Annotated in this window: 60 protein-coding genes, 1 rRNA gene and 1 other RNA gene; 34 read left to right on the top strand and 28 right to left on the bottom strand. The window is 37.3% G+C overall.

Translation table 11 applies throughout. The features are described 5' to 3' along the window. The first annotated feature begins 48 nt into the window (after positions 1-48). Both ABD000_RS07115 and ABD000_RS07110 read left to right on the top strand, forming a co-directional pair. Positions 49-522 carry a methyltransferase family protein gene (locus ABD000_RS07115; protein WP_343765258.1) on the top strand — a complete coding sequence of 158 codons (474 nt, stop codon included), beginning with the start codon at positions 49-51 and terminating at the stop codon, positions 520-522. 104 nt (positions 523-626) lie between these two features. After that, positions 627-1,052 carry a DUF2141 domain-containing protein gene (locus ABD000_RS07110; protein WP_343765256.1) on the top strand — a complete coding sequence of 142 codons (426 nt, stop codon included), beginning with the start codon at positions 627-629 and terminating at the stop codon, positions 1,050-1,052. 76 nt (positions 1,053-1,128) lie between these two features. On the opposite strand, the gene ABD000_RS07105 is transcribed toward ABD000_RS07110, so the two are convergent. After that, positions 1,129-1,437, bottom strand: a complete 309-nt coding sequence (locus tag ABD000_RS07105; protein WP_343765254.1) for a hypothetical protein — start codon at positions 1,435-1,437, stop codon at positions 1,129-1,131. Positions 1,438-1,572: 135 nt separating this feature from the next. Between ABD000_RS07105 and ABD000_RS07100 the strand changes: the two genes are divergently transcribed. Next, positions 1,573-2,514 (top strand): hydrogen peroxide-inducible genes activator, encoded by a 942-nt coding sequence (locus ABD000_RS07100; RefSeq protein ID WP_343765252.1) that lies wholly within the window; start codon positions 1,573-1,575, stop codon positions 2,512-2,514. 1 nt (position 2,515) lies between these two features. Here ABD000_RS07100 and mazG read toward each other — a convergent pair whose 3' ends face one another. The 4 genes from mazG to ruvX form a co-directional block, all read right to left on the bottom strand. Further along, positions 2,516-3,289 carry a nucleoside triphosphate pyrophosphohydrolase gene (gene mazG / locus ABD000_RS07095; protein ID WP_343765250.1) on the bottom strand — a complete coding sequence of 258 codons (774 nt, stop codon included), beginning with the start codon at positions 3,287-3,289 and terminating at the stop codon, positions 2,516-2,518. Between the two features lie 95 nt (positions 3,290-3,384). Further along, positions 3,385-3,795: a DUF5606 family protein gene (locus tag ABD000_RS07090; protein WP_343765248.1), complete on the bottom strand. Its 411-nt coding sequence runs from the start codon at positions 3,793-3,795 to the stop codon at positions 3,385-3,387. 67 nt (positions 3,796-3,862) lie between these two features. Beyond that, positions 3,863-4,453, bottom strand: coding sequence for a peptide deformylase (gene def, locus ABD000_RS07085; RefSeq protein WP_343765246.1), 591 nt, complete (start codon positions 4,451-4,453; stop codon positions 3,863-3,865). Positions 4,454-4,533: 80 nt separating this feature from the next. Then, complete coding sequence (gene ruvX, locus ABD000_RS07080; RefSeq protein WP_343765244.1) at positions 4,534-4,944, bottom strand: Holliday junction resolvase RuvX; 411 nt, start codon at positions 4,942-4,944, stop codon at positions 4,534-4,536. Positions 4,945-5,313: 369 nt separating this feature from the next. Here ruvX and ABD000_RS07075 point away from each other — a divergent pair, with 369 nt between their 5' ends. From ABD000_RS07075 to ABD000_RS07065, 3 genes are read left to right on the top strand one after another with little or no spacing between them, the layout of a single operon-like run. Then, positions 5,314-5,742: a hypothetical protein gene (locus ABD000_RS07075; protein ID WP_343765242.1), complete on the top strand. Its 429-nt coding sequence runs from the start codon at positions 5,314-5,316 to the stop codon at positions 5,740-5,742. Between the two features lie 5 nt (positions 5,743-5,747). Further along, positions 5,748-6,557: a 2,3,4,5-tetrahydropyridine-2,6-dicarboxylate N-succinyltransferase gene (locus tag ABD000_RS07070; RefSeq protein ID WP_343765239.1), complete on the top strand. Its 810-nt coding sequence runs from the start codon at positions 5,748-5,750 to the stop codon at positions 6,555-6,557. Between the two features lie 9 nt (positions 6,558-6,566). Beyond that, complete coding sequence (locus ABD000_RS07065; RefSeq protein WP_343765236.1) at positions 6,567-7,622, top strand: glycosyltransferase family 9 protein; 1,056 nt, start codon at positions 6,567-6,569, stop codon at positions 7,620-7,622. Here the strand turns inward: ABD000_RS07065 and ABD000_RS07060 are convergent. Then, complete coding sequence (locus tag ABD000_RS07060; RefSeq protein ID WP_343765233.1) at positions 7,609-8,556, bottom strand: NAD-dependent epimerase/dehydratase family protein; 948 nt, start codon at positions 8,554-8,556, stop codon at positions 7,609-7,611. The genes ABD000_RS07065 and ABD000_RS07060 overlap by 14 nt on opposite strands. Before the next feature lie 156 nt (positions 8,557-8,712). Between ABD000_RS07060 and ABD000_RS07055 the strand changes: the two genes are divergently transcribed. Continuing rightward, complete coding sequence (locus ABD000_RS07055) at positions 8,713-9,471, top strand: glycosyltransferase family 2 protein (protein ID WP_343765230.1); 759 nt, start codon at positions 8,713-8,715, stop codon at positions 9,469-9,471. Here the strand turns inward: ABD000_RS07055 and ABD000_RS07050 are convergent. Beyond that, complete coding sequence (locus ABD000_RS07050) at positions 9,455-10,252, bottom strand: Kdo domain containing protein (RefSeq protein WP_343765227.1); 798 nt, start codon at positions 10,250-10,252, stop codon at positions 9,455-9,457. The two genes, ABD000_RS07055 and ABD000_RS07050, sit on opposite strands and share 17 nt — an antisense overlap. A 41-nt stretch (positions 10,253-10,293) precedes the next feature. Between ABD000_RS07050 and ABD000_RS07045 the strand changes: the two genes are divergently transcribed. The 8 genes from ABD000_RS07045 to ABD000_RS07010 all read left to right on the top strand — a co-directional run bounded on the left by ABD000_RS07045 (position 10,294) and on the right by ABD000_RS07010 (position 17,774). Then, complete coding sequence (locus tag ABD000_RS07045; RefSeq protein WP_343765224.1) at positions 10,294-11,352, top strand: glycosyltransferase; 1,059 nt, start codon at positions 10,294-10,296, stop codon at positions 11,350-11,352. Continuing rightward, on the top strand, positions 11,349-12,284 hold the full coding sequence (locus ABD000_RS07040) for a glycosyltransferase family 2 protein (protein WP_343765221.1): 936 nt from the start codon (positions 11,349-11,351) through the stop codon (positions 12,282-12,284). The genes ABD000_RS07045 and ABD000_RS07040 overlap by 4 nt, the downstream gene beginning before the upstream one ends. Beyond that, positions 12,271-13,005 (top strand): glycosyltransferase family protein, encoded by a 735-nt coding sequence (locus ABD000_RS07035; protein WP_343765219.1) that lies wholly within the window; start codon positions 12,271-12,273, stop codon positions 13,003-13,005. The genes ABD000_RS07040 and ABD000_RS07035 overlap by 14 nt, the downstream gene beginning before the upstream one ends. Positions 13,006-13,145: 140 nt before the next feature. Next, positions 13,146-13,715: an L-threonylcarbamoyladenylate synthase gene (locus ABD000_RS07030; protein ID WP_343765216.1), complete on the top strand. Its 570-nt coding sequence runs from the start codon at positions 13,146-13,148 to the stop codon at positions 13,713-13,715. A 28-nt stretch (positions 13,716-13,743) separates the two neighbouring features. Beyond that, positions 13,744-15,162 (top strand): CCA tRNA nucleotidyltransferase, encoded by a 1,419-nt coding sequence (locus ABD000_RS07025; RefSeq protein WP_343765213.1) that lies wholly within the window; start codon positions 13,744-13,746, stop codon positions 15,160-15,162. Then, entirely contained in the window at positions 15,155-16,168 is a 1,014-nt protein-coding gene (locus tag ABD000_RS07020; RefSeq protein WP_343765210.1) for a COX15/CtaA family protein, read from the top strand. Before ABD000_RS07025 ends, ABD000_RS07020 begins: the two co-directional genes overlap by 8 nt. A gap of 23 nt (positions 16,169-16,191) precedes the next feature. After that, a complete protein-coding gene (locus ABD000_RS07015; RefSeq protein ID WP_343765207.1) occupies positions 16,192-16,695 on the top strand; it encodes an IS1096 element passenger TnpR family protein in 504 nt (167 codons plus the stop codon). A gap of 20 nt (positions 16,696-16,715) precedes the next feature. Beyond that, positions 16,716-17,774, top strand: a complete 1,059-nt coding sequence (locus ABD000_RS07010; RefSeq protein WP_343765205.1) for a nucleoid-associated protein — start codon at positions 16,716-16,718, stop codon at positions 17,772-17,774. Here ABD000_RS07010 and ABD000_RS07005 read toward each other — a convergent pair. The 6 genes from ABD000_RS07005 to ABD000_RS06980 form a co-directional block, all read right to left on the bottom strand. After that, the gene (locus ABD000_RS07005) at positions 17,771-19,084 is read right to left on the bottom strand and encodes an MFS transporter (protein ID WP_343765203.1); all 1,314 of its coding nucleotides are present in this window, start codon (positions 19,082-19,084) and stop codon (positions 17,771-17,773) included. The genes ABD000_RS07010 and ABD000_RS07005 overlap by 4 nt on opposite strands. 81 nt (positions 19,085-19,165) lie before the next feature. Beyond that, a complete protein-coding gene (locus ABD000_RS07000) occupies positions 19,166-19,987 on the bottom strand; it encodes a M48 family metallopeptidase (RefSeq protein WP_343765201.1) in 822 nt (273 codons plus the stop codon). Between the two features lie 318 nt (positions 19,988-20,305). Continuing rightward, positions 20,306-22,708 (bottom strand): glycoside hydrolase family 31 protein, encoded by a 2,403-nt coding sequence (locus tag ABD000_RS06995; RefSeq protein WP_343765199.1) that lies wholly within the window; start codon positions 22,706-22,708, stop codon positions 20,306-20,308. Positions 22,709-22,813: 105 nt separating this feature from the next. Beyond that, complete coding sequence (glgB, locus tag ABD000_RS06990) at positions 22,814-24,724, bottom strand: 1,4-alpha-glucan branching protein GlgB (RefSeq protein ID WP_343765197.1); 1,911 nt, start codon at positions 24,722-24,724, stop codon at positions 22,814-22,816. A 12-nt stretch (positions 24,725-24,736) separates the two neighbouring features. Then, positions 24,737-26,362 (bottom strand): trehalose synthase, encoded by a 1,626-nt coding sequence (locus ABD000_RS06985; RefSeq protein WP_343765195.1) that lies wholly within the window; start codon positions 26,360-26,362, stop codon positions 24,737-24,739. After that, entirely contained in the window at positions 26,362-28,308 is a 1,947-nt protein-coding gene (locus ABD000_RS06980) for an alpha-1,4-glucan--maltose-1-phosphate maltosyltransferase (protein WP_343765193.1), read from the bottom strand. Before ABD000_RS06980 ends, ABD000_RS06985 begins: the two co-directional genes overlap by 1 nt. Positions 28,309-28,430: 122 nt before the next feature. Here ABD000_RS06980 and ABD000_RS06975 point away from each other — a divergent pair, with 122 nt between their 5' ends. The 7 genes from ABD000_RS06975 to ABD000_RS06945 all read left to right on the top strand — a co-directional run bounded on the left by ABD000_RS06975 (position 28,431) and on the right by ABD000_RS06945 (position 33,403). Continuing rightward, positions 28,431-29,255, top strand: a complete 825-nt coding sequence (locus ABD000_RS06975) for an alpha/beta fold hydrolase (RefSeq protein WP_343765191.1) — start codon at positions 28,431-28,433, stop codon at positions 29,253-29,255. Positions 29,256-29,290: 35 nt separating this feature from the next. Then, entirely contained in the window at positions 29,291-29,842 is a 552-nt protein-coding gene (locus ABD000_RS06970; RefSeq protein ID WP_343765188.1) for a collagen-like protein, read from the top strand. Between the two features lie 258 nt (positions 29,843-30,100). After that, complete coding sequence (gene msrB / locus ABD000_RS06965) at positions 30,101-30,580, top strand: peptide-methionine (R)-S-oxide reductase MsrB (protein ID WP_343765185.1); 480 nt, start codon at positions 30,101-30,103, stop codon at positions 30,578-30,580. Further along, the gene (msrB, locus tag ABD000_RS06960) at positions 30,577-30,999 is read left to right on the top strand and encodes a peptide-methionine (R)-S-oxide reductase MsrB (RefSeq protein ID WP_343765182.1); all 423 of its coding nucleotides are present in this window, start codon (positions 30,577-30,579) and stop codon (positions 30,997-30,999) included. Before msrB (ABD000_RS06965) ends, msrB (ABD000_RS06960) begins: the two co-directional genes overlap by 4 nt. Positions 31,000-31,008: 9 nt before the next feature. Further along, positions 31,009-31,572 carry a uracil-DNA glycosylase family protein gene (locus tag ABD000_RS06955; RefSeq protein ID WP_343765179.1) on the top strand — a complete coding sequence of 188 codons (564 nt, stop codon included), beginning with the start codon at positions 31,009-31,011 and terminating at the stop codon, positions 31,570-31,572. 162 nt (positions 31,573-31,734) lie between these two features. Continuing rightward, positions 31,735-33,126 (top strand): dihydrolipoyl dehydrogenase, encoded by a 1,392-nt coding sequence (lpdA, locus tag ABD000_RS06950; protein ID WP_343765175.1) that lies wholly within the window; start codon positions 31,735-31,737, stop codon positions 33,124-33,126. 1 nt (position 33,127) lies between these two features. Beyond that, positions 33,128-33,403: a DUF3817 domain-containing protein gene (locus ABD000_RS06945; RefSeq protein ID WP_343765169.1), complete on the top strand. Its 276-nt coding sequence runs from the start codon at positions 33,128-33,130 to the stop codon at positions 33,401-33,403. Positions 33,404-33,405: 2 nt separating this feature from the next. On the opposite strand, the gene ABD000_RS06940 is transcribed toward ABD000_RS06945, so the two are convergent. The 5 genes from ABD000_RS06940 to ABD000_RS06920 all read right to left on the bottom strand — a co-directional run bounded on the left by ABD000_RS06940 (position 33,406) and on the right by ABD000_RS06920 (position 36,451). Then, the gene (locus tag ABD000_RS06940) at positions 33,406-34,104 is read right to left on the bottom strand and encodes a porin family protein (protein ID WP_343765165.1); all 699 of its coding nucleotides are present in this window, start codon (positions 34,102-34,104) and stop codon (positions 33,406-33,408) included. A 79-nt stretch (positions 34,105-34,183) separates the two neighbouring features. Further along, complete coding sequence (gene aroQ / locus ABD000_RS06935) at positions 34,184-34,600, bottom strand: type II 3-dehydroquinate dehydratase (protein WP_343765158.1); 417 nt, start codon at positions 34,598-34,600, stop codon at positions 34,184-34,186. 3 nt (positions 34,601-34,603) lie between these two features. Then, complete coding sequence (locus ABD000_RS06930) at positions 34,604-35,116, bottom strand: porin family protein (RefSeq protein WP_343765155.1); 513 nt, start codon at positions 35,114-35,116, stop codon at positions 34,604-34,606. Positions 35,117-35,144: 28 nt separating this feature from the next. Beyond that, entirely contained in the window at positions 35,145-35,681 is a 537-nt protein-coding gene (locus ABD000_RS06925; protein WP_343765152.1) for a hypothetical protein, read from the bottom strand. Positions 35,682-35,818: 137 nt separating this feature from the next. After that, complete coding sequence (locus tag ABD000_RS06920) at positions 35,819-36,451, bottom strand: porin family protein (RefSeq protein WP_343765149.1); 633 nt, start codon at positions 36,449-36,451, stop codon at positions 35,819-35,821. 104 nt (positions 36,452-36,555) lie between these two features. On the opposite strand from ABD000_RS06920, the gene xerD reads away from it, so the two are divergent. Further along, positions 36,556-37,452, top strand: coding sequence for a site-specific tyrosine recombinase XerD (gene xerD / locus ABD000_RS06915; RefSeq protein ID WP_343765146.1), 897 nt, complete (start codon positions 36,556-36,558; stop codon positions 37,450-37,452). A gap of 8 nt (positions 37,453-37,460) precedes the next feature. On the opposite strand, the gene rny is transcribed toward xerD, so the two are convergent. From rny to ABD000_RS06895, 4 genes are all read right to left on the bottom strand, one after another. Next, positions 37,461-39,026, bottom strand: a complete 1,566-nt coding sequence (gene rny, locus ABD000_RS06910; protein WP_343765144.1) for a ribonuclease Y — start codon at positions 39,024-39,026, stop codon at positions 37,461-37,463. Between the two features lie 58 nt (positions 39,027-39,084). Further along, positions 39,085-39,204, bottom strand: a non-coding RNA gene (gene ssrS / locus ABD000_RS06905) — 6S RNA. Positions 39,205-39,253: 49 nt separating this feature from the next. After that, positions 39,254-39,547, bottom strand: coding sequence for a cell division protein ZapA (locus ABD000_RS06900; protein ID WP_343765141.1), 294 nt, complete (start codon positions 39,545-39,547; stop codon positions 39,254-39,256). A 5-nt stretch (positions 39,548-39,552) separates the two neighbouring features. Beyond that, complete coding sequence (locus ABD000_RS06895; RefSeq protein WP_343765138.1) at positions 39,553-39,789, bottom strand: hypothetical protein; 237 nt, start codon at positions 39,787-39,789, stop codon at positions 39,553-39,555. A gap of 234 nt (positions 39,790-40,023) precedes the next feature. Here ABD000_RS06895 and ABD000_RS06890 point away from each other — a divergent pair, with 234 nt between their 5' ends. Next, positions 40,024-41,718, top strand: a complete 1,695-nt coding sequence (locus ABD000_RS06890; protein ID WP_343765135.1) for a M23 family metallopeptidase — start codon at positions 40,024-40,026, stop codon at positions 41,716-41,718. 7 nt (positions 41,719-41,725) lie between these two features. Next, on the top strand, positions 41,726-44,188 hold the full coding sequence (locus ABD000_RS06885; RefSeq protein WP_343765132.1) for a TonB-dependent receptor: 2,463 nt from the start codon (positions 41,726-41,728) through the stop codon (positions 44,186-44,188). Positions 44,189-44,202: 14 nt separating this feature from the next. Here the strand turns inward: ABD000_RS06885 and ABD000_RS06880 are convergent, their stop codons facing one another. After that, entirely contained in the window at positions 44,203-45,357 is a 1,155-nt protein-coding gene (locus ABD000_RS06880; RefSeq protein WP_343765129.1) for a cysteine desulfurase family protein, read from the bottom strand. A gap of 90 nt (positions 45,358-45,447) precedes the next feature. On the opposite strand from ABD000_RS06880, the gene ABD000_RS06875 reads away from it, so the two are divergent. Next, the gene (locus tag ABD000_RS06875; RefSeq protein WP_343765126.1) at positions 45,448-46,389 is read left to right on the top strand and encodes a hypothetical protein; all 942 of its coding nucleotides are present in this window, start codon (positions 45,448-45,450) and stop codon (positions 46,387-46,389) included. Here the strand turns inward: ABD000_RS06875 and ABD000_RS06870 are convergent. Both ABD000_RS06870 and ABD000_RS06865 read right to left on the bottom strand, forming a co-directional pair. Beyond that, positions 46,386-46,937 carry a Smr/MutS family protein gene (locus tag ABD000_RS06870; protein WP_343765124.1) on the bottom strand — a complete coding sequence of 184 codons (552 nt, stop codon included), beginning with the start codon at positions 46,935-46,937 and terminating at the stop codon, positions 46,386-46,388. The two genes, ABD000_RS06875 and ABD000_RS06870, sit on opposite strands and share 4 nt — an antisense overlap. Further along, positions 46,921-47,127, bottom strand: coding sequence for a hypothetical protein (locus tag ABD000_RS06865; RefSeq protein WP_343765121.1), 207 nt, complete (start codon positions 47,125-47,127; stop codon positions 46,921-46,923). The genes ABD000_RS06870 and ABD000_RS06865 overlap by 17 nt, the downstream gene beginning before the upstream one ends. Positions 47,128-47,221: 94 nt before the next feature. Here ABD000_RS06865 and ABD000_RS06860 point away from each other — a divergent pair, with 94 nt between their 5' ends. From ABD000_RS06860 to ABD000_RS06850, 3 genes are read left to right on the top strand one after another with little or no spacing between them, the layout of a single operon-like run. Next, positions 47,222-49,171, top strand: a complete 1,950-nt coding sequence (locus tag ABD000_RS06860) for a T9SS type A sorting domain-containing protein (RefSeq protein WP_343765120.1) — start codon at positions 47,222-47,224, stop codon at positions 49,169-49,171. Between the two features lie 6 nt (positions 49,172-49,177). Next, on the top strand, positions 49,178-49,456 hold the full coding sequence (locus tag ABD000_RS06855; RefSeq protein ID WP_343765118.1) for a DUF2752 domain-containing protein: 279 nt from the start codon (positions 49,178-49,180) through the stop codon (positions 49,454-49,456). A gap of 13 nt (positions 49,457-49,469) precedes the next feature. Further along, entirely contained in the window at positions 49,470-49,799 is a 330-nt protein-coding gene (locus ABD000_RS06850; protein WP_343765116.1) for a CCC motif membrane protein, read from the top strand. Positions 49,800-49,889: 90 nt separating this feature from the next. Here ABD000_RS06850 and rocD read toward each other — a convergent pair whose 3' ends face one another. Then, positions 49,890-51,167: an ornithine--oxo-acid transaminase gene (gene rocD / locus ABD000_RS06845; protein ID WP_343765115.1), complete on the bottom strand. Its 1,278-nt coding sequence runs from the start codon at positions 51,165-51,167 to the stop codon at positions 49,890-49,892. Positions 51,168-51,294: 127 nt separating this feature from the next. Here rocD and rlmD point away from each other — a divergent pair, with 127 nt between their 5' ends. Genes rlmD through ABD000_RS06830 form a run of 3 tightly spaced genes read left to right on the top strand, consistent with a single transcriptional unit; the run spans position 51,295 to position 53,916 of the window. Then, complete coding sequence (gene rlmD / locus ABD000_RS06840; protein WP_343765113.1) at positions 51,295-52,710, top strand: 23S rRNA (uracil(1939)-C(5))-methyltransferase RlmD; 1,416 nt, start codon at positions 51,295-51,297, stop codon at positions 52,708-52,710. Then, on the top strand, positions 52,707-53,219 hold the full coding sequence (locus ABD000_RS06835) for a DUF6452 family protein (RefSeq protein WP_343765112.1): 513 nt from the start codon (positions 52,707-52,709) through the stop codon (positions 53,217-53,219). Before rlmD ends, ABD000_RS06835 begins: the two co-directional genes overlap by 4 nt. Beyond that, a complete protein-coding gene (locus tag ABD000_RS06830) occupies positions 53,200-53,916 on the top strand; it encodes a DUF6048 family protein (RefSeq protein ID WP_343765111.1) in 717 nt (238 codons plus the stop codon). The genes ABD000_RS06835 and ABD000_RS06830 overlap by 20 nt, the downstream gene beginning before the upstream one ends. Here ABD000_RS06830 and ABD000_RS06825 read toward each other — a convergent pair. Further along, entirely contained in the window at positions 53,913-55,082 is a 1,170-nt protein-coding gene (locus ABD000_RS06825) for a THUMP domain-containing class I SAM-dependent RNA methyltransferase (protein WP_343765109.1), read from the bottom strand. The two genes, ABD000_RS06830 and ABD000_RS06825, sit on opposite strands and share 4 nt — an antisense overlap. A 45-nt stretch (positions 55,083-55,127) precedes the next feature. Here ABD000_RS06825 and ABD000_RS06820 point away from each other — a divergent pair, with 45 nt between their 5' ends. Both ABD000_RS06820 and ABD000_RS06815 read left to right on the top strand, forming a co-directional pair. Then, positions 55,128-55,859 (top strand): class I SAM-dependent methyltransferase, encoded by a 732-nt coding sequence (locus tag ABD000_RS06820; protein WP_343765107.1) that lies wholly within the window; start codon positions 55,128-55,130, stop codon positions 55,857-55,859. Then, positions 55,859-56,527, top strand: a complete 669-nt coding sequence (locus ABD000_RS06815) for a ZIP family metal transporter (RefSeq protein ID WP_343765105.1) — start codon at positions 55,859-55,861, stop codon at positions 56,525-56,527. The genes ABD000_RS06820 and ABD000_RS06815 overlap by 1 nt, the downstream gene beginning before the upstream one ends. Before the next feature lie 362 nt (positions 56,528-56,889). Here ABD000_RS06815 and rrf read toward each other — a convergent pair. Next, a 5S ribosomal RNA gene (gene rrf, locus ABD000_RS06810) occupies positions 56,890-56,997 on the bottom strand. Positions 56,998-57,247: the final 250 nt, after the last annotated feature.

The raw sequence follows: 57,247 nt of genomic DNA, 5'->3' as shown, positions 1-57,247 counted from the left end.
ACCATAGAAACGTTTAATCATATAGTGTTATATTTAATATTAATGAATATGATGTCAAAAAATTTCGGCCTTGTTTTCATCCAAATTATTCTATTTGGATTGTATTTTTTACCCATACGCTTTTGGTCGTTTATACTTCCCGATTACCTGCAAATAGTGAATTTGATTATTATTGGGATGGGCATTTTGGTAGTAATCTTAGGTGCAGTGCAACTTAACAAAAACCTTACGCCGTTTCCATCTCCTAAACCTAATAATTCATTAGTTTACACCGGTGTTTATAGTATGATAAGACACCCTATGTATACCGGGATACTTTTTATTTTTTTAGGCTATGCATTATACAGACATTCTTGTTATAAAATAATAGTCTGGGTGGCATTTTATGTGCTTTTTAGATTTAAATCAAATTATGAAGAAATGTTACTGCTTAAAAAACACAGCGATTATAAACAGTATCGGGAGAAAACAGGTAGATTCCTTCCCAATTTTATTCTCTTTTTAAGGAATAAAACCGAATAGGTACAATTCAGCCTTAAAAATCAACGGTTGGGTGATTAGAATTCTTTAAATATAAGCTCTGCGCTTACTTTTACACCATCAATTAATAACCTAAAACAAATCATATGAAAACGATCCTAACATTATGTCTTACAGTAGTGATTACCACTTTAAGTATTGCTCAAGAAAAAGAACAAGCCACAACAACAGTAACCGTTCACATTGAAAATGTGCTGAGTGATAAAGGAACTATTCACACCGGATTGTATACTGAGGATACTTTTATGAAAGCTGCTCCAAACTACAGCTCAAAAGATACCATCAAAGATGGTAAAGTCACGCTTATCTTTAAAAACGTACCTGCCGGCACGTATGCCATAAGTTCATATCATGATGAAAATGATAATAATCAAATGGATTTTGAAACCACTGGAATGCCAAAGGAAGATTACTGGGTATCGAACAATCCCGCAGATTTTGGACCACCACAGTGGGAAACAGCAAAATTTACTGTAGGTAAAGAACCCGTTATACTTACCTTAAAACAATAGTGAAAGAATTTAATTGATATAAAATAAAACTGTCTTAGAAATGCTTGTTTCTAAGACAGCTTTTTACATAGATTGATTATCCTGCAAAATCAGAACAATCCAAATCTTGATATTCTTGTATAAGCGCTTCTACATCTGTTCCCACGGCGATATTACATTGTTCTATGGCTTCTAAGAATTCAATAGCTTCTTCTCTTAGATCGTTACACGAATCCTCTGTGGGATTATTTAGAAATGCATTAGCGGCATCTAAATATTGCTGGGTAATGATATTAGGATTGCTACAATCAAATTGTTGAGCATCACCGTCACCATCATCATCGTTTTTAGAACATCCGGATAACACGATGCCTAACATCAAGGCGTAGAAATAAAGTTTTTTCATGTTTATTGTTTTTATTTCTTTTTAATGTAACAGCGACGACAAGGTTAACGAGATAGAGAAAAACTTTTTTTAGTAAAGCTTTAATAGTATTTAGCAATGATAAAAATACCTTTGTACAGATTGTTAATTTGAGATATGACCATTACACAGTTACACTATGTTCTTGCGGTAGCCGAACACAAAAACTTCACTAAAGCAGCGCAAAAAGTTTTTGTTACTCAGCCTACGTTAAGCATGCAAATTCAAAAATTAGAGGATGAGCTGGATATTCTGATTTTTGATCGAAGTAAAAAGCCCATAGAATTGACCGAGGTAGGGCGAAAAATCGTTTCTCAGGCTCGTAATATTGTTAATGAGAGCAATCGCATTAAGGATATTGTTGATCAGGAAAAAGGATTTATTGGTGGAGAATTTAAATTAGGGATTATACCAACAGTAATGCCCACCCTACTTCCTATGTTCTTACATAACTTTTTAAAGAAATATAGCAAAGTGAAACTCACTATTGAAGAGATCCATACTGAAGCTATGATTGAGAAGCTGGAAGAGGGACATCTTGATGCGGGTATTGCCGCTACACCGCTCAATAATGATCTTATAAAGGAGCGCGTTTTGTACTACGAACCATTTGTTTCTTATATTCCTTATAACCACACTCTTCAAAAACTGGATAAACTTACAGTAGAGGATCTAGATGTTAATGAGATTTTATTGCTTCAAGATGGGCATTGTTTCAAGGATAGTGTGATCAATTTATGCAAGGCTTCTAAAGATTATTTAGACAATAATATGAGGCTGCAAAGCGGAAGTTTTGAAACCTTGATTAAACTTGCTGATGAAGGTTTAGGAATGACATTACTGCCTTATCTACATACATTGGACCTAAACGGTGATCGCAGCAAAAATCTCAAAATGTTTGAAGAACCTACACCGGCACGAGAAGTGAGTCTTATCTATCATCGCAGTGAGCTTAAGATGCAGATCATTGAAGCGCTACAGAGCGTAATTGCTGGAGTTGTAAAAGGTGCGATTGCATTTCAGAATGTTCAAATTATCAGTCCGAAGCCTGCTAAATAGATTATAATTCTTTAGCCTCTTCCCAAAAGACATCAATTTCATCCAGGCTCATATCTTTGATGGATTTATTACCTTCTTTAGCTCTTTTTTCTAAATGCTGAAAGCGTTTTATAAACTTCTTATTCGTGCGTTCAAGCGCATTTTCAGGATTTATGTTTAAAAAACGGGCGTAATTGATCATGCTGAAGAGTACATCGCCAAATTCGGCTTCCATTTTTTCCTGATCCCCTTTCTTTACTTCATGCTGAAGTTCTCCCAGTTCTTCCTGAAGCTTTTCAAATACCTGTTGAGGCTCTTCCCAGTCAAAACCAACTCCAGCAACTTTATCTTGTATTCTATTTGCCTTCACTAATGCCGGAAGACTCTTAGGCACTCCTTCTAAGACACTATTCTTACCTTCTTTTAGCTTTAAATTTTCCCAGTTTCGCTTTACATCATCTTCGTCATTTACCTTTACATCGCCGTAAATATGTGGATGACGATCGATAAGTTTATCACAGATAGCATGAGCAACATCTGCAATATCAAATGCTTTTTTTTCACTTCCAATTTTAGCGTAAAAGACAATGTGCAACAATACATCACCTAATTCATTTTTTACCTCATCCAAATCATTGTCTAAGATGGCGTCGCCCAATTCGTACGTTTCTTCAATCGTAAGATGCCTAAGACTCTCCATGGTTTGTTTTCTATCCCAGGGACATCCTTCTCGCAGCTCATCCATAATGGTAAGTAAACGATCAAAGGCTTCCAGTTGCTGTGTTCTGCTATTCATGAGGTAAAATGCTTCAGATATAAAACAATGTAATTAAAAAATCCTTTAAAGCGAAGGCCCTAAAGGATTTTAAAAATGTAAATTTTTAAGGATTTTTATTCTTCCTCGGCAGTAGCCGGTTCAGAAAAATCATTAATATCATTCTTGATTAGGAGATTATACCATTGAACGACCTTTTTAATATCACTGGGATACACGCGGTCTTCGTCATATTCAGGTAAAATCTCATTGAAATAGGAAATCAATTCTTCTTTGGGGGATTTGTGAGAGATCGCTTCTTGATAGGATTCTTTCTCTCCTATTTTAGTAAATACTTCACGCAACGGAATTTCTTCGGTATACGTATAAATAGCAATCTCACTGAGCATACTAACGTTTTCACGTGCGCTTACGGCTATTTTCTTGCCGTCCAAAAGTGACTCAGCTAAGAAACCTCCGCGGGTTTGCGTTTTCAATTCGTAAAGTCCGGGTTTGCCGGTGATTGATAAAATTTTTTCTAATCCCATTATTGCTTTTAATTGAGGGTGGCAAATATCATATTCTTAAGCAGTAAATCAAATTTAAGACTAAGATTTAACGTCGTTTTTTAATGGCAGGAAAACGCATACGATAATCCACCGTTATATTTCCTTTAGAGATATTATTGAGTTTTCCTTTTATCAAACGTTTTTTGAGAGAAGAGAGTTTGTCTGTGAATAAAATTCCTTCAATATGGTCATATTCATGCTGGATCACACGGGCAGCCAAACCAGAAAACTCTTGTGTATGTTCCTTAAAATCCTCGTCCTGATATCGAATTGTAATAGCCTTATTTCTAAACACATCTTCTCTAACATCTGGAATACTTAAGCATCCTTCATTGAAGGCCCATTCATCGCCAGTTTCTTCTAAAATTACCGGATTAATAAGCACTTTCTTTAGCGATGCAAGTTCTTCTTTTTCTTTATTTGTTAAATCGTCATCGTCTGCGAACGGGCTGGGATCGATCATGAACAATCTAATCGGCAATCCAATTTGAGGTGCTGCCAGACCTACGCCATGAGCGGCATACATCGTTTCCCACATATTAGCGATAAGCTCATTGAGTTTAGGATAGTCTTCAGAAATCTCTGTAGCTTTTTTCTTAAGGACAGGATCCCCGTAGGCCACGATAGGTAAAATCATAGGTTTCTTGGATTGCTTAAATCGCGGCAAATATACAAAGTTATATGCGGTAAGTCCTAAAAAGTAAGGATATACAAATACTAAGGATTGTAGAGATAGTTTTGTAGAATTATGGTCGCACTTATCTCATCGATAAGTGCCTTATTTCTTCTTTTCTTTTTTGACATCCCGCTGTCAATCATTGCCTGAAAAGCATCTTTTGAGGTAAACCGTTCATCCACACGTTTGTAAGGCATTTGAGTAAATTGTCGTTCAAACTCCTTAATGAATTGTTGAATATAGACTTCACTTTGAGATGCGGTACCGTCTTTTTGTTTTGGCTCTCCAATTAATACCAATTCTACGTACTCCTTTTTAAAGTAGTCTGCTAAAAATTTTAATAAATTTTTGGTTTCTACTGTTGTTAGACCAGAGGCAATGAGCTGTAGGTCATCTGTAACGGCTATTCCGCAGCGTTTAGTTCCATAATCAATAGCAAGGAGTTGTGGCATGCATTAAAAATACACCATTTTTTTAAAAATTTTATTGTCTTTTTTGAGGTAACGGCAAACGATTGATACTTTCTTTGTTTATTTGTAACCTTATGCAAATTGACGCGATGTTAAATTCAAATTTTGTACGGAAGCTTTTAATTTTTTGTATCTCATTTCTACTAATAATGCATATCACAAGCTTTATAAATTTTTATGTCAATGACTTAAACATGAGAGATTTCTTTTTTAGAAAGTTCAACTTTGCTAAAGAAAAAAAATGTGCCGTCTACCTTTTCTAGTTTATTGTTTCTCATGATCTCCTTTCTTCTTTTTTATTTAAGAAATATTAGGCTATCCCAGCCAGTTTCAAAATCGTTCTGGCTAGGAATGAGCGTACTCTTTTTGTACCTTGGCTTTGATGAATTACTTAGGCTTCACGAAAAAATAGGGAGAATGATTGAGGCGAGTTTTGATACGGGAGGCATATTTTATTATGCATGGGTGATACCCTATGGTATAGCCTTGCTAATTCTGGGTTTGATTATCGTAAAACCATTTTTAAAATTGCCCTTTCGGTTTCAAAAAAAGTTTTTTCTGTCCGGTTTTATCTTCGTTGCAGGTGCTGTTGGACTTGAAATGTTATCTGGTTGGTACATTGACTTCAATCAAATACCAAATGAAAAAATAAATACAACCTTAGCCATAGTTGCTTTTTATACTACAGAGGAAACATTAGAAATGATTGGATTGAGCTATTTTATAGTTTCCCTATTAAAGCTTAAAGAGACCTATCCTATAACAGCTAAATCAATTTAAAATTTATGTCAAAAAAAATTATTGAAAAAGCATGGGCAGATCGCTCATTACTAGAAGATGCTAAAACACAAGGTGCTATTCGTGATGTAATCGAGAAGTTGGATAGCGGAGAGTTACGTGTTGCTGAGCCTACAGCGACTGGCTGGCAGGTCAACGAATGGGTCAAGAAAGCTGTGGTCCTCTATTTTCCAATTCAAAAAATGGAAACCCTTGAAGCAGGCATCTTTGAATACCACGATAAAATGCCACTTAAAAAAGGGTATAAAGAAAAAGGAATACGGGTGGTTCCAAATGCAGTTGCCAGACATGGTGCGTACATATCAAGCGGCGTCATCATGATGCCGAGTTACGTAAATATTGGTGCTTACGTTGATGAAGGGACTATGGTGGATACCTGGGCAACGGTTGGTAGCTGTGCCCAAATAGGAAAAAATGTACACTTAAGTGGCGGAGTTGGTATAGGTGGAGTGTTAGAACCATTGCAGGCAGCTCCCGTTATTATTGAGGATAATGCATTTATAGGATCTCGATGCATCGTTGTTGAAGGGATTAGAGTTGAAAAAGAAGCTGTTCTAGGCGCAAACGTTGTACTAACCGCTTCTACAAAAATTATTGACGTAACCGGCAATGAACCAAAAGAGATGAAAGGGATTATCCCAACCAGATCAGTCGTTATACCAGGGAGTTATACTAAAACATTTCCGGCAGGAGATTTTAATGTTCCTTGCGCACTAATTATTGGGACTCGTAAAGAGAGTACGAACAAAAAAACCTCTCTTAATGACGCATTGAGAGAGTATAACGTATCTGTTTAATACGCACGCTTGAAAAAGTTTTTAATTATTCAACAAAAGATGATTGGGGATGTGTTAACCTCTTCATCCTTGTGTACCTATATTAAAAATAAAGACCAGTCTTCTATAGTTCACTATCTTATTAATGAATCGACGAAAGATGTAGTCTTACATCATCCAGATATCGATAAGCTCATTCTATTAAAGAAAAATAAGGAAAGTAGTATCCCTTATTTAGTCAAAATAGGCTTACTGCTTAGAAAAGAGAAGTACGATGTAGTTTTTGATGTGTATGCAAAATTATCCAGTAACCTCATCAGTCTCCTTACGAATGCTGATATCAAAATTGGATATAAAAAATCTTATAGCTCTTTTATATATCATCGAACAATCTCACGCACTAAAGACCATCTCGCGTTAGAAGCAAATACTGCACTTAAAGACCGTGAAAAATTACTTAGGGCATATTTTAATGAAAAATCTATTGAATTACCTAAACCAACTATTTTCCTGACGGAAGTAGAAAAAAATGACGCCGGGAAACTGCTTGAGGAAGCAGGACTCAACTCGACAAATCCAATACTGATGATTGCTGTCTTGGGAAGTTCTGATGCAAAAACATATCCGCTTGACTATATGGCGCATATATTAGATCATTTACATGAAACACTACCTAAAGCACAAATCATATTCAACTACATACCCAACCAGTTGGAACAAGTCAATCAGTTATATTATGCCTGTAAGACTTCTACCCAAAATGCTGTTATTAGAGATGTATACGGTAAAAGCATACGAGAATTTCTAGCATTGCTTTCACACTGTGATGCCCTTATCGGTAATGAGGGAGGCGCCGTAAATATGGCAAAAGCTCTTGAGGTACCGACTTTTTCGATATTCTCTCCACAAATTTCAAAAGAAGCCTGGTCTCTTTTTGAAAATGAGCAAAATTATGCCATTCATGTGAATGACGTTTTATCAGCTGAAGAAAAGCGTCGTCTTACGAATAATGAATTATATTCAAATTTCACTCCACAGCGTATTATACCTTTGCTCAATAAATTTATAGCTCTTAATTTGACCTGAATTTCTCTTCGTACCAGGTAACTTGCTTTTTAAGCCCATCTTTAAAAGAAGTGGTTGGATGATAGTTTAACAGCTTTTTTGCTTTATCAATATTAGCCGATGTTTTGAGTTGATCGCCCGGCCGCTTCGCTACAATATCAAAATTTGCCTTTTTACCAATGATTTCTTCTATTAATGAAATACCCTCACCGGTAGTATACACTTCATCGCTGCCTAGATTGATAATTTCTCCATTACACATATCCTTTTTATTTAATACCATTTCTAGTCCTTTGACGATATCTCCCACATAAGTGAAACTTCGCTCATGGGATAGACTTCCCTCATAAAGGGGAAAACTAGTCCCATCGAATATCGATGCTATGAGCTTAGTATAAAGCTTCTCAGGACGCTCCCGGGGACCGTATACCGAAAAACAACGTATGGAACAGGCATCTATTTTTCCAGATCGTTGTGCAGCCATAACCAATTGTTCAGCGGCTAATTTAGTGACACCATAGTCTGAAACTGGTTCTGGTGCAGCAGTCTCTGGAGAAGTTGCCTCAAAACCATAAATAGACGATGTGGCTATATTGACGAACATCATCTTCTTTCGTTTTTGGGTCAACAGAAACGACAATAGATTTTGAGTAGCCAATACATTATTTTCTAAGTAATCATCAAACGGAGTAGACGCAGATATCCCCGGTTGTGCGGCAAAATGATATACCACATCAAAATCATTTGATAAATGCTTAGATAGATCTTCTCTTAAGTCAAGTTCCTTAAAATTAACGCCGTTGGCAATAAGATCCTCCCGATTCAGCTCTTTAAGTTCTCGTGAATAATACGATGAAAAATTATCAACACCGGTCACGTCATGACCATTATTGGCTAATTCTTCAGATAAATGGGAGCCTATAAATCCGGCAGCACCGGTAACTAAAATCTTCATGAATTTATATTCAAAATTCAAAAATAACGCTATCCACTCTAAATAGTTTCAAATTATAACTCAAAATTGAAGAATAAATTCGATAACGTTAAAAAGAATGTATATTATAAAATAAAAATTAATCCTATACTTGCATAGCAAGCGTATATTCAATTTATGGTTAAGCTAAGTGCGGTCATTATTACATTTAATGAAGAACGAAAAATACGGGATTGTCTTATTTCATTAATTGACGTTGCAGACGAGATTGTCGTAGTAGATTCTTATTCTACTGATCAAACGAAAGCTATTTGTCAATCATTTAATGTTAGGTTCATAGAGCAAACCTTTTTGGGATATAAAGAGCAAAAGAATTTTGCCGTAGAACAGGCATCACATTCGTATATCATCTCATTAGATGGTGATGAAGCGCTGTCACCTCAACTACAACAATCCATCCTTGAGCTTAAGAAAAATTGGCTGTTAGATGGCTACTACATGAACCGATACAACAACTTCTGCGGTCAGTGGATTAATTATTCTGATTGGTACCCTGATAAGAAATTAAGAGCCTTTAAAAAAGGTAATGGGGAATGGAGAGGAATTAATCCTCATGATTCCTACAAATTATTTTATCCCAATAAAGCCGGATTTTTGAATGGAGATATTCTTCATTGGAACTATCCAACCTATAGCGCCTATAACCGACAAATTGAAAAATTCTCAAGTATTTCAGCTCAATCATACTATGAGCTTGGAAAAAAAGCTCCTATCTTTAACATTTTATGGAATCCTTTTTGGGCTTTTTTCAAAGCTTATATTTTGAGAAGAGGATTTTTAGATGGATTTAATGGTTTTGTGATATGTGTTCAAACGGCACATCTCACCTTTTTGAAATATATCAAATTAAGAGAGCTGATTAAATCGGAGAAGTAGATGTCATAGATTTATATTTCTTTTTCCAGAAAAAGAAGAATTTCTTTAATCGTATTTTCTTATAATATTTGTGTTGAAACTCACGGGTGTGCTTCCACATGAGTTCAAAAACCTCCTCTTTATCGTAATTCCCACATTTTGCATACTCATCACTCATTGTTTTTATCATAGCTTTATGAATTGTCAATTTTGCGAAATTCCTAATGCGTTGTTCAAAAGACAGCGGTTCAAAATTCATGCGGTTTAAATCTACCAAATGAAAATTGTAGCCGCGATTAGCTCTTTCAATGAGAGTATTTCCCGGGGAGTGATCTAAGAAATGAACATTCTTCTCATGCAGCTCATATGTAAAACGCGTAAAGGCTTTAAGAATTTCTTCATGATCTTCAATTGAAAAATCCGTGGTTAATTCTCTGTAGGTTAAATCACTGGGTTGATATTCGCTTACGTAGTAGCTGGATGTAAGTCCAATCCAATCAAATTCTTCAACAAAGTGTAAAGGCTTGGGAGTTCCTATATTTAATTCGGTGAGTCGTGTAGCGTATTCGAATGATCTTTGGGCCTTACTTTTTCTGAAAAAACGGTAGACTATTCTGTTAAAAAGATGTGGCGTTTTAAACTTTTTAAAAACGGTTTTTGTTTGGTTTGAAAGCGATACGAGAGCCACTAAATTTCTGCCTCCTTGAAGAATCTTTTCCGCAGAATACTCTACTCCATTTCTAATTATCCCCTCAATTTCTTCTTTATGATGCTGTGATTTGTCCAATATATCGTTTCTCAAAAAAATTAAACCTTTACATTTACACTAGCTAAACTCATTAAATGCCCTTAGAAAAAATTTACGTTCTTCATAAACACGGTGCAAAAGGACACTATGTAGGTTTGGAATGTTTAGCAAAAGAGCACAATTTATCTATTGAATATTATGAATTTTCGATTTTAAGTACTCTTTTAAAATCTGCTATCAAACTTGATCTTAGAACATTTAGAAAGCAAGTGGATAACATTGCATTTTTCCGTTCTTTAAAAAAAAGTAAAAATAAGAAGATTATTTTGGGCATCGCTCCTTACGATTACAAACTTGTTTCATTGTTGCCTTACCTTGAGAAACATCATATTTATTATCACACCTCCTGGACCTGTTGGGATAAAAGCTTTTATCCAAATCACAAAAAAAACACTGATCTCCTTTTTGAGCAATGGCGTAATTTTTTAGAATTTAAAGTGCGACATATCTTTGCAGTAACCACGAAAACGAAAAAAGAACTTAATGGTAATTATAGCATTGATGACACCAAAATCAGCGTAGTCTATCATGCATTGAAATCTGCCTTTCACTTGCACGAAGCTGAAGAAAGAAAAGAACATAGTTTTATTTATGTGGGGAGATTGCTTCAACAAAAAGGTATTGAAGAACTGGTATCTTTTTTTGAGCGACGTACAGAGGCGTCTTTGACTATTATTGGTGATGGTAAGCTCAGCGAATTAGTGAAAGAAAAAGCAGTGAAACATTCGAATATTCATTTTATCACACCAATATATGATGCAGATGAACTAGCTAAATTATATCGCCGTCATCAGTACGTAGTGTTAAACTCTAAACGAACTGCTAAATGGGAAGAGCTTTTTGGAATAATTCTTATCGAAGGTATGTCACAGGGAACAATTCCTATTGCCAGTAATCATCCTGGACCTAAGGAAATTATCACCGGTGATAATGGATTTTTATTCCCAGAAGGAGAATTACACGCGACCCTCAATAAAATCCTTAAGAATAATACAAGTATACACTCCATGTCGCAACAAGCCTTAGCTTCTTCGGCACAGTTTCATCAAAAAAATATAGCGCAACGCTGGAAAAAAATTTTAGTAAAAAAATGATTGATATTTGTGCCATCATTATAAATTATAATACTGCTTCATACACCATTGGATGTATAAATTCATTATTGGAAAACACTTCTACTCAAACAAGCTATGAATTAGTCATCGTTGATAATAACTCTTCTTTTGAAGATTATTCAACCTTAAAAAAACACATTGGAACTGTAAATGATTATAGAGTTAAACTGGTTAGAAGTAAACAAAACATAGGCTTTGGAGCAGGAAATATGTTAGGGGTGCAACACACTTCTCCCTGCAAATACTATGCATTTATAAATAATGATACACTGATGGTATCTAAAGACTGTTTGGGTGGACTTAAATTATTTATGCAACAAACACCAGATGCTGGTATATGCTCTCCTCAAATGCTGGATGAGGATAAAAATTTTAGAGTGACTATTGACCACTACTCCTCGCTCAAGCGTGAAATCTTTCGACGTCCACTATTAGAACGCCTTTTTCCAACAACATATTTAAACCGAAAGCAACGTTTTGAACAACCTACTGTGGTACACTATGTTCAAGGTTCTTTTATGTTTGTTGATGCTGCTTCATTCAATATGATTGGGGGTTTTGATACAAATCTTTTTCTTTTTTATGAAGAATCAGATCTTAGTTTAAGAATGACTAAAAAAAGTAATAAAAACACCTATATCGTTCCATCGCTGGAATATATTCATTACAAAAGTGCCAGTATGAATAAGAATATCTATCTTAAAATGGAGCAGAAAATTTCACTGCTCTATCATACCCAAAAGCACTACGGCAGTATTCAGCGTGCCGTTCTCAATAGTTACTTTTGTATACGTTATTTCTTTACAGCCTTAATAAAACCATCCTATTGGAGGCTTTTTGTGCTGCTATTAGAAGGAGCTCCTCTTTCCAAGTCATTGAAACTAAAACAGCAGATTAATGAAGAAATTTAAAAATCTAATTGCAGGTATTCTAAGGTTTATTTTTTCATCGTATCCTAAAGACGAGAAAGATATTCCCATTTTTATAAATAATTACAATCGACTTAGCACATTAAAACTTCTCATTATAGCATTAAAAAAAAGAGAATATACCAACATTCATATTTTAGATAATCAATCGACTTATCCTCCTTTATTAGAATTTTACAAAACCACAGAGTGCCATGTACATTTATTGAAAAAGAATTATGGCTCCAAAGCTTTTTGGAAAAGTGGCTTATGGTTAAGGTTTGTCAATTCATATTTTGTTCTTACTGATTCAGATGTTGTACCCGTTGATGAATGTCCGTCTGACTTTTTAAAATTTTTTTTACAAATGTTAAAAAAGTATCCAATAGTCCATAAAATTGGATTTTCTCTAAAAATTGATGATTTACCAGATCATTACGCAAACAAGCAAAAGGTAATTGAATGGGAAAAAAAATATTATCAGCAAAGCATAGAACAACATATTTTCATAGCTCCTATTGATACTACATTTGCACTTTACAGACCGTTTTCTAAAGTTGGCGAACGAGATGAAAGAACATTAGTTCTAAGGACTGGATTTCCTTATCAAGCAAGACATTTGCCATGGTACATCAATAGCAATGCTCTGGATGATGAGGAAAAATTCTATTTGAATTCTCTCAACACAAGAACCCACTGGTCAAGACGAAATCTATCCTTTTAAAAAAAATGTGCCATAGTATTTAATAAATTTCCCTTTTACAATTAAGATCGATCGAATAAAAAAACTATGATAAATACGTAAGTATAACTAACCAGTATTAATAATAATTTTCATGTTAAAAATTATTCGAACGTATGATAATGAATGATCAACAAAAAGAAATTCAAAACACCATCCAAATCCTCAAAAAAGGCGGACTCATCTTATTTCCAACAGATACGATTTGGGGAATTGGTTGTGATGCTACCAATGCAGCGGCAGTAGATAAAATTTACGCCTTAAAGCAAAGAGATGAAAGCAAGGCGCTAATTTGCTTAGTGAATGATTTTAAAATGCTTAATCGGCATGTAGAAAATATTCCAGAAGTTGCCTATGACATCTTACGATATGCTTCAAAACCAACAACCATTATTTACGATCAACCCATCAATATCGCCGAAAACTTATTAGCTCCAGATCAAACCTTAGCAATTCGTGTTGCACAGCGTTCATTTTGTAAAGATTTGGTTCAGAAATTCAAAAAGCCAATTGTAGCCACCTCGGCAAATATCAGTGGAAAAGCAACCCCAAAAAGCTACGCCGAAATATCTACCGAAATTTTAAAAGGAGTGGACTATATCGTACCTTTGCAATCCCAAAAAATGAGTACTAAACCATCAGCTATTATTAAGCTTTCGAATGATGGTGTAGTCCAAGTGATACGCAAATAGAATACTCATTGTTAAGGTGATTAACAATATGAATAATCATACAAAAGCCCTTCCACATCCTATTTTCTTTATCATTGCAAAGGCAAGTCAAGAGTTAGGTCTATCTACCTTTGTGATCGGCGGATTTGTACGTGATTATATTCTGAACCGCGGAGAGGCTAAAGATATTGATATTGTTACGCTTGGCAGCGGAATAGCACTCGCAAAAAAAGTAGCTCAACTCCTACCGAACAAGCCTAATGTTCAGGTGTTTAAAAACTTTGGTACAGCTATGCTTAAAACGGAAGAGATTGAGGTAGAATTTGTAGGAGCTAGAAAAGAGAGTTATCGTAAAGACAGTCGTAAACCCAGCGTCGAGGAGGGAAGCCTGCAAGACGATCAAAACCGAAGAGACTTCACCATCAATGCGATGGCTATAAGCCTAAATAAAGATAACTATGGGACACTTATTGATCCCTTTGGTGGATTAAATCATTTAGAAGAAAAACTGATTAAGACACCGCTGGAGCCCGGTGTTACCTATAGTGACGATCCGCTGCGTATGCTTAGAGCAATACGATTTGCCACGCAGCTCAATTTCACGATAGAAGAAGATTCACTGCAGGCTATTACGCAACATGCTGATCGCATTACGATTATTTCAAAAGAGCGAATTATAGATGAATTGCATAAAATTCTATTAGCTGCCAAACCAAGCATAGGCTTCGCTCTATTAGAAAAAACTAAATTACTAGACATTATCTTACCAGAGCTTATTGCACTTAAGGGAATAGATGAGATTGAAGGCCAACGTCATAAAGATAATTTTTGGCATACGCTAGAGGTGGTTGATAATATCGCTCAACACACAGATAACCTTTGGCTTAGATGGGCAGCCTTATTGCATGACATTGGTAAAGCACCCACAAAGCGTTTTGACAAGAAAATTGGATGGACCTTTCACAGTCATGAATTTGTAGGAGCAAAAATGGTCTACAAACTATTTAAGCGACTCAAAATGCCGCTCAATGATAAGATGAAGTTTGTTCAAAAAATGGTGTTGATGAGTTCGCGACCCATCGTTATTGCCAGCGATGATGTGACAGATTCTGCTGTACGCCGACTAATTTTTGACGCGGGAGATTATATTGAAGATCTTATGACCTTGTGCGAAGCAGATATCACCACCAAAAATCCCAAACGATTTAAAAAATATCACAACAACTTTAAACTAGTTCGTAAAAAGATCAAAGAAGTTGAAGAGCGTGATCATGTGCGCAACTTTGAACCTCCGGTAAGTGGTGAGGAGATTATGCAAACCTTTAACCTCAAACCTTCCCGTGAAATAGGCGTGATTAAAGATGCGATTAAAGAAGCCATTCTAGAAGGTGAAATCCCAAATGAATATGCTGCTGCACGTGAATTTATGTTAAAAAAAGGGAAGCAACTCGGTTTGACTCATGTATAGACGACTTGTAAAAATATCATTGATCCTGGTTTATCTAGTTATCGTAGCCGGCGCGCTGGTAAGAATGACCGGGAGCGGTATGGGATGTCCAGACTGGCCTAAATGCTTTGGATATTACATTCCGCCTACAGAATCTTCAGAATTAATGTGGCAAGCGAATAAAGAGATTCATCAAGGACAAGTCATTATTGTGAATGAAAGTCTTCAAGTTGCCAAAAGCGATTTCACTTCTGGTGAAACCTATCAACAATCAAATTGGGAACCCTATACTAAACACGACTATGCCACCTTTAATGTATGGCATACCTGGATTGAATACCTTAACCGATTAGTGGGTGCCTTAGCCGGTTTGGCAATTCTTTTTATGGCTTTCGTCTCTATCAAATTATGGAAAGATGATAAAGCCATTACATTACTCTCTTGGTTCACCGTTTTTTTAATGGGGTTTCAGGCGTGGTTAGGTGCAACAGTAGTTTATTCTGTTTTAGTACCTGCTAAAATTACTACTCACATGTTAGTAGCGCTACTTATTGTTGCATTACTCGTATATCTTCTGGAAAAAGTTACTCCAAAGATGAATAATTCACAAGTTCCTGCCAAGATAAAAGGTTTTCTAGTGGCTGCACTTGTATTAACGATTATTCAAATCATCATGGGTACACAAGTGCGGCATTATGTGGATGATCAAATTGACCTGTTGGGATATAATGCAAAAGACTTATGGCTCAATGACCCAATGTTTACCTTTTATGCGCATAGGTCATTTTCTATCATAGTCCTGCTTGTCAATGTGTATTTATTGTGGCAAATACGAATGAAAAACTATGCGCTCAAAAATTATCATTGGGTTTTGGCGCTTATAGGCATTGAAATCCTTTCGGGAATGGCGATGTATTATGTTGATTTTCCCGTGGCATCACAGCCATTGCATTTAGTTATTGCCTCACTCTTATTCGGAATGCAATTTTATGTTTTTCTACAAGCCCGAAACGTCAAAAAAGTCTAATTTTACAGCCTTAATTTTCTTACATGATTTATAGATTTAGAGTGATCCTTGATACCAAAGATGATGTATTTAGAGATATTGAGGTAAAGGATGATATCACGATGGAAGACTTTCATAACTCAATCACTCAGGCCTTTGGCTTTGAAGGAAATGAAATGGCCAGTTTCTACCAGTCTGATGAGGAGTGGAATCAAGGCGAAGAAATAGCACTGTTTGACATGAGTGAGGGTACATCGCAAGTACGCATCATGAATGAAACTGCGCTGGATGAGATGGTCACAGAGCAGTCACCACGTCTTATTTATGTTTACGACTTTTTGAGCATGTGGACTTTTTTAGTAGAATTAGCAGAAATTGCCGAACCAGATTACTCCATCGACTATCCTAACCTTATTTTTGCTCATGGCGAATTACCCCCAGAAGCACCAGATAAAGAATTCAATGCAGATGATAACGATTTAGACCTAGATGACGATCTGGACGTAGATAACTATGATGATTTGGACTTTGACGAAAACTGGAATTAATGCTGCTACACTAACACACTATGATCAATCTTTTTAATACCCATATTGAATCCCTTTCTATTCATCGCGTAGGGAATAAAAGCCGAAACGAACCCATATTCTTATCTGCATTTCCCTATGAGCTCAATGATGAACTTACTCCCCTACTTAAAGAGTTTTTTTTAAAACCTTTTAGGGAAAAAGAAGAAAACTATTACCGATTCAATCATGAGGCCGATCTTGAATTTCACACCCTACACGGTATTGCCAAAAAGGTGTTTGAAGACCCCTCAGCCATTCATCAGGCATCACAAGAGATTACAAAACACTTGTACGATCAGTCATCTCACCCTCACATCAAAGCCGGTGAGGTATACGTGACCTATTTTGAAAATATGCTATTAGACAATGAAAAAGTGAATGCAATCGGTGTATTTAAATCTGAATTAAAGACCGATTTTCTTCAGTTTAAAGAAGGAGAAAATCAGCTGGACATCAAATTACAGCAAGGCGTCAATTTAAACAAACTGGATAAGGGCGCGATAATTTTTAATAAAGTCGAAGCCGAAGGTTATAAGATTCTATCGGTAGACTCAAATCGTTACGATACCAAATACTGGCTGGAGCATTTCTTAGAAGTCGATGTTTTTGAAGACGACAATTTCTTTACTAAAAAGTACATGAAGTTCTGCCAGAATTTTGCTAAAGACGTTGTCCTACCTGCAGAAGATAAAAAGGAAGAAGTCATGTTCATGAATCGTGCGGTGAATCATTTTGCAAAAAATGATACGTTTGAAGAATCCAATTTCATCAATGAAGTATTCGAAAATCCTGATCTTATTCCAGAGTTTAAGCACTACAAAGTTGAAAAAGCACCAAAATATAAAATTGAGGATTTAACTGAGTTCCCAATAGCCAATACGGCTGTTACCGCAGCCAGAAAGAGCATCAAAAACGTGATTGAGCTAGATACCAACATACAGATCAAAATGGATTTCATAAATCCCGAAAGCGCCGAAAAATTTGTCGAAAAAGGCTGGGATGAAGAAAAACAGATGTATTACTACCTGGTTTACTTTAACAAGGAGCAAAAAAGTTAGGGAGCTTCTTTGGGTACTCGGCGTAATAAAACCATTCCTACAAAGAAGAATACAGCTAAAAAGATAATCGAATTCCGCATACTGCCGGTAACTTGAGCAATAAAACCATAGATAAACATACCGATGATAATCCCAATTTTTTCAGCAACATCATAAAAGCTGAAGAAGGAAGTAGTATCAATAGTATCTGGCAAAAACTTGGAGTAGGTAGATCGGGATAGCGACTGGATTCCACCCATCACAAAGCCAACTGCCGCCGCAGTGATATAAAAGTGAATGGGTAACGTCACAAAATATCCCACGACACAAATCACCACCCAAATCATATTAATGCCAATTAAGGTTTTGATATTTCCAAATTTTTGAGCCGCTTTCCATGTTAATGTAGCACCTATTACAGCCACTAGCTGTATTAATAGTATGCTTGTAATCAATCCTGTTTGACGCGCTTCATCTCCACCCCACTTCACTTCTTCTTCACCAAAATAAGTGGCTACTAGCATAACGGTTTGTACGGCCATACTGTATACATAAAATGCTATGAGATAGGATTTCAAAACAGCATTTTGAGCAATTAAACTTTTTACTTTTTTGAGCTCCAAGAAACCATTAATCAGAAAATTTTTAGCATTGGACTCACGCTTTCTTCCCATAGGCAGGTAATACAATGTGTATTGACTAAAGGCTAACCACCAAATACCAACAGAGAGAAAGGAAATACGCATGGCTTGCATGCTTCCGGTGCCGCCTTCTGCCAGTCCAAAGGTTTCAGGATACATGACCATTCCTAAATTAAAAAGTAACAATATCACGCTTCCGATATACCCTAAGGAGTAACCCCTTGAGCTTAGTCGATCATGCTGTTCCGCGAAAGCGATATCAGGCAAGTATGAATTATAAATCGCAAAAGAACACCAATATCCCACCAGCGCCATTAAATAACAGAGCAAACTTATGTAAATATCATCCAATGAAAACCAGTACAAACCTATGCAACTAAAGGCTCCCAAAAAGTTAAATAGGTGCATAAATAACTTCTTCTTACCCGTATAATCTGCAATACCTGCAACCAGGGGCGTAATGAGAGAGATCAACACAAAAGCAAAAGCAGTAACATAGCTTATGAGCGGAGCACGGGCAACTTCTCCTCCAAAAACCGTCACTTTTTCAATTTCTTCTATTCTAAACAGCGCACCGTAGTAAATGGGAAAAATCGCAGATGAAATCGTTAAGTTATAGACTGAAACAGACCAGTCATAAAATGCCCAGGCATTGGTTAATTTTTTAGCTCCTTTAGCAAGTAACTGCATAGCCGTTATGTTTGAGTAAGGGCTAAAAATAGAAAAAGCTACTTGTTAAAAGCAGCTTTTTGAAGTAAACTTTATGTATTCTTATTGAAAAGAAGTAACACCGTATTTTTTTGCTTCGGCTTTAGCTTCTGGAATCCAAGCAGTTAAATTTTGAATACGCGTATCCGGATGTGGATGTGTACTCATAAACTCTGGCGGAGATTGTCCCCCGCTTGCAGCTTTCATTCGTTTCCATAGTTCTGGGGCTTCAGCAGGATCGTATCCGGCGATTGCCATTAGTGTAAGACCTATACGATCAGCTTCGGTTTCGTGGCTTCTGCTAAAGGGTAACATCACTCCTAATTGTGAACCAAGTCCAAATGCAGTAGCAAATATTTGCTGTGTCTCCTGGCTTTTTCCACCTACAGCAACAGCACCTGCAACTCCAGCAATTTGTTGTAATTGACCGGCACTCATGCGTTGTGCTCCGTGATTTGCTAAAGCATGAGCAACTTCATGTCCCATAACCGCAGCTATTCCCGCTTCATTTTTAGCAATTGGGAGAATGCCCGTGTAAAAAACAATTTTGCCACCCGGCATACACCATGCATTCACAGCACTGTCCTTGACCAAATTATATTCCCATTGGTAGTCTTTAAGATATCCCGCATAGCCATTCGCCGTTAACCAACGTTCTGATGCAGTAGCAATTTTTTGCCCTATCCTAGTAATCATTTGTGCTTCGCTGGTATTGGTTACCACGGGGTTCTCAGCTAAGAATTGATCGTATTGTTGAAAAGCCATTGGGAATAGCTGATCATTAGAAACTAAGGCTAAGGTTTTTTTTCCTGTAAAGGGATTTGTCGCACAGGCTGCGATCATTAGGACTAATCCTAACGTAATAAGTATGTTTCGTGTCTTCATTATCAAGGGTTTTGGATGCCAATTTACAAAATAGACCTACCGCTCATCAAAGATTTGATAAGGGTTTAACATTTTTTGATACCATACGTTAAGAAGAAGAATAGTTATCTTAAAATCGTGTTTGACCACTACTCCCTTTCATTATTTTAGGATAGTTGAACCTTCGATTTTCATGACTCAAGCCATTAATATTATTTCCTTTTATGAAACGAAGCATCAGAAAAGATCGCTGCGTAAGCCAAAAGTCTTACTCAAAATATCTTCTATGACTGCAGCCCCAACTAATCTGACTTTATAAACCGAAGCCTTAGCGCAAGTCTACTTCCCTACAAGATGCAACTCTGAAAAGTCTTTAGGAATCACCAATGTATTTGCCGTGGGATTAAATTGACAATTCTTTAATGAGACTTTCTCACTATCAATCTCAATATAGTCTACCACAAAGGGTAAACCAAAGATGTTTATTTTCAAATTAGCATAAGGCGTAGTGAACTTACCAGACTTATACTGATTGATAATCAATTCATTGTCTTTTCCCTTTAAGCTAAAGTTTCTTAAACTAAAACGACCTTTTTTATAGTCATAGCCGTCCTGAGCATCTTCATAAACCACAGACTTTTCGACGCCCTCTTTATAGTAAACCTCCAGGGTTAATTCTTCTATTTCTTTTTCTCCAACATACTGCTGTATGGGATATTTTGGTATGATAGCTCCTTCTTTTACCATCATAGGAATGCTATCAATATCTGCATCTACCCATTCTTCACGACCACCTATATAAGTTTCTTTATTCCAGTAGTTAAACCAGGTTCCGCGTGGAATATACATGCGTCTACCCTTTGCATTGGGCTCTAGGACAGGGCAAACCAGAATATGATTTCCAAAGATAAACTCATCTGTTCTATAATGTGTTTGCGCGTCTTCCTGGTCAAAAACCACTAAACTTTTAAGCATAGGTGTGCCATCAGTCACATACTGCCAAAACATAGTGTACAAGTACGGCAATAATTGATACCTTAACTCAATAAATTTGCGGGTGATATCAGTTACATTCACATCAAACGACCAAGGTTCTTGGTCTCCATAATCACCAGAGGAGTGTGTTCTACAAAATGGATGAAACACACCTAACTGGATCCAACGAGCATAAAGCTCTCCTGTAGGTTGCTCTGCAAACCCGCCTATATCACTCCCGGTAAAGCCCATACCACTCATACTCATGCGTTGTGCCTGAATATTCGCGATCCATAAATGTTCCCAGGTAGCAATATTATCGCCTGTCCAAGAACTGGTGTAGCGTTGCGCGCCAGAATAAGCCGAACGGGTTATAATAAATGGGCGTTTAGGATAAGCGTATTTTTTTACGCCCTCATACGTGGCTCTTGCCATCTGTGTCCCGTAAATGTTATGTGCTTTTCGGTGACTGCATGGGTTACCATCGTAGTCATGACGCACATCATCTGGAAAAGTTTTATTGGGAACCTCCATCACGGCAGGCTCATTCATATCATTCCACACTCCTTTTACTCCAAAGTCTGCAATGAGTTCTTTGTATAATCCGGCCCACCATTCACGAACTTCGGGATTAGTGAAATCAGGGAAGTTACATTCGCCCGGCCATACTTTACCTTTCATGTAGGGACCATCTGCACGTTTACAGAAATAATCATTCTCCAGCGCCTCCTTATATACCCAATAATCATTATCTATTTTAATCCCCGGATCTATGATGACAATGGTTTTAAAGCCATCTTCAGCCAGGTCTGAAATCATCTTCTTAGGATCTGGAAAGTGTTCATGGCTCCAGGTAAAACATCTAAAGCCTTCCATGTAGTCAATATCTAAGTAAATCGCATCGCAGGGTATTCTTAATTTTCTAAATTCTGAAGCGATATCTCTAACTCTACTTTCAGGATAGTAACTCCATTTACACTGATGATATCCTAGCGACCAAAGCGGCGGTAATTCTGGTTTTCCGGTTAAATCCGTGTAACTTGTGATCACATCATTCATGTTTGGTCCATAGAAGAAATAATAATTCATTTCTCCTCCATGGGCCCAGAAGCTTGTCACTTTTCTACGTTCATTACAAAAGTCAAAAAAGGTTCTAAAGGTATTGTCAAAAAATACTCCGTAGGCCTGCCCGTGGTGTAATCCCATGTAAAAAGGTACACTTTTATATAATGGGTCTTTATCCTTCCCAAAGGCGTACTGATCTGTCGCCCAGTTTTCTATACGTTTACCTTTAAGATTTAAGTGCATGGGTTTATCCCCTAATCCGTAGTAACTTTCTGCATCCTGAGCCACCTTGCTCATCTTTACTACATTACCACCATGCTCATAACTCTCTTCCCAGTGGAAGCCCAGTTCATCTTCAAGGATAATATTACCTTTGAGATCGTAAATTTTAGATTGTAAGGATTCTTTATCAATACAGCATTTAAGCTTTGAAGTAGTGACACAAAACTCTGTTTCATGCTCATTTACTTCAAGGTGGTTAAATCCTCTGTTTGCATCATCATCAATAGCGTACGAAAAATCATTTTCAAAGGTATTTTCTGTCGCAAATCTAAATCGTAATACGCTATCTCTTAAAACAGTAAGGTGTAGAATCACACCATTTTCTGTTCTAAATTCTAATACATCAACATCTTTGGAATATGAAATTACTTTGCGTGGAAAGAGATTTCCCTTCTGCTCTAATTCTGTATTAACAATCATACCTCTAGGTTATAAATAAGACTAACAAAAAAAAGCTATCGGCGGGGATTATAAAAATTTAAAGTCATCAATTATCACCACTTATTAACGAAATCGTTATCGGTGTTATGCTTTAATCTCAAAAACGACACATCCCAATGGTGGCAAGAAAATTTCAGCAGAAAATGGTTTATAATTCCACTCTTCTTTTTGGATGGTTATGGATTTTTTAGTTTTCATTCCGCTACCACCAAAATCTGCATGGTCAGAGCTAAATACTTCCTGTAATTTTCCGTCAAGCGGAAGACCTATTCTGTAGTTTTCACGTGGAATCGGAGTCATATTACAGGCGACGATAAGCTGGTCATTGGCTTCATTTCCCTTCCGAAGATAGGTATACACACTATTTTCAGCATCGTTATGATTAATCCATTCAAAGCCTTCACTAGAAAATTGTTTTTCATGCAGGGCAGACTGACCTTTGTACAGCTTATTTAATGCTGTGAGCATTTTTTTAACCCCTTGATGTGGCGCATAGTCTAGCAAATGCCAATCCAGGCTCCCTTGAAAGTCCCACTCTTCATGCTGCCCAAACTCTGATCCCATGAACAATAAGTTCGCTCCGGGATGAGTGAACATATAGCTATACAGTAGTCTTAGGTTTGCGAATCGTTGCCAATCATCACCCGGCATTCTGCCTAAAATGGATTTTTTACCATAGACCACTTCATCGTGAGAAAGCGGAAGCATGAAATTCTCTGTAAATGCATAGGTCATGCTAAAAGACAAGTCGTTTTGATGATGCCTGCGATAAATAGGCTCCTTGGCAAAATACTGTAGTGTATCGTGCATCCAGCCCATCATCCATTTCATTCCAAACCCTAAACCGCCTAAAAACGTAGGTTTAGATACCATGGGGAAACTGGTGGACTCTTCGGCTATGGTTTGTACATCTGGGAAATCCTTATACACCGCTTCATTCATTTCTTTCATAAAGGCAATGGCTTCCAAATTTTCTCTCCCGCCAAATTGATTGGGTTCCCACTCCCCATCATCTCTGGAGTAATCTAAAAACAACATAGATGCTACGGCATCTACTCTCAGCCCGTCAGCGTGGTACTGATCTAACCAAAAGATCGCATTACTAATCAAGAAGCTCTTTACTTCATTACGGCCATAATTGAAGATGAGGGATTTCCAGTCTGGATGGTAGCCCCGGCGGCGATCCGGATGTTCATATAAGTGTGATCCATCAAAGAATCCAAGTCCATGAGCATCTTCCGGAAAATGTGAAGGCACCCAATCCAAGATCACTCCAATATCGGCCTGGTGAAAAGCATCTACCATAGCCGAAAATTCTTCGGGATAACCAAATCGTGAAGTAGGCGCAAAATATCCTGTAAGTTGATAACCCCAACTGGGATCATAGGGATATTCCATGATGGGCATAAATTCTACATGCGTAAACCCTGTTTCTTTGACATAGCTTACTAAATCGTTCGCCAATTCAAGGTAAGAAAGCGACCGGTTCTCTTCTATATTTTTTTTCCAACTGCCCAGATGAACTTCGTATACTGAAAAAGGAGCGTCCAGTGCGTTGTGCTTTTTTCGCTTTTTCATCCATTTAGCATCTTTCCAATTGTAATTAGTGTCCCACACGACCGAAGCGGTTTTAGGTGGATGCTCACAGCGCCTCGCGTAGGGATCTGCTTTTTCAGTCTTTATATCATTATTATTGCTATGAATTTTATACTTGTACGTAGAGCCTTTGCCCACCCCGGGGATGAACCCCTCCCAAATTCCGCTGCTATCCCAGCGTACGTTTAATAGGTGCTGACCTTCTACCCAAAAATTAAAATCTCCTATGACCGATACCGATTTGGCTGTGGGTGCCCAAACCGCAAAATAGGTTCCCTGCTCTCCCTCTTTTTCAATAATATGTGACCCAAACTTTTCATACAAGCGATAATGCTTACCTGCTTTAAAAAGGTCAATATCAAAATCGCTAAAAAGACTATGCGTTTTTACAGTACTCATGTAGTTAGGTTGTTAGTTGTCTTGATTTCTCAAAATATTTTCAATTCCTTTTAATGGAATGATAGCCCATCTTGGGCGCGAATTTAATTCATATCCCAGTTCATATACTGCCTTTTCTAACAAACAATACTTGAGTAAGAAGTATATTTCTTGATTGTAGCCAATATTTAGGTTATTTGCCTGCACGACATGGATATAATTTTGCAAGAAAACCCCTACAAAATAACGGTAGAGAATTTCACCTGCCTTGCCTTTATCATCTTCAGATAGGTTGGAATCCTCTTTTGCATTGAATATCGTAGCATAAATCGCATAGTGAAACGATCTAAACATGCTGGCCACATCTTTTAATGGGGGCTGTTTTACTTTTCTATCCCTAATGGTACTTTCGGGTTCACCCTCAAAATCCAGTAGATAAAAATCGTCTCCATGCACCAACACCTGTCCCAAATGATAATCACCATGAATGCGTATACGTTCACTTTTTAAGCTTGTCCAGTCAAAATCAATAAACTTTTTTCTGACTATGTTCTTGTTCTCTAAAAAGTGCTGCGCCAGCTCTAAGGTTGTTCCCTCTAGCTTATGCAGGTTATTTTCAATGAGATTAATTCTATTTTGAAATTGATAAAGCAGTCTGTTTTTTAACCAAACCGTATAATCGCTGTTATATCTGGTAGGTGCAAATCTATTATCTTCAAACTCACTCCCCAAAGCCACATGCATCTCTGCGGTTCTAATGGCCAACTGTTTTATTTTTAAAAAGATATTTAATCCTGCCCAGTCAATGATCTCTGGCGGAATATCGTTAATCTTGATGCGCTTATAAAGTTTTAACTTTGGCAGGCTATCCAGCGAAATATTGCGTTTACCCAATGCATCAATGACACCATCAAGTTCTTTTAGCATAAATTGCCAGGCATCACCTTCATTGGGAATAAGTTCTTGCATTAATGCAAGGGTTACGGTATCCTTATCAAACCTTAGGTTGATACTACCCGTATACGCCGGAGTATTTTTAAAGTGAGCTACCTCGGTTAAAAATCGACTGATTTCGTAATCTGGATTTGTGGAAACATAAATCCGTCTAAAAAATTTAATGACATATCGTTCATTAAAAATGATAGAGGTGTTACTTTGCTCAAGCCCCATGAATTTTGAAGATTTGTAATCCTCATCAATCAGTTTTTCGCCACTGTGATAGTTGACGACTAGTTCATCCCCCTCATTACCTTGTACGATTTTTTCAAATAACAGCTGTCTAAATTCTTCAAGATAGAGTCCATCGATGATATAGCCTTTTTTACCATCAAGCGTGAGCTCCATAATAGGACCTTCTTCGCTCAGCGAAGCATCTTCTACAAAAGCGATGGGAATGAAGTAATGTTGATAAAAGGCTTCTTTAAAATTTACTTCTAACAGTAACCCGTAGTAACGCTTAAAATCATTTTCTATGGTAAAAGACTCTACTAACTCCACATACTTTAGCGAACTTGCCTTACCCCCGTACCAGCGTTGCTTAATGATATAAGGTTCTAGTACATCTTCTAAAAAAGTTTTGACAAACGTCTTACTCTTTAATAGCTCATACCAATCCTCATTAAATACGTAGGGAGCTGCAATGTCCTGTTTCTTTGCCATTATCGCTTAATCTTAAAAATGTGAAACGGCAAGGTAGGATGAAGCTCAACAAAATTCCATTCACCGGTCCATTGATAGCTGCTTCCGGTAATCAAATCACTTACCGTAAATTGATCGTGATGCTCTAGCTGTAGAGAGTTTAACGGCACTTTTACCTGTCCGCTCTGTGAATAATACGCATCTAAGCTCACTACAATAAGTAACTCATCTTCTTTACGGTCATCATATTTGTAAAATGCCAGTAATTGATCATTTTCTACATAGCAGAATTCTATATTGTTCGTTTGTTGCAGTGCCGGTTGTTCTTTTCTCACGTTATTGAGTGAACTAATCAACATAGTCAATTTATTTTCAATCGACCAGTCCCAATGGCGTACCTGATATTTTTCGCTGTCCAGATATTCTTCCTTCCCCGGGACTGCGGCACTACGCATTTGCTCGTATACCGGTCCATACAAGCCTATATTAGAACTTAAGGTGGCTGCTAATGCATATCGAATGAGATGTTGCGCCTCATTTGCACCTTGTAGTATCCACGGATTAATATCTGGTGTATTGGGCCAAAAGTTAGGCCTAAAATATTCCTTTTGGTCTGTTTTAGTAAGTTCATTGAGGTATCCCTCCAACTCATGTTTAGACGTTCGCCAGGTAAAATAGGTGTACGACTGTGTAAATCCTTGTTTGGCCAATTGATTCATCACCTTAGGCTTGGTAAATGCTTCGGCGAGAAACAATACATCAGGGTGTTTTTTCTTTACCTTATGGATTAACCAACCCCAAAAATGATGTGGTTTGGTATGTGGATTGTCTACTCTAAAAATCTGAATGTCAAATTCTTCAATCCAATATAAAGCAATGTCGATTAAATCTTTCCACAGCTTTTTATATTCCTTTGTTTCAAAGTAAATTGGCTGAATATCTTGGTATTTTTTTGGAGGATTTTCAGCATATTGCACCGTTCCATCTGGTCTCCATTTAAAATACTCTGGGTGTTCCTTGACCCAGGGATGATCTGGTGCGGCCTGCAACGCAAAATCCATGGCGATTTCAATCCCGTGCTCTTTTGCTTTGGTCACGAGTTGCTTAAAATCTGCTTCAGTACCTAGCTGAGGGTGGATTGCTTTATGCCCTCCTTGCTTTGCTCCTATCGCCCAGGGCGAACCTACGTCACCATCTTGGGTGTGAGTAGCATTGTTTTTTCCTTTTCGGTTTAGCTCTCCAATGGGATGAATAGGCGGAAAATACAACACATCAAATCCCATTGCTGCGATGCGAGGTAATTGAGCTTCGCAATCTTTAAATGTCCCGTGAACTCCCTCTTCTTTTGCTGCGCTACGCGGAAAAAACTCATACCAGGTACTAAATCGTGCCTTTGTACGGTCAACATATACCTGTAAATCATGGGACGTCGCTAAGAATTCTTTTTCAGGATATTTGTAAAGAACATCATGAAGTTGTGCTGAAAACACCTGCTGTACTGCCTCATCGTATTGAGCTTCGTTTTTAAATATCTTCGCGGTTTTAGTGAGATAAGAAGCATCATCACCTTTTGCTAATTTAGCGACAGCTTTAAGGTATTCGGATCCTTCTAATAGTTCGCTTCTTACATGTTGGTTGTCTTCTAGTTTTCTGCGAGTGCCGTGCAACCAGTTAAGGGCGTAATCCACCCAACCTTCTACGTTGTAGGTATAATAGCCTTGTTTGTCTAGTGAAAATTCTGCTTGCCACGCATCGTTTTCCAGTGGATGCATGCGGACTTCCTTCCAAGTGCGTTCTTTTTCATGTTTGAAGCGCACCGAAGCCTGGATCACATCATGCCCATCCACAAGAATATCTGCTGTAACGGTGACAGATTCTCCTACAACGCGTTTAATAAAATAGGTGCCGTGATTTAATTGCGGACTGATGTGTTCAATGACAACCCGCTCCTGATTGAGTGTTTGCAAAATGGTTGGTTTAGTATGCTCCTAAAATACTAAAATTGACGAAATATCCTTTACTTTGTTTCTAGATTTCGACCTAGATGACGCCTCCCCCTAAAAATAGCTTACCCGTACAGCAACTTCTCATGCCTACATATTTGGTAAAAATTGGGCAGCTTTTACAGGCCATCTCACCGCGCCTGGCTATGCGGTACGCAGCGATACTTTTTCTTACGCCCTTTACCTATTCCTTGCCCAAACGTGAAAAAAAAATGTTTGACAATGCGTTGCAGCACGATATTAAACTTCCTAAAAGCAAGAAAAATATTGTGGTGTACGAGTACGGTGATTCTGCTAAAAAAGTATTGTTAGTACACGGCTGGAGTGGCACGGGCACTCAGCTGGCTAGTATAGCCGAAGAACTCATCAAACATGGCTACAGCACAGTGAGTTTTGATGCGCCAGCACACGGCCAAGCCAGAGGAAGTCGAAGTCAAATGCCTTATTTTATTGAAGCTATTCACCATCTACAAAAGCAGTTTGGCCCATTTGAATATGCTATCGGTCATTCCCTAGGCGGAATGTCACTACTACGTAGTATCAAAGAAGGATTAAAACTAAAGAAGCTTGTCATTATAGGAACTGCCAATAGTGTTACTGCAATTACTGAAGATTTTATTCAAAACATGCAGCTAAAACCTCAAATCGCGCATTTACTCAAATCACATTTAGATAAAGAATTTGGACAAGATTTAGATGATTATGCGGGAGCCAGATCGGCAAAAGCAGTAAAAATTCCAACGCTGGTTGTGCACGATAAAAACGATGTAGATGTGCATTATTCTTCGGGTCAAGAAATAAACGATGCCCTAGCCGAAGGTGAATTATATCTCACTAAAGGACTAGGACACCGTAAAATTTTAGGAAATCAAAAGACCATTGAAAAGATCGTTTCTTTTTTATTGGCATAAACTTTGTTTTCTTTACAGTGTTTAAATCTTTTATCATGAAAAAATTAGCTGTACTATCTGTTTTATTTATTGCCTTCATTACCTCATGTACTGAAGAAAACAATATTGTTGAAGAAAATTTCTTTTTAGGGCAAACCTTTGAATTTAATAATGTGGATTTTGAATATACTCTTGAAGAAGATCCGGCAAATGGTCCGGATGATTTGGAACTAACTGCTTTAGTTCAAATACCAAATGATATTGAAGTATTTGAGTCTGATGCTATTTTAACCTATCGACTTGAAAGTATTGAACCAGATGGTCAAGGTGGATCTGCGGACTCATGGGTGTTGTTACCAGTAAGTTATTTTATTGGAGATGAAAATGGAGATGTAATTCAATACTCTTCTAATCACACTTTTTTTGATATTGAAATAAAAATAACCGGAAATTTTGATTTAGATTTTTTAAGTGATAATGAATTTAATGCTTACGCTCAAAATCAAATCTTTAGATTTGTTGTAGTTCCTTCAGACTTTGCGACCAATCCTACGGTTGATCTTAATGATATCAACGCTGTTCTAGGTGCGCTTAATAAAATCGACTAAGACTTTTAGTACAAGCTTAACAAGACAAATTCCTCTGTACGCAGAGGAATTTTTTATTTTTCGGTAGAGAATCTGTGTATGAAGTTGTCGAATGTACATACCCTCTACAAAAAAACTAAGGATTAGATTGTCAAAGTGGTAAAGGGTATCTTAAATAAGTTCAGTCTTCAGACCAAAAATTATACATAAACCAATATTAACACAATTCTTGTTTTTGCAAGAAGTAAAATAAGATCCCTGCCTTTGCAGGGAATAAATATGAAAAAAATTGCATTAGTACTCATCGCTTTAATTGCATTAAGCTGCAACTCAAAAGCACAAGAAGATAAGAAGGAACGCACGTTCCCGGTTTCCAAATCCAATGAAGAATGGAAGGAAATTTTAACCTCAGACGAATATTATATTCTGCGCGAAGCAGGGACAGAACGCCCCTTCACCAGTGAATTGCTGGAGGTTAAAAAGCCAGGTACGTTTGTTTGCGCTGCATGTGAGACTCCGCTGTATAAAACAAAACATAAATTTGACAGTGGTACGGGATGGCCCAGTTTTGATCGTGCCGTTGATGGCAATGTAGTTACAGATACAGATTATAAAATTGGATATGCGCGCACAGAACTACTTTGTGCCACCTGCGGTGGTCATTTAGGACATGTTTTTGATGATGGACCTAAAGAAACTACCGGCAAACGCCATTGTATTAATGGTGATGCACTAGACTTTAAACCTCAAAAAGGATGAGTAAGAAATATGCTGTAGACAAAACCGAGGCAGAATGGAAAGAAGAACTCTCTCCAGAAGAATATCACGTGCTTCGACAAAAAGGAACCGAACGCCCCCACACCGGCAAATACAACCTACATTTTGAAGAAGGAACCTACCGCTGCAATGCGTGTAATGAACCTCTGTTTGAAAGTGACGCAAAATTTGAAAGCGGCTGTGGCTGGCCCAGTTTTGATCAGGCGATTGAAGGAAAAGTTGAATACGTAAAAGACACTACTTTCGGGATGGTGCGTACCGAAATTTTATGCGCCAACTGCGGGAGTCATTTGGGACACGTTTTTGATGACGGCCCAACAGAAACCGGGGTACGGTATTGCGTCAATTCGTTGAGTGTGGATTTTGAAGATGATAAGAATCCTGCGTCAACTAACAATTAATCCGGTTTTTTGAAAAATCTGCTAGAGGAGATTAGACGATGCGAGGTGTGCAAAGCACATTTACCGCTGGGAGCTAATCCCATTATAAGTGCTTCAAAAGATTCAAAAATCATTTTAGTGAGTCAGGCGCCGGGTCGGTTAGCACACTTACACACAAAAGCATGGGATGACCCCAGCGGCCGTCGACTACGGGAGTGGCTTGGTGTTAATGAAACAACCTTTTACGATCCTATAAATTTTGCCGTTTTGCCCATGGGGTTTTGCTATCCCGGTAAATCAGCAACCGGAGATCTTCCTCCTCGTTCAGAGTGTGCGCCGCTTTGGCATGCACACGTACTTAACCAATTAAAAAAGCCGCAGCTTTTTATTTTAATTGGTGGATATGCTCAAAAAGCATATTTAAAAGATGCCACCACGCTAACTGATCGGGTAAAACGCATGAATGATTATTTGCCTAACTATCTTCCGCTTCCCCATCCTTCGCCGGTCAATCACTTTTGGATGCGTAAAAATCTGTGGTTTGAGACAGAGAAGCTTCCGGCGATTAAGAGAATTATTCAGGACATACTTTAACTAGTGTGAATCTTCTACGTAATGCATAATGTTGAGCTTACGGGTATTTTTCCGAAGAAAAACAATACCGATTTTCTAATTTCTATCCTATAAATTACCTGTTTACTAGCTACGTATTACCGTAGCATTTCGTAAATTCGCTTCCGCAGAAAAAAACAAACTATGAGTAAATATGACATCATCGTTGTTGGGAGTGGACCGGGTGGATATGTAACCGCAATCAGGGCATCTCAATTAGGATTTAAAACCGCTGTGGTTGAAAAAGAGGACTTAGGAGGCGTTTGCCTTAACTGGGGTTGTATTCCTACCAAAGCACTATTAAAGAGTGCTCAGGTTTTTGAATACTTAAAACACGCCGGTGATTATGGACTCAAGGTGAAAGAATTTGATAAAGATTTTGACGCTGTGGTCAATCGAAGCCGAAATGTAGCCGACGGAATGAGCAAAGGCGTCCAATTCTTAATGAAAAAGAACAAAATTGATATTTTGGATGGCTTCGGAAAAGTTTTAAAAGGTAAAAAAGTACAGGTTACTCCAGGAAATGGGGAGGCTAAAACCCACGAGGCTGATCATATCATTATTGCAACCGGAGCAAAAGCGCGTGAATTACCTAATTTACCGATTGACGGAAAGAAGGTCATAGAATACCGCAAAGCAATGACAATGGAGAAGCAACCGGAAAGCATGATCATCGTTGGATCAGGTGCGATTGGCTGCGAGTTTGCATACTTCTATAATTCAATGGGAACCCAGGTGACCATTGTTGAGTATCTTCCTAATATCGTTCCGCTAGAAGATGATGAAGTCTCAAAGCAATTAGAGCGTAGTTATAAGAAATCTGGAATTAAAGTGATGACCAATTCGTCTGTTGAGTCTGTTGATACCAGTGGTGATAAAGTAAAAGCGACAGTCAAAACTAAAAAAGGAGAAGAAATTTTAGAGGCTGATGTAGTACTTTCTGCCGTTGGCATCAAAACCAATATTGAAAATATAGGTCTTGAAGAAGTAGGGATTACCGTAGAAAAGGATAAGATACAGGTAAACGAATGGTATCAAACTAATGTTCCCGGGTATTACGCGATTGGAGATGTTACTCCTGGTGCAGCTTTAGCCCATGTTGCTTCTGCCGAAGGTATTATTTGCGTCGAAAAAATTGCAGGAATGCATGTGGAGGCGCTAAATTATCAGAATATTCCGGGTTGTACCTACGCTACACCTGAAATTGCCAGTGTAGGAATGACTGAAAAGCAGGCAAAAGAAGCCGGTTATGATGTGAAAATTGGAAAGTTTCCTTTTTCAGCGTCAGGTAAAGCTAGTGCTTCCGGAGCGAAGGAAGGTTTTGTGAAGGTTATTTTTGATGCCAAATACGGTGAATGGTTGGGCTGCCATATGATAGGCGCAGGTGTAACCGATATGATTGCTGAAGCTGTTGTGGGTCGAAAACTAGAAACAACAGGGCATGAAATTCTAAAAGCGGTACATCCACATCCAACAATGAGTGAAGCAGTAATGGAGGCTGTGGCAGATGCATATGGTGAAGTGATTCATCTCTGATATGCTTAAAACATTTAAACTCATTGCAATTCTTGAAGGCATCTCGTATCTCCTATTATTAGGAGTTGGGATGCCTTTAAAATATCTGGCTAATATGCCAACGCCTAATATTTATATAGGCTATGCGCATGGTTTTTTGTTTATAGCCTATGTTGCCTTAGCACTGCTTTTTACCATTGAAAAAAAGCAAGGATTCAAACGCTTTGTGATATATTTTATCGCCGGCCTACTACCTTTTGGCACATTTTACGTTGAGCGTAAATACTTAAGAAGTTAACATTATCGAATCAGATAGGTTGCAGAAACGTAAAAGGCATTATTAAATTGTTCTGTTTCTGCTATGCCTTCATCGGCTTTACCATTAATGTTGTTTAGCCCTCTGGTATATCGTATTCCAAGTCCTACGCGTGGTGTTAGAAAATACTCTGCGCCTATACTTAAAGAAATATCCACATCGCTAATATACTCTTCTAATTCAATTACAGATGCCGCCGTATCGCTTTCATCTGGATCTAGCTCAGTTTCAGAAAGAAATCGAAATCCTATTTGCGGACCTCCCATAACCCTTAGATTATCTATTACTTCATATCCCAATAAAATTGGAAAATGAATGTAAGTTAATTTTATTGTTAGGTTACTCCCTGAATTGATATCTTCTTCGTAGAACTGCGTATTTTCATCTGACTCAAAATCGTATCCTTGTCTTGCGTAGATGATGGAAGGATGTATTGTGAATCTTGATTCTTCTCCCAATCTAAATCTGGATGTTAAACCAATATGATAAGAGGTTCTTGGATCAAAACTATCAGCATTATCTCCTGATACTGAACTTAATAAGAATCCACCGGTAAATCCAAAACGTACGGAATAAAAACTATCATCAACAATTTCTTCCCTATTGGCACGTTCTGCCGGTTGGGTTTGTGCGATAACGGAAAATGACGTGCTAAGAAGTAATAAGAGTAGTGCTTTTTTCATGGTTGTATTTTTTATTAAAATTAAAACCAATCCCATGGGAGCACTCTAAAACTTATGGTAAAGAAATGTTATTCCTTTGTTAAGGTAAGAGAGCAGTAATAGCTAACTTATAACTGTTTAAACCAAACCCAACGATGACTCCCTTTGCTCCGGCAGAAAGATAGGAGTGATGACGATACGCTTCTCTGGAGAACGTATTGGAAATATGAACTTCAACTACAGGGATGCTGATTGCCTTAATAGTATCACCAAGTGCTATGGAGGTATGAGATAATCCGCCGGCGTTGATCACAACAGCATTAAAATCCTGGTCTGCCTGTTGTAAATGGTCTATCAAATCACCTTCATGATTCGACTGTACGTGAGATAACTCAACGTCTTTAAAATTAAATTGTAGTTTAATAAAATAATCCTCAAAAGAAATGTCACCGTAAATCTGCGGCTCTCGTTTTCCTAAAAGATTTAAGTTAGGACCGTTGATGAGTAGAATTTTCATACGTTATATATTTATTCCTATGCCCAAACTTAAGGTTCTAAGTGTACTGGAGTCATAATTTATAGAGTCTGAAGCTCTATCAGTTAATTCAAAAGAGTATCTGAGTTCTATAAATACGCTACTAAAAATATCATAGGCAGCACCTACACTAAGATCTACGCCAAAATTGTTTAAATCGTCAATATCCTCAAGTAACAATGTTGCCTGGGGACCTGCCTGAATATTTAATCCTGTGCCGCCCAGGTAATATTTTAGCATCACCGGTAGGTAAATGAGATTTAAATCATTGACATTGCCGTATAACAATGAAGGCTGCAGATGAATTTTATCTGTTAAATCCAGATCTATAAATGTTCCTACATAAAAACCTGAATCTGAATCACTCGTATCTAAGGTTGGTGTTTCGTTTTGACTGGTAAGGTTTAAGTAACCTCCTGTTAAGCCAAACTGTTGTGCATTCGAGTGATACGAGCACATCAATCCAACAAGCAATAAGCAAAAAAACTGTTGTTTCATTTCCTTAATTTTGAAGCAAAATAAGGAATTACTTCAAGAATACCACGAATCCCACGGCAAATTGGAATACATTATCTGAAGAAAAATCCTGGTTGATGCTAATATCATACCTCAACCCGGGTTCAATAGATAATACATCATATAAGAAGAAAGCGTACCCGGCCTGTAATCCCAGATAAGTTGGTTTGCGTTTAGGGTTGGTAAGCTGTGCCGCATTTACATCCGTTTGAAATGCAAAACGTTCATTAATATAATATTTTGCGCCTATCTTATAGGATATAGTTTCTATCTCTAAGTCTTCATCGAGTCCATTATCTGCATATCCTACCCCTGCTTTAATCGCAAAATGTTCCAGCAAAAAGTACCCAACCTCTCCACCTACGCTGTATGAGGTTACACCATCAGCTGATCGTAAACTTAAACCGGTGAAAGATGGATGCGCATCGCCTAATCCTGTGTTTGCTTCAATAAACCAGGTTTTTTTGCTGGTAGGACCTCCAACGCCAGATTGAGCATGCAGGTTTACGCCTAACGCAATGAGCAAAAGAGTGAGAGCTTTTTTCATTGTAATATAGTTGATGATTCTATTGGATAACTCCATTACTATAGTCACATTGCATGCATAGGGTTAAAAATTTCAAAAAAGAGCATAAAAAAACGGAAGCTGGTGGGCTTCCGTTTTAATAATGAGGCATTAAGGATTTAAAAAATGTAACCTACAGATATCTGTAATACATTATTAGTAACACTAAAATCATCAGGAGCACCTTCAAGAATATTTGTAAAACCTAATGTATATCTAGCGTCTAGAAATAGGCCCATTTCCAATTTGTACCCTATACCAAAAGCACCGCTAAAATCAAATGATTCGTAATCATCTGATGCATCTCTTGTATCGGAATCTGAAAAGTCTGGTCCAGATAATTCTGCTTCATCTTCAGCATCAATTAAAAATCCTAATTGAGGTCCAACTTGGAGGCTAAGACCTTCAATTACATATATTTTAGCAATTATTGGGACGTTCAAGTAACTCGTCTTAAATTTTCCCTCAGATTTGAATTCACCTCCAAAATCTTGGAATGTAGACTCAAATGTAACTCCTTGCTGACTATAAATTACCTCTGGTTGAAGTGAAAATTTATCAGAAATTACGTATTCATAAACAACACCAACATGGAAAGAAGTTCTGGACTCTAAATCCTGTCCAAAATCATCTGTATCCCCTCCCCAATTAGAAACATTAAGTCCTGCCTTAATTCCAAAATTATAATCTTGAGCCTGTACAGCTGTTAATCCAAATACTGCAAAAGCAACTAAAAGTAAAAATTTTTTCATTTTTTATAATTTAAAGTTATATACAAATATACCTATCTCATATTAAGCTAAAGTAAATTGACTTTAACTTATGTTAACAATTTTCAATGTAAATTTGTGGATAAATGACCTGGAAACAAGCTGTAAAAGATTATCAACACTACCTTAAAATTGAGCGTGGGTTAGCAAATAACACTATAGTTAATTACTGTCTTGACATTGAAAAGCTTGTTGCGTACATTGAAAATAGAGAACTTCACCTCTCTCCAATTACTATTACTGAAGATTATATCAAGGAGTTTGTTTATACGACGGCTAAAGAAGTCAATCCCCGTTCACAAGCACGAATGATTAGTGGATTAAAAAGTTTTTTCTCTTATTTAGTATTTGAAGATTACCGCAAGACAAATCCGCTTGATCTTATCGAAGCCCCCAAACTCGGCAGGCAACTCCCTGATACGCTCAGCGAAACCGAAATAGATACGCTAATCCAGGCAATCGACTTAAGTAAACCTCAAGGAGAACGAAATAGAGCGATGTTGGAGACATTGTACGGCTGCGGACTTAGAGTTACAGAGCTCATTGAACTTAAACTTAGTGATTTGTTTTTTGACGAAGGTTTTATCAAAGTTACCGGCAAGGGCAATAAACAACGTTTTGTTCCTATTAGCGGTCAAACCGTAAAATTCATTGAACTGTATCGTACGACCATAAGAAATCATCAAATCGTTCAAAAAGGCTTTGAAGACACCTTGTTTCTTAATCGCCGTGGCAAGCAACTTACCAGAGCCATGGTCTTCACAATCATAAAGCGATTGGCAGAAAAAATGGAATTAAATAAGAGTATAAGTCCGCACACATTTCGCCATTCTTTTGCGACACACCTACTTCAAAATGGGGCAGACTTAAGAGCCATACAGCAAATGCTGGGACATGAAAGTATTACCACTACCGAAGTGTATATGCACGTAGATCGTTCTCATCTAAAGGAAGTGATGGAACAGTTTCATCCAAGAAAATAAACGCTCTATTACTTCGCTATATTCACCGCTCTGGTTTCTCTAATGACCGTAACTTTTACCTGACCAGGATAGGTCATATCAGTTTGTATTTTTTGAGAAATTTCAAATGATAAGTTGGCTGCCTTATCGTCATTTACCTTTTCACTTTCAACAATTACGCGCAGTTCTCTACCCGCTTGAATCGCATAAGCCTTTTTAACCCCGCTAAATCCAAAAGCAATATTTTCTAAATCTTTGAGACGTTGAATATAAGAATCAACAATTTGTCTGCGTGCACCGGGTCGCGCACCGCTAATTGCATCACACACCTGTACGATTGGTGATATTAAGGATTTCATTTCGATTTCATCGTGGTGAGCACCAATGGCATTGCATACATCAGGTTTCTCCCCGTATTTTTCGGCCCATTGCATTCCTAAAATAGCATGCGGAAGTTCTGTTTCGGTTTCTGGGACTTTGCCGATATCATGCAGTAATCCTGCTCGCTTAGCCACTTTTGGATTTAGTCCAAGTTCTGAGGCCATGACACCACATAACTTAGCCACTTCGCGTGAATGCTGCAATAAGTTCTGACCGTAAGAAGATCTGTATTTCATTCTGCCAACGATCTTGATTAATTCAGGATGGAGTCCATGAATTCCCAAATCAATAATTGTACGTTTACCTATATCTGCAATTTCTTCGTCGATTTGCTTTTTTGTCTTGGCTACGACCTCTTCAATACGTGCTGGATGTATTCTACCATCGGTTACTAGACGGTGCAATGATAATCTCGCAATTTCTCTCCTTACAGGATCAAAACAAGATAAAATGATTGCTTCCGGCGTGTCATCTACAATAATTTCAACACCTGTGGCTGCTTCTATCGCACGAATATTTCGGCCTTCACGGCCAATAATTCTACCTTTCACATCATCACTCTCTAAATTAAAAACAGAGACACAGTTTTCTATTGCCTCTTCGGTTCCAATACGCTGGATCGAATTAATAATGATTTTCTTAGCTTCTTGTTGTGCAGTTAATTTGGCTTCTTCAATAGAATCCTGTATCATCGCCATGGCATCGGCTTTTGCTTTTTCTTTGAGTGATTCTACAAGCTGAGCTTTCGCCTCTTCTGCCGGTAACCCGCTTATGATTTCTAATTGCTGGATTTTTCGATCATGCAGTTTATCAATTTGCTCTTGTTTCTTTTCGAGGTATTCAACTCTATGGGTATAGTCCTTGAGTTTATCTTCAACTCGCTTGTTAAGTTTTGAATTTTTTGAAAGTTCATTAGATACTTGTGATTCCTTATCGCGAATTCTTTTTTCAGTTTCGGCCATTTTTTTATCCCGACCTAAAATCACCTTTTCATGTTCAGATTTGAGTTCGATAAATTTTTCTTTCGCCTGTAAAATTTTATCTTTTTTAATGCTTTCCCCTTCATTTCTTGCGTCCTTTAAGATAGTCTCAGCCTCTCTACGGGCATTTTCAACTACCTTTGAAGAGTTGTTTTTTTCCAGAAATTTTGATATTAAAAACCCTAAAGCTATACCAATTAAGGCGATAATTAAGAATACAATATTAGAATCCATTATATATAGTGTTGACGCAAAACATACAAAAAAAGCCTGTACTAGTAGGGTTTTGTATAAACTCCTGAAAACAGGTTTAGGGCTAACCAGCTGATCAAGGATCCGTCTGTCTGTTTGCACAGAAACGGCATGCTTTTACAACTAAAACTCACCCTTTTTAAACAAAATAGTGTTGAGTTTATCAAAAATAATTACTAATACAGGCAGTATTAAGTATGTAAAGAACGTTATGAATCCAGATGTGATTGAAGCATATCACTTAGTGATTTTAGCTTCTGCTCTACACCCAATAATTCATTTTGATTATTAATAACTTTTTGTTCTGTTTTAGCGGCAAATTGCAATGCACACATGGCCAGAACATCTTGTTTATCTCGTACTGCGTAACTCTGCTCAAATTGTTTGATCATAGCATCAATTTTCTTTGAAGCCTTTCGTAACCCCTCTTCCTGATCTGGTAAGATGGTAAGAGGATATACACGGTCTGCAATAGATAATTTTATTTTTAGCTTTTCTGCCATAAAATTTATTCTGCCAATTGAATGATACATTGATCAATCTCTCTGATCAACCTATTTATTTTGAGCTTAGTTTCTTTAGTATGATCATTACTGCCTAATAAAGCATTGGCCGTTTTTAATGTTTGATTTTCATTCGTGATATCACTCATCTTTTGAGTCAACTGCATATTCTCTGTCTTTGCAGTTTTTAAGTCACTTTTAATAGCATGTAGTTGATCCTTTAACTCAGTATTTCGTTTCATTACTTTAACGATCCTGTATTCCAAAGAATTTATAATATCTATCACACTATCCATACATTAAAGGCAATGCTTATTCCTACAAAATTAACACGCTCATTTTTATAACGCAATTTTTTGTTCTTTTATTTCAGATAGCTAAAAAACCAATTCTTTACTTAATTAATTTTCAGGTGATTGGTATAGTTCATGTGTTTCTTTTATTTTAGCCAACGTATTTAGTCCCAAGTATCTTTTATGAAATTCATTTATCTGCTCCTTACAATTACGTTTTTTTCATTTTCATTGATTCATGCTCAAGAAACAACACCGGCAGATTATTTCAAATCCCCATTAGATGTCGCCTTAATCCCCTCAGGTACATTTGGTGAACTTAGATCGAACCATTTTCATAGCGGTATTGATCTTAAAACACAAGGGCGCGAAGGTTTACCTGTTTACGCTTCCGCGGAAGGCACTGTAAGCCGAATCAAAATTTCTCACTATGGATACGGCAAAGCACTTTACATCAAACATCCTAACGGCTATTCTACGGTATATGCACACCTGAAAAAATTTTCTCCAGAAATTGAAGCATTCGTAAAACGCAAACAGTATCAAAAAGAAAGTTACGAAGTTGAATTATTCCCAAAACCGGGTGAATTATATGTTGAGCAAGGCGCTGTTATCGCCTATAGCGGAAATACGGGCGGAAGCGGAGGACCTCATCTTCATTTTGAGATCAGAGACGGTAGGTCACGCCCCATGAATCCAATGGACTTTGGATTAGACGTAAAAGACTCTACCAGACCGGTAATTACAGGCCTTTTCGCGTATCCTCAAAATGAAAATTCTCACGTAAATGGACTAAATGAACGCCAAGAACTTAGGCTTATACCACTTAAAGATGGTAATTTTAAAACCGAAGCAATTCATGCCATGGGAGACGTTGGCTTCGGGATTGTTAGTATAGATCGACAAGATTTAGCCGGTAATCAAAATGGTGTATACAGGATTCAAACCTTTGTCAATGGTAATCAAAATTTTCAGCTTGACTTTAAAAAATTCGCCTTTAGTGAAACCCGGCACATTAATCAATTGATTGATTACGGCTACTATCAAAATAATAAAAAACGAATACAAAAACTTTATGTTGAATCAACCAACCCACTAAGCCTGTATCAAAAAAAAATAAATCAAGGCATCGTGAAACTTGTTGACTCTACTCAATGCCAATATGCCATTAAAGTGTTCGACTATAACGGTAATGAGACTACCATAAGAGTTCCTATTGTAGTCAAAAAAGAAGCGATAAAATCTCCAAAATCATTCACTTCTAATTATTTGGTGACAGCAAATGAACCCAGCGTTTTTGAAGGAAATGGCTATGATATTTATATTCCAAAAAATGCCCTTTATAAAGATGCCCATCTGGACATTGATTTTAGTTCTAACCTATTGAAATTTCACACAGATACGATCCCAATTCACAAAAATATTACGATTGGAATGGATGTTTCCAGTTATGATGCAAATGATCAACAAAAGCTGTATATCGCGAAAAAGAATTATCCCACTGCAGATCCTTACTATGTAAAAACTTATCGCAAGAAAAACAGACTTACGGCTAAAACAAGAAATTTTGGATATTTTCTCATTGCCACCGATACAATTGCTCCTAAGATTGAACCCGTAAATTTTGAAAACAAAAAATGGCTATCCAATTACAGGTACTTGAAACTAAAAATTACAGATCAGGAAAGTGGGATCAAATCATACAGAGCAACCATCAATGGAAGGTTTATTTTAACCGAATACGATTATAAAAAAGATCTGTTGACATACGACTTTAATGATGCGGTCGTTACTGGTACTGAGAACAAATTAAATGTTGTGGTAACCGATAATGTAGGAAATAGTACTACATTTGAACGCATCTTTTATAGAAAATAAGCTTTCCTTGAGAACCCTTTTTGTTTTACCTTTCTTATTGTTAACTAGCTTAGTCATTTACTCCCAAACCGGGCAGGTAAGAGGTATTGTATTAGATGAAAATTCCTCGCCGGTGGCATTCGCTAATATTACATTTGCGCAGGGTGGCACTCAATCTAATGAAAACGGCTTCTACCAATTAGAGGTACCTTCAAATCAAGAAGTGGTCATCACCATAAGCTACGTTGGGTATAAGAATGTGGTTTTTACCGTTGATTTGAAGCCCAATGAATTTATCGAAATTAATCCTGTGCTTAAGGTAGAGGTAGCACAAATTGGCGAAGTTGTTATCTCATCAAAAAATAGAGCCGCAGTACAGGGAATCACAACTGTTTCACCTGAGGCAATAAGAAAAATCCCCGGAGCCAATCCCGGGGTAGAAAATCTGCTTAAAACACTCCCGGGTGTATCTTCTAATAATGAGCTTAGTACGCAATATTCAGTAAGAGGAGGGAATTTTGATGAGAATTTAGTTTACGTAAATGAGATTGAGGTTTATCGCCCTTTTTTGATTAGAAGCGGTCAGCAGGAAGGATTAAGTTTTGTTAATACTGACTTAGTGCGAACGGTAGACTTTTCTGCAGGAGGTTTTCAAGCAAAATACGGAGATAAATTATCCTCAGTCTTAGATATTACATACCGAAGACCTGTGGATTTTGGTGGAAGAGTAAATCTAAATCTTTTAGGCGGTAGTGCTGCTGTTGAAGGTGTTTCAGCAAATAATAAATTCTCTGGAATTATTGGTGTACGATATAGAGATAACAGTCTGCTGGTAGACGCACGTGAAACCGAAACAAACTACGATCCCTCCTTTGCAGATGTTCAAGCATATCTAACGTACCAGTTTAGCAAAAAATTTGAAGTAGGATTCTTAGGTAATATTGCTGTCAATGAATACAATTATGAACCTGAAACCAGACAAACCAACTTTGGTACATTACAGGATCCAATAGCTCTTTTAGTATTTTATGATGGTCAGGAAGAAGACCGCTACGATACCTATTTTGGAGCCCTAAAGGCCACCTATACACTTTCTGAAAACTATACTGCAAAGCTTATTGCTTCTACCTACCATACAAAAGAACAGGAACATTTTGACATCCTGGCACAATACAGACTGGGCGCAGTAAATACCGATTTAGGCAGTGATGATCTTGGTGAAGTTGAATTTAGTGAGGCCGTTGGCGGGCAGCTTACTTCTGCCAAAAATGACCTTGATGCATTAATTACAACGGTTCAACATAAAGGACAATTTATAAAGGATCGACTACAACTGGACTATGGAATTAAATACAATCGTGAAGATATTAGAGATCGGGTTCGGGAATTTGAAGTAATCGATTCAGCAGGCTTTTCAGTACGTCCTCCCCTTCCCGACTTTCAGAATAATCAGCCTTATGAACCTTTTGATGCTCCGCTAGAACCTTTTACATCGGTAAGAGCGTTTAATGAAACAGTAATTGAGCGAGTGCAATCTTTTGCTCAGGCAAGCTATAAAACTCAACTCAATAATCATGAGATTTGGTTAAATGGTGGCGTTCGCAGTCACGCGTGGACCGTTGATGATGAACGCACAGCCTCATCCAATTCTCAACACGTATTTAGTCCCAGGGCCCAGGTAGCCATTAAACCAGATTGGAAAACCGACATGTTATTTAGAGTCTCTGGCGGAGTGTATTACCAACCTCCTTTTTACAGAGAGCTAAGGGATTCAACCGGTACAGTACGACCACAAGTGAAAGCGCAACGATCACTACATCTTGTACTTGGAAATGAATACAGCTTTAATCTGTGGAATCGCCCATTCACCTTAACCAGCGAAGCGTATTTTAAAGAATTGGACGATGTAAATCCTTACACCATTGAAAATGTAAGAATACGTTATCGCGCAAGGAATAATGCCGAAGCCTATGCGTACGGACTGGACTTACGTCTCAATGGTGAATTTGTTCCGGGAACAGAAAGCTGGGTGAGCATTGGTGTACTTAAAACCGAAGAGAATATTGACGATAGAGGCTACATCGCAAGACCAACTGATCAACGCTTTAAGTTTGCCGCATTGTTTCAGGATTATGTCCCCAAATTTCCCAACTTTAAAGCCTTTTTAAATTTAGTTTATAATACAGGGTTACCCGGTGGTTCTCCCAGTTATGCAGACCCGTATGATTTTCAAACCAGACTTAGAGACTACAGGCGAGTAGACTTTGGTGTATTATACGTGGTTACAGATGAAACTAAACCGGCTAAAAAAGGAAGCTGGTTGGCTAATTTTGAAGAACTCAATGTAGGTGTTGAGATTTTCAATATGTTTGATAACCAAAATTCTATAACCAATACATTTGTTCGAGACGCAGCCTCGCAGCAGTTGTATGCTGTTCCAAACTTTCTTACACCACGTGTATTCAATATTCGCCTGGGAGTGAGATTTTAGATGGTCAAGGCTAATTACTTTTTTCCGCTAACCAGTTTGTTGAGTACATCAATCACATAATCCACCTCCTCTTTTGTATTGAAAATAGAGAATGAAAACCGAATAGATGGTTTTTTTTGATCTTCCTCAGTCAAAATTTCAGCAAGTACATGAGAACCTTTACCGCTTCCACTTTGGCAGGCACTCCCTTTTGAACAGGCTATGCCATGTAGGTCCAATTGAAATGGAAGCATCAATGCTTGAGATTCATCTAAAGGCAGACAAACATTAATTAATGTATATGTGCTTAATGAAGTATTTTCGCAGTTTCCATTTAGATTAGCTTGAGGGATGTGCTTCTTTAATTGTGTGATAAAGTATTCCTTTAATTCTTGAACATACGCTTTTTCTTGATCCAGGTTGGCATAAGACATATCAAGTGCTTTTTCCATCCCTACGATATTATGGACACTTTCTGTTCCGGCTCTAAACCCACGCTCTTGCTCACCGCCCAGGATTTGTGCTTTTAATCCGCTGCCTTTTCTAATAAAAGCAAAACCCGCACCTTTAGGACCGTGAAATTTGTGGGCACTTACAGCAGCAAAATCAACCGGAATATTCTTCAAATCCAGTTCAAAATGCCCGATAGATTGAACCATATCACTATGGAATAAAGCATTCGCAGCCTTACAAATCTTCGCAACAGCGGCAAGATCAATTTTATTTCCTACCTCATTGTTGATGTGCATTAAACTAACCAGTGTTTTCTCCCCATCTGTCTGTAATAATTCTTCTAAATGAGCAATGTCTGGTGTTCCACATTTTTTTAGATCGACGTAGGATAGCGTTATGCCATAAGTCTGTTCTAAATACTGCGCTGTATGTAAGACGGCATGGTGTTCAATTTTAGAGGTAATTATACGCTTAACACCTAAATCTCTTACGGCACTGGTTAGAACCATATTATCAGCTTCAGTCCCTCCCGAAGTAAAGACAATCTCACCGGCAGTAACATTGAGATGAGCAGCAATAGACTTTCTAGCCTTCTCCAACAATGACTTGGCTGATCGCCCAAAAGAATGTGTTGAAGATGGATTACCGTGCACTTCAAGCATTATCTTTGACATTTCCTCAACCACCTCTGGTCGTATCGCAGTAGTAGCAGCGTTATCAAAATACACTTTTCTCATAGGCTGCTAAAATAAGACTTCTCATAATTTCTTACTAATCATTTGAGGTTTCTTGATTTATGGTATTTTTGTTGTTATAAGTTTATGCCTATGAAACTGAGTATCTACATTATGTTACTTCTTTTTTTCTTCATTAGTTGTGATGATGGAGATATTATTGTTACTAGCTTTGATTTTGAGGATACGGCACTCACGGCCTGCGAGGAATTTGACAGTGAAGGAGATGAATTTATTCGATTAGTTTACAATATAAACACAGATTCTAATGAGTCTATCTCATTATCATTTTCAAATACTGATTTTAATGGGTTCTTTATAGGGTCAGCTGCTCAAAGTGATGTTATCAATTTATCAATTAACAATACAAGAGAAGTCGTTTATCGTACTTACAGCGGGTCCCCATCTGGTGATTTATTTTGCGCAAATGTAAGTCCTGCAGAACCTATCGTAACCGAAGAATATACCAGCACTACCGGTGGGATGATTAATATATCAATCAGAGCAACAGAAGAAAATGATGACGATGACAGCGATGGTGATAATATATTGAATATAGATGAAGATCTTAACGGCGACGATGATTTTACCAACGACGACTCAGATGCTGATGGGATTCCTAACTATCTGGATGCAGATGATGATGGAGATAATGTTCCAACGATTATCGAAATTGGAAATGAAGAAGAGTTTCTAGATACCGATAATGACGGTACGCCCAATTACCTGGATACAGATGATGATAATGATGGAGTTCTTACCATTCAAGAAGACATTAATAAAAATCAAGATCCCAGAGATGATATTGATGAAACAGGTAATGCTTTTTACCTCGACCCGCTAATTGCTGATTCAGCCGATGAGGAGCTGGAACAAGCCGAAAATGCCATTGACCGTACTTTTGAAAGCACAATTACGATTGCAGATTTAACACTTACGCAAACTGATGGTGACGCTACGATAACACAACGTTTTTATACCCTGGGAACGATTGAAAAAACAGTAACAGAACTTGTCATTCCCTTTACTGATTAAGTCTTTTGTTGTGGAATATATACCTCTGTAGCTCCTAATCCATATACGCGATGATCAGCTTCGTAAAACCGAATATTATCATAGCGTCTAAACAGGGTTTCAAGCTCTGATTTTAAGACTCCTTCTCCTACTCCATGAATAAATACAATCTTGCGCAGTCGCTTTTTGATCGCAAATTCTAATTGTCGTTTTGCCGTATCTAATTGCAGGTTTAAGATATCAAAATTTGACATCCCCTTATAACGATCTACCAGCTTCTCGATGTGCAAATCAATTTCCAAGACCGAAAGCTGTTGTTCTTTAGGTTTGAACGAGATGACTTTCTTAGGCTTTTTAACTTGTTTTTCCGCTTTCGCGGAAGCGATCTCCTGGTAGGATATATTTAGTTCTTCTGTAGCAATCTTCACTAATTCTTTAGGTAGAAATGTAAGCTGAAATTCATCTGAAGTTTCTATCGTAACCTTATCATCTTCCGAAGCAATCACTCTGCCCTTAATATCGTCATCTAGTGTCTCTACCAGATCTCCTACACTAAACTTTTGGGTCATCGTCCTGAGTATTATCTGTATTATTTTCTTTTACCCACAGCTGCGTACTTCGATATAATCCAAGCATTAAAATCACAAAGCCACCCACCTGAAAATAAACCAAATCTTCTTTTACACCCATACCGTACACAAGCAGTGCAGCACCAGTGATAATAAGTATTGTATTGAGAAACTGTCTATTTATCTTCATTAGCGATAATATAAAGGCCTTATGAGTACAATTATAACTTTAATTTTGTATCTATTTTTAATAAATGTGGTATTTTAGCACAAATTTGTTGAAAATGAAAAGAATATACGCCCTATTATTCCTAATTACCGCTACAGGAGCATTCGCACAGCTCACCATCAAACCTACTGATGCTGGCTCAGATGTGTTTTTGTACGCAAGAAACACCAATGTTTTTGTTACAGGTGAGATGAATCTGCAACCCAATTCAAATACTGGAGATTCAGACTTAAGTCAGGACATTGCAAATTTTTATTTACGAAATGAAGCTCAACTTATCCAAGGATTCGCATCGGGACCTAATACTGGTAATGGTGCTATTTCTGTATTTCAAGAAGGTACGGTAGATGCATTTGAATATAATTACTGGGGATCACCTGTTGGAGAAGCTACCGGAACGGGAAACTCAGACTTTGGTATTACATTATTGAACAGACCTCTTAATACGGTATTTAGTGATGCTATTGCTGTGGGAGGTATTAATTTTAATGGTTTTACATCAGAAACTAATCTTAATATCGCCGGGTTTTGGATCAATAAATTTATCGGGGATATCAATGCTCCATTTGGAACAGGAGAAGGGTACGAAGATTGGATTCAAGTATCGGCCGCTACGAGTATTGAACCTGGAGAAGGTTTTACGATGAAAGGTACAAATGGTACAGATACCACCACATTACCTCAAGAAACAGCTAGTCAAGTACAAAACAATCCCGGGGGATCGCAACGCTATGACTTTAGAGGACGCCCTCGTAATGGAACAATAAATATTAATGTCAATTTAGGAGAAGAATACTTGGTCGGTAATCCCTACCCTTCCTCCTTAGATTTAAATTATTTCCTATTATACAATTCTGGGAGTGACGTAAGTACCTGTACTTCTTCTGCCGTAACCCCTAGAAATAATATAACCGGTACGGCATTTTTCTGGTATCAGGACGATACGGTAAATTCTCATAATATACAAGCATATCAAGGAGGATACGGAGCTTATTCTCCTGGACCAGATTGTAACTCTACAGGTACATTTGTAGATCCAATCTATTTTATGTACGATGCAGATGGAAACCCTGTTGGACCAGGTACCACAGTGGATCAAATTGATAATCGATCTACTATCCCATTAGCTCAAGGCTTTTTCGTAGAAGGTGCAGATAGTGATAATTTTGATGGCTCTCAGTTACAATTCACAAATGACATGAGAGTTTTTGAACAGGAAGAAGGTGACGTGATTTTCACATTGACAGATGGTGATGATAATGAGGACTTACCTAATAAAAACTCAGATGCTGAAAATAATTCTTCTGATGATGTCGTGGTTTACCCAAAATTTTATCTCGATATAGTTTTTAATGACACTTATACGCGTAGAATAGCATCTTCCTTCCACAATGAAGCAACTATAGGATATGATAAATCTATGGATGCAAAGAATTTTGATAAAGAATTACGTTCAGATGCAGGATGGAATATTGATAACGAGAAATTTGTGATTAACATGCTTCCTTTCAATGAAGACGCAATAATAAGTCTACTTATTGAGACCGAAGATAATACAGAGATTGATTTTTCAGTAAATAAATTTGAAAACTTTGAAACAGAGAACATTTTCATTTACGATAAATTAACTGGTATTTATCACGATGTCAAGAATGATATTTTTACTATAATTCTCGACGAAGGAGTATATACAGATCGTTTCAAATTGACCTTTAAGGATAACTCAGGCGTATTGGCGATAAATGAAGAACTGGCAGATAGCTTTAGCATTTATCAAAATAATGCTGCACAGTTGTTAGAAATTAAAAATCCAAACACTTTGGACATTTCATTGATTGAGGTATATGATATTGCCGGGAAAAAAGTAATCACTAAATCAGGTACTGGAGCTGTGAGAGATATTCAAATCTCAACTGTAAATCTATCCCAGTCGACGTACATTGTACGAATTAATACCGTAAATAATATACAAAGAACTCAAAAAGTGATCATCGCTAAAAACTAATCCTACATGGAAAAGTATATGCTCCCATGCCTCAATAAAAAGATAATGGGTGTGGAGTGTTTAGGATGTGGTATTCAAAGAGCCGTTATGCTTCTCTTTAAAGGAGAATTTGTAGCGGCTTTTTATATGTACCCTGCGATATATTCAATTCTTTTGTTATTTTCGTTTATAGGCATCAACCATTTTTTTAAAATTAAATATGCCAATATCATAATAGTAGGCTTGCTTATCTTAAGTTTTGTGATGATGACAACCAATTATATTTTAAAACTAACCAACCATTAACTTCTGACCTTTTATGGAAAATCAAAAATTACCCAATGTTACTATTTCATTAATCCTTGGAATCATTTCCTTTATTGCTTGCTGTTGTTCGTCTGGTCTAGGCGGACTAATATTTTCTGGAATTGCATTATATCTGGCAAAGAAAGACGAAACTTTATATCAGGAAAACCCTGAACTCTATGATAATTACAGTCAGTTAAAAACAGCCAAGACAGTAGCTATTGTGGGGCTTGTAATTGCAGCCATCACATTAATACTAACAATTATTTGGATGATCTCTCTAGGAGGATTTGCTGCCTATATGGAACAAGTGAGACAAATGCAAGAACAGTATGGAGCATAAACGTGTTTCATGCAATATCGTTTAAAACAAAACTCCCAGACATTAACTGTATGGGAGTTTTGTTTTATAACCTATTAACTTAGAATACTCTTATTCAAAATCTTTCAGCGTACGCGTAATAATCTGCACGCATTGCAGTAACTTATCCTTTGTCATTACCAGCGGCGGTGCAAATCGTATGATGTTTCCATGAGTAGGTTTTGCTAAAAGACCATGCTCTTTCAACGCCATGCAAATGTCCCAGGCGGTTGAACTGTCTTCAGTATCATTAATCACAATAGCATTAAGTAGCCCTCTACCTCTAACAAGATGTACAATACCGGAGTTTTCAATATATTTATTCATTTCAGCTCTAAAAAGCTCCCCTAACTTTCTGGCATTTTGAGCAAGATGTTCATCTTTTACTACTTCTAAGGCGGCCATCGCCACTTTACCAGCTACTGGATTACCCCCAAACGTAGACCCATGCTGACCTGGTTTAATCACATTCATAATAGCATTATCTGCTAAAACAGCACTCACAGGATACGCCCCACCAGACAATGCCTTACCCAAGATTAAAATGTCGGGACGACTATACGTCTCCTGTCGCTCACAATGCCCCTCACATGAACATGATCCACACACTGCAAGCAACGCTCCTGTTCTTGCAATACCGGTCTGAATTTCATCAGCAATAAATAAAACGTCATATTTGTTACATAACTCTTTTGCTTTCAACATATAATCGTCAGCGGGTGTGTATACGCCAGCCTCACCTTGAATAGGTTCCACTAAAAATCCGGCGACATTCTTATTTTCTTTTAGAGTTTCTTCTAATGCCTGTAAATCATCATAAGCTACTTTCACGAAACCTGGAGTATAAGGACCAAAGTTTTTTCGGGCGCCTTCATCATTTGAAAAAGAGATAATAGTTGTCGTTCTCCCGTGAAAATTATTCTCACAAACAATGATCTGTGCTTTTTCCTCAGGAATTCCTTTCTTCTCATAGGCCCACTTTCTACAAATTTTAATGGCAGTTTCAACGGCTTCGGCACCCGTATTCATAGGTAACAATTTATCGAAACCAAAATACGACGTAGCATATTTTTCATATTGTCCAAGAACATCATTGTAAAATGCCCTGGATGTCAATGTAAGCTTTTGAGCTTGTTCGTTCATAGCTCCTACTATGCGCGGATGGCAGTGACCTTGATTCACAGCAGAGTAAGCAGATAAAAAATCAAAATAACGCTTGCCTTCAACGTCCCAAACATATACTCCCTCTCCTCGCTCTAAAACCACTGGTAAGGGATGATAATTATGAGCTCCGTATTTCTCCTCTAAAGCAATGGCTTCGTTCGATGTGATCGTATCTATGACTGACATATTAAGTATTTTAAGTTTGGCACATTAATTACAATGTGTTTCGTGCTACATTCTAAAGATCGCAAATTACTAAATCTTTGTCCTAATTTTGAGGATGCTGATGAATAAATCTTCCTATTTTTGCGCTATGGCAAGAAAAAACAAACGCAAAATTTTTGAAGATATCACATTAATTGATGCGGGTGCTAAGGGAAAAAGTATAGGAAAAGCTCCAGATGGAAAAGTGATTTTTGTAAATAATGCTGTGCCTGGAGATATTGTTGATGTTCAAACAACTAAAAAGAGAAAAGCCTTTTATGAGGGTTCTGCGATTGCCATAAAAGAATTTTCAGGAAAAAGAACTGAACCGGTTTGTGAAGATTTTGGAACGTGCGGTGGATGTAAATGGCAAAATATGAAATATGAAGAACAGTTATATTTCAAACAAAAAGAGGTCATCAATAATTTAACCAGATTAGGTCATGTAGAATTGCCTACGCCATTACCCATTGTAGGAAGTGATAAGCAGTATTTTTATCGCAATAAAATGGAATTCTCTTTTAGTAACAAACGTTGGTTAACTCCCGATGAAATCAATAAAGGTCTAGCCATAAGCGATAAAAATGCATTGGGATTTCATATTCCGCGTATGTGGGACAAAATTTTGAATATAAATAAATGTCATCTTCAGGAAGATCCCAGTAATGCAATACGTAATAGTATACATGCATTCGCCGTAAAAAACAATTTATCATTTTTCGATGTTAGAAATCAAACAGGACTATTGAGAACGCTCATGATTCGTATTTCTTCGACAGGAGAACTTATGGTTTTAATTCAGTTCTATGATGACGATGTTGCAAAGCGTGAATTATTATTAGACTATTTGAAATCTAAATTCCCACAAATCACTTCCTTACTTTACGTAATCAATCAAAAAGGAAATGACACAATTTACGATCAGGACGTTATTTGTTATCATGGTCGCGAATATATCTTTGAGGAAATGGAAAAATTAAAGTTCAAAGTAAATGCAAAATCATTTTATCAAACTAATTCTCAACAAGCCTATGAGCTCTATAAAATAACCAGAGATTTTGCCGGTTTAACCGGAAATGAACTCGTCTATGACTTATACACAGGAACAGGAACGATTGCACAGTTTATTGCAGGTCATGCGAAAAGAGTGGTAGGCATTGAGGCTGTCCCCGAAGCGATTGAAGACGCCAAAGAAAATGCCCGATTAAATAAGATATCAAATACCAGCTTTTTCGCAGGAGACATGAAAAAAGTGTTTACTGCAGATTTCATATCAGAAAATGGTCAGCCAGACGTTATAATTACAGATCCTCCTAGAGATGGAATGCATAAAGACGTCATCGACCAAATCATTTCAATCTCACCAAAAAGGATTGTGTATGTAAGCTGTAATTCAGCAACGCAAGCAAGGGACTTGAACATGTTGGATCATAGTTATAAAATCACAAAAGTGCAGCCGGTAGATATGTTCCCTCAAACGCATCATGTCGAAAATGTAGTGTGCTTGGAAAAGAGATCATCATGAAGAAATTCCACACGTACTATTTCCTATGGATCTTAATGCTCCTAGTGTTTGGATGCCAAAGAGACGATCTCTGTCCAGAAGATACTCCCACGACTCCTTCTTTAAACATTGACTTTTTAGATTTTTCAAATCCAGCCATTGCTAAAAATGTAAGTAACCTTTCTATCAAGGCACAGAATGAAGACGAATTCCTGCCCTTAGGTGATGAGGGTGATACCATTATATCATCAACCAATTCAATTCTCATTCCGCTTCGAACCGATAACAACACGACGGTATATGATTTTATAATTAATGACAATGAAGGCAATGTTGTGAACGTAGATCAACTCATATTCAATTACAACACAAAGGAAATTTACATTAATAGAGCCTGCGGATTTAAGGTGGAATATGAAAATTTTGACGCCATCCTAACTCAAGATGACAACCGCTGGATTTCTTCCATTGATGTTATTGAAGATGAAATAGTAGACGAATCTATTACGCATGTACAGATACTTTTTTAATATTTTTTTCGCTTTGACCTGCGTAGCTCATTCTATAGGGCAAAATGATAATAAAACACAACAAAATCAAGATTCTATAGTGTATCAGGAGAAATATGGTCTGCGTATTGGTGTTGATCTTGTTCGTCCTATAAAATCTTTGGTAGACGAAAATTTAACCGCGTTTGAGGTAAATGCAGATTATCGCTTATCTCAAAAATTATATGCTGCTGGCGAATTAGGTTACGATACATCAACGTACGATGAGGAAAATTTACTCGTCACAGCGCAGGGAAGCTATATCAAGCTGGGTGTTAATTATGACACATATGAAAATTGGCTTGGAATGCGAAACAGTATTTATGCTGGTGTGAGATATGCGTTTGCAAGCTTTAGTCAGGACTTAGAAGAATATGTTATTTACAATAGCACTCAAGATTATTTTGAACCAGATGTAAGATCACAGAATCAAGAGTTTAGTGGGCTAACTGCGGGTTGGATTGAGTTGCAGGGAGGGATCAAAGTTGAACTAGTAAAAAATATCTACATTGCTGCACACGTTCAACTCAAAAGAAGAGTAAATGAAACCAAACCAGATGGATTTGATAATCTTTATATTCCTGGTTTCAATAGAACATACGACGGTAGTACGTTTGGCGTTGGTTGGGGGTATTCTATAAATTACTTTCTTCCACTTTATAAAAAAGATAAACGCTAGGATTCCTCTTTGCGTTTATGGACTTTTTTTGTTCCCGCATACATTTCATATTTTACGAGTCTACCCTCAAGTTTTCCACTAAATAATTTGATCTTTCGAGAAGGTTTGAGTCCTACATGTTTAATGGCCTCTAAATTACTTGTTATAAACCATGAATTTGTAGAAGGATAACTTTGCTTTAGAGTGTCCCCTAGATTACTATAAAATTCCTCCATATTAATAGCTATTCGTTCACCGTATGGGGGATTAAAGACCATGTGAAGTGATTTTTCTGGTTTATCTTTATTTGTTTTGAAGAAGTCTATGTTTTTATAAGAAATAAAATCAGATAGATTAGCATTTCGAGTGTTTTCTTTCGCCTTTTGAATCGCAGAGGGAGATTTATCATAACCGATGATTGAAACATTTAACTCCTTGATTTTTTTGAGTACAGACTCCTCTATAACTTCAAATAAATCTTCATCCCAATCGCTCCATTTTTCAAAACCAAATTCCTTTCTGTTTATATTCGGTGGAATATTACAAGCAATCATCGCGGCTTCAATAGGAATAGTCCCACTGCCACACATCGGATCAAGAAAATCCTGATCACCCGTCCATCCGGATAGAAGAATCGAACCTGCAGCTAAGACCTCATTCATAGGAGCAATATTCGTTGCGAATCTATACCCTCGCTTATGAAGAGAATCTCCAGAACTATCTAGGGATATGCTAACTTTATCCCGATCAATATGAATAAACAATCGAACGTTTGGATGATCCTTATCGATAGATGGTCTGCGATTATGAATTTCCCTAAAACGATCAACGATAGCATCTTTCATTTTTAGAGCCACATACTGTGAATGTTTAAAATGATCAGAAAAAATTGTTGATTCAATATAAAATGTATCGTCGACACGCATAAACCTTTCCCAGTCAAACTTTTTGATGATAGAATATAAGGTCTCTTCATTTCTCGCTCTAAAATCATAAATAGGCTTCAAAATTCTAAGTGCGGTTCTTAAAGATAAGTTTGCTTTATACATGAATCCCTTATCCCCTTCAAAACTAACCAAACGATTGCCTTTGGATACATTCATAGCACCTAATTGAACTAATTCTTTAGCAAGTACATCTTCCAAACCATACAAGGTTTTGGCAATCATTTTAAAGTTATTACTCATAGAGATATAGTAAGAAAATGCAAAAATACACTAATTTAGCGCGCTATGTCAAAGACTACTACAAAATGCTATTCCTCCTGGTTCGATACACCCTTCTATCATATTTTATATAAGGATCGTGATCATAAAGAGGCAAGATTATTTATGTCTAAATTGACTAAATATCTCAAAATAACTAAAGGGGTGCGTGTGTTAGATTTAGCATGCGGGAGAGGTCGTCATTCAATCTACCTAAGCACTTTAGGGTATAAAGTTACAGGGGCAGATCTTTCTGAAAATAGCATTGCTTATGCAAAAAAGTTCGAAAATAAGAATCTAACCTTCATGGTACATGATATGACACAACCAACAGGTAAAGATTTTGATACGATTCTTAACTTATTCACTAGTTTTGGCTATTTTGAGAAAGAAGAAGACAATCTTAATACGCTAAAATCAATAAAAAAAGACCTCAAACCCGGCGGACGTGCCGTTATTGACTTTATGAATGTTCATTTTGTTAGTAAGGGGTTAGTGCGTGAAGAAGTAAAAGTAGTGGATAAAATTGAGTTTCATATTAAACGTTGGATTAAGAACGGATTTTTATATAAGAATATACGCTTTAAAATAGAAGATGAAAACTATGACTTTACTGAAACTGTCAAAATGATAACCCTAGAGCATTTTCAAAAATATGCAACAAAATCTGGTTTGGAGATCATTGACACATTTGGAAATTACAATCTGGACAGATTTTATGAAAAATGTTCTGAACGCTTAATTGTGATCTTTAAATAATGATTATTCTTTTACCATTTGCGGCAGTTTTAATCGGCTATATAATTGCGCTAAAAATATCCACCAAACAAGAAAATTCGATCAAACTATTGCTGGCTTTTAGTGGAGCTTTTTTATTAGCGATTACGATGTTTGAACTTCTTCCAACACTCTTCAATTACGATATAAATCAAGTAGAAGTATTTATCATGATGGGTATACTGCTACAAATTGTATTAGAGTTTTTGTCGAAGGGAGCAGAACATGGTCATGTACATAATAACGGCAATAATAAGAATACGATAATACCAATATTTATAAGCCTGAGCATTCATTCCCTAATTGAAGGATTCCCCATTGTAGAAAATCAAGCACTTCTTTTTGCTATCGTGATACATAAAATACCAATTGCAATCATAGTGACTACCTTTCTATTTAAACAAAAGATTTCATCAACAAAAAGATATGCATCGCTTCTTATCTTCGCCTTAATGACGCCATTAGGTGCTTATTTAGGAAAATATAGCGCTCAAATTGAAGTTATATATCCTTATTTAAATGCAATTTCTGTTGGAATCTTCTTGCATGTATCTTCGATCATTCTATTCGAATCTTCAAACAAACATCAATTCAATATAAGGAAGCTGTTTACAATTATCGTAGCAATAGTGATAGCATATTTTCTTTAAGAATAATTTTCTGCGTGCTCCCGTCTCATTCTGTCGACGTGACCGGGCTATCCGCTATATCTCTTTCCCAGAGTTTTGGGAAAGAGGATGCCGCTGCTATCCCTGCCCGAAGGGAGTTGCGAGAAGCCTATGCTTCGAAGTAATCTTTTGATTGTACACGTAATATTCCCTCGAACCTATACATTTAAACAGCATCCGGTCTTAGACGTCAGTCTAATAACCCTCAAAATCAAGCACTCATGTACCTTACTATTGAAAATGTATAGAGTCCCCCTTAGGGGGATTTAGGGGGAGGGGATTTTAGGGGATAAGATTTAGTGGATAAAAAAAGACCCAACCATATAAATGATTGAGTCTTTAAAAGAAGGCGGCGACATACTCTCCCACGGATGCAGTACCATCTGCGCTGATGGGCTTAACTTCTCTGTTCGGAAAGGTAAGAGGTGAGCCCCATCGCTATAACCACCTTAAATCATTGTGACTTCCATCGCTACTACGTCCACCGAAGCTTCAGCGTAGGTGGATAACCACCTTAAAACTTAATCCCGGACTTGATTCGGGATCTCTTCCTACCTAGGCAGGAATTAATATCTTGACATAAAAAATAATAAAGCAATTTATACGCTCTTGAATCGAGCACTTGTAGATTTTAAAAATCTTGAGCGATAAGCTCATACGGGTTATTAGTATCACTTGGCTATGACATTACTGCCTTTACAC

Source organism: Gangjinia marincola, from assembly GCF_039523415.1.
GTDB classification, from domain to species: Bacteria; Bacteroidota; Bacteroidia; order Flavobacteriales; family Flavobacteriaceae; genus Gangjinia; species Gangjinia marincola.
This window is presented reverse-complemented; position numbering and strand designations above follow the sequence as displayed.

What these genes read in the sequence shown, in the direction of transcription:
- ABD000_RS07060 (WP_343765233.1), bottom strand. Translation starts at nt 8,556, where the DNA reads ATGAAGATTTTAGTTACCGGTGCTGCCGGATTTATAGGCTCCCATTTA.
- ABD000_RS06895 (WP_343765138.1), bottom strand. Translation starts at nt 39,789, where the DNA reads ATGAAACGAAATACTGAGTTAAAGGATCAACTACATGCTATTAAAAGT.
- ABD000_RS06890 (WP_343765135.1), top strand. Translation starts at nt 40,024, where the DNA reads ATGAAATTCATTTATCTGCTCCTTACAATTACGTTTTTTTCATTTTCA.
- ABD000_RS06975 (WP_343765191.1), top strand. Translation starts at nt 28,431, where the DNA reads ATGCCTACATATTTGGTAAAAATTGGGCAGCTTTTACAGGCCATCTCA.
- ABD000_RS06815 (WP_343765105.1), top strand. Translation starts at nt 55,859, where the DNA reads ATGATTATTCTTTTACCATTTGCGGCAGTTTTAATCGGCTATATAATT.
- ABD000_RS07015 (WP_343765207.1), top strand. Translation starts at nt 16,192, where the DNA reads ATGATTTATAGATTTAGAGTGATCCTTGATACCAAAGATGATGTATTT.
- ABD000_RS06875 (WP_343765126.1), top strand. Translation starts at nt 45,448, where the DNA reads ATGAAACTGAGTATCTACATTATGTTACTTCTTTTTTTCTTCATTAGT.
- ABD000_RS06970 (WP_343765188.1), top strand. Translation starts at nt 29,291, where the DNA reads ATGAAAAAATTAGCTGTACTATCTGTTTTATTTATTGCCTTCATTACC.
- ABD000_RS06870 (WP_343765124.1), bottom strand. Translation starts at nt 46,937, where the DNA reads ATGACCCAAAAGTTTAGTGTAGGAGATCTGGTAGAGACACTAGATGAC.
- ABD000_RS06925 (WP_343765152.1), bottom strand. Translation starts at nt 35,681, where the DNA reads ATGAAAAAAGCTCTCACTCTTTTGCTCATTGCGTTAGGCGTAAACCTG.
- ABD000_RS06855 (WP_343765118.1), top strand. Translation starts at nt 49,178, where the DNA reads ATGGAAAAGTATATGCTCCCATGCCTCAATAAAAAGATAATGGGTGTG.
- ABD000_RS07000 (WP_343765201.1), bottom strand. Translation starts at nt 19,987, where the DNA reads ATGAAGACACGAAACATACTTATTACGTTAGGATTAGTCCTAATGATC.
- ABD000_RS06835 (WP_343765112.1), top strand. Translation starts at nt 52,707, where the DNA reads ATGAAGAAATTCCACACGTACTATTTCCTATGGATCTTAATGCTCCTA.
- ABD000_RS06920 (WP_343765149.1), bottom strand. Translation starts at nt 36,451, where the DNA reads ATGAAAAAATTTTTACTTTTAGTTGCTTTTGCAGTATTTGGATTAACA.
- ABD000_RS06900 (WP_343765141.1), bottom strand. Translation starts at nt 39,547, where the DNA reads ATGGCAGAAAAGCTAAAAATAAAATTATCTATTGCAGACCGTGTATAT.
- ABD000_RS06945 (WP_343765169.1), top strand. Translation starts at nt 33,128, where the DNA reads ATGCTTAAAACATTTAAACTCATTGCAATTCTTGAAGGCATCTCGTAT.
- msrB (WP_343765185.1), top strand. Translation starts at nt 30,101, where the DNA reads ATGAAAAAAATTGCATTAGTACTCATCGCTTTAATTGCATTAAGCTGC.
- rny (WP_343765144.1), bottom strand. Translation starts at nt 39,026, where the DNA reads ATGGATTCTAATATTGTATTCTTAATTATCGCCTTAATTGGTATAGCT.
- ABD000_RS06995 (WP_343765199.1), bottom strand. Translation starts at nt 22,708, where the DNA reads ATGATTGTTAATACAGAATTAGAGCAGAAGGGAAATCTCTTTCCACGC.
- ABD000_RS06985 (WP_343765195.1), bottom strand. Translation starts at nt 26,362, where the DNA reads ATGGCAAAGAAACAGGACATTGCAGCTCCCTACGTATTTAATGAGGAT.
- ABD000_RS06830 (WP_343765111.1), top strand. Translation starts at nt 53,200, where the DNA reads ATGTACAGATACTTTTTTAATATTTTTTTCGCTTTGACCTGCGTAGCT.
- ABD000_RS07100 (WP_343765252.1), top strand. Translation starts at nt 1,573, where the DNA reads ATGACCATTACACAGTTACACTATGTTCTTGCGGTAGCCGAACACAAA.
- ABD000_RS06820 (WP_343765107.1), top strand. Translation starts at nt 55,128, where the DNA reads ATGTCAAAGACTACTACAAAATGCTATTCCTCCTGGTTCGATACACCC.
- ABD000_RS07010 (WP_343765205.1), top strand. Translation starts at nt 16,716, where the DNA reads ATGATCAATCTTTTTAATACCCATATTGAATCCCTTTCTATTCATCGC.
- lpdA (WP_343765175.1), top strand. Translation starts at nt 31,735, where the DNA reads ATGAGTAAATATGACATCATCGTTGTTGGGAGTGGACCGGGTGGATAT.
- ABD000_RS07075 (WP_343765242.1), top strand. Translation starts at nt 5,314, where the DNA reads ATGAGCGTACTCTTTTTGTACCTTGGCTTTGATGAATTACTTAGGCTT.
- xerD (WP_343765146.1), top strand. Translation starts at nt 36,556, where the DNA reads ATGACCTGGAAACAAGCTGTAAAAGATTATCAACACTACCTTAAAATT.
- ABD000_RS07005 (WP_343765203.1), bottom strand. Translation starts at nt 19,084, where the DNA reads ATGCAGTTACTTGCTAAAGGAGCTAAAAAATTAACCAATGCCTGGGCA.
- rocD (WP_343765115.1), bottom strand. Translation starts at nt 51,167, where the DNA reads ATGTCAGTCATAGATACGATCACATCGAACGAAGCCATTGCTTTAGAG.
- ABD000_RS07025 (WP_343765213.1), top strand. Translation starts at nt 13,744, where the DNA reads ATGAATAATCATACAAAAGCCCTTCCACATCCTATTTTCTTTATCATT.
- ABD000_RS06860 (WP_343765120.1), top strand. Translation starts at nt 47,222, where the DNA reads ATGAAAAGAATATACGCCCTATTATTCCTAATTACCGCTACAGGAGCA.
- ABD000_RS07035 (WP_343765219.1), top strand. Translation starts at nt 12,271, where the DNA reads ATGAAGAAATTTAAAAATCTAATTGCAGGTATTCTAAGGTTTATTTTT.
- ABD000_RS07055 (WP_343765230.1), top strand. Translation starts at nt 8,713, where the DNA reads ATGGTTAAGCTAAGTGCGGTCATTATTACATTTAATGAAGAACGAAAA.
- ABD000_RS07020 (WP_343765210.1), top strand. Translation starts at nt 15,155, where the DNA reads ATGTATAGACGACTTGTAAAAATATCATTGATCCTGGTTTATCTAGTT.
- mazG (WP_343765250.1), bottom strand. Translation starts at nt 3,289, where the DNA reads ATGAATAGCAGAACACAGCAACTGGAAGCCTTTGATCGTTTACTTACC.
- ABD000_RS06850 (WP_343765116.1), top strand. Translation starts at nt 49,470, where the DNA reads ATGGAAAATCAAAAATTACCCAATGTTACTATTTCATTAATCCTTGGA.
- ABD000_RS06865 (WP_343765121.1), bottom strand. Translation starts at nt 47,127, where the DNA reads ATGAAGATAAATAGACAGTTTCTCAATACAATACTTATTATCACTGGT.
- ABD000_RS07090 (WP_343765248.1), bottom strand. Translation starts at nt 3,795, where the DNA reads ATGGGATTAGAAAAAATTTTATCAATCACCGGCAAACCCGGACTTTAC.
- ABD000_RS06825 (WP_343765109.1), bottom strand. Translation starts at nt 55,082, where the DNA reads ATGAGTAATAACTTTAAAATGATTGCCAAAACCTTGTATGGTTTGGAA.
- ABD000_RS06930 (WP_343765155.1), bottom strand. Translation starts at nt 35,116, where the DNA reads ATGAAACAACAGTTTTTTTGCTTATTGCTTGTTGGATTGATGTGCTCG.
- glgB (WP_343765197.1), bottom strand. Translation starts at nt 24,724, where the DNA reads ATGAGTACTGTAAAAACGCATAGTCTTTTTAGCGATTTTGATATTGAC.
- ABD000_RS07030 (WP_343765216.1), top strand. Translation starts at nt 13,146, where the DNA reads ATGAATGATCAACAAAAAGAAATTCAAAACACCATCCAAATCCTCAAA.
- ABD000_RS06880 (WP_343765129.1), bottom strand. Translation starts at nt 45,357, where the DNA reads ATGAGAAAAGTGTATTTTGATAACGCTGCTACTACTGCGATACGACCA.
- ruvX (WP_343765244.1), bottom strand. Translation starts at nt 4,944, where the DNA reads ATGCCACAACTCCTTGCTATTGATTATGGAACTAAACGCTGCGGAATA.
- msrB (WP_343765182.1), top strand. Translation starts at nt 30,577, where the DNA reads ATGAGTAAGAAATATGCTGTAGACAAAACCGAGGCAGAATGGAAAGAA.
- rlmD (WP_343765113.1), top strand. Translation starts at nt 51,295, where the DNA reads ATGGCAAGAAAAAACAAACGCAAAATTTTTGAAGATATCACATTAATT.
- ABD000_RS07115 (WP_343765258.1), top strand. Translation starts at nt 49, where the DNA reads ATGATGTCAAAAAATTTCGGCCTTGTTTTCATCCAAATTATTCTATTT.
- ABD000_RS06940 (WP_343765165.1), bottom strand. Translation starts at nt 34,104, where the DNA reads ATGAAAAAAGCACTACTCTTATTACTTCTTAGCACGTCATTTTCCGTT.
- ABD000_RS07040 (WP_343765221.1), top strand. Translation starts at nt 11,349, where the DNA reads ATGATTGATATTTGTGCCATCATTATAAATTATAATACTGCTTCATAC.
- ABD000_RS07110 (WP_343765256.1), top strand. Translation starts at nt 627, where the DNA reads ATGAAAACGATCCTAACATTATGTCTTACAGTAGTGATTACCACTTTA.
- ABD000_RS07045 (WP_343765224.1), top strand. Translation starts at nt 10,294, where the DNA reads ATGCCCTTAGAAAAAATTTACGTTCTTCATAAACACGGTGCAAAAGGA.
- aroQ (WP_343765158.1), bottom strand. Translation starts at nt 34,600, where the DNA reads ATGAAAATTCTACTCATCAACGGTCCTAACTTAAATCTTTTAGGAAAA.
- def (WP_343765246.1), bottom strand. Translation starts at nt 4,453, where the DNA reads ATGATTTTACCTATCGTGGCCTACGGGGATCCTGTCCTTAAGAAAAAA.
- ABD000_RS07105 (WP_343765254.1), bottom strand. Translation starts at nt 1,437, where the DNA reads ATGAAAAAACTTTATTTCTACGCCTTGATGTTAGGCATCGTGTTATCC.
- ABD000_RS07070 (WP_343765239.1), top strand. Translation starts at nt 5,748, where the DNA reads ATGTCAAAAAAAATTATTGAAAAAGCATGGGCAGATCGCTCATTACTA.